Below are 55,586 nucleotides of genomic sequence, written 5' to 3'. Positions count from 1 at the left end.
ATCTGTGTGATCACGCTCGGCGTGCTGACGATCGCCTCCGAGTACGGCACGGGCATGATCCGTACGACCCTGACCGCCTGCCCGAGCCGGGCCCGGGTGCTGGCGGCGAAGGCGATCGTCTTCTTCCTGCTCGTGTTCACGGTCACCACGGTGGCCGCGGCGCTGGTGGGGGCGGGCCAGGTCGCCCTGGTGGACCAGGCGGACGCGCCGACGGCGGCCGAGTGGCTGCGGGCGACGGTCGGCGCGGGCGCCTACCTGGCCATGCTGGGACTGCTGTCGCTGGCGCTCGGCACGCTGATCCGGCACTCGGCCGGCGCGATCACGGTGATGATCGGTCTGCTGCTGCTGCCGCTGGTGGCGGCGCTGTTCATGTTCTCCGAGGCGCTGAAGTCCGTGCAGGAGTGGCTCCTCACGTACGCGATCCCCTCGCAGATGATCTCGCTGTACGCGGCGCAGCCGCCGTTCGGCGAAGACGGCCCGGCGGGCTGGGAGCCCCTGCTGATCATGACCGGTGTCACGGGGATCGTGCTCGCCGGCGCGTTCGCCCTGCTGAACAACCGGGACGTGTAACCGCCCGGGCTCCGCGGCCGGGCCGGGCCTCCGGGCTCGGCCGGGCCGCTCCGGGCTCAGTACTTCGGCGCGTTACGGGACCGCTGCACCCTGCTGGTGCGGCGGCCCTTCGCGTTCCAGCAGGCCTTGTGCCAGTGGCGGCGGTCGTCCACTCCCCCGTACTCCGGCCAGGCGACCACGTGCGGGGCGCCGCCCGGGATCTCCTGGTCGCAACCGGGGCAGCGGTAGCGCTTGCCGGGCGCGCTCGCCCCGGCGACGAGGCGGACGTACCACTCCTCGCCCTGCCAGGTCTCGCTGCGCTGCACGCCGCCGTACCGGTCGCCGTTGTCGCCCTGCTGCTGCTCGGGCTTCTCGCCGCCTCGGGAGCGGTTGTGGCGCGGGGACACGGGCACACCTCACGGGGTCTGGGAACACGGACCGTTCCGTCAAGCCTACGGGCCGCCACTCGGTGCCCCGGGCCCCGACCAGGAGGGCTTAGCCGAAAATCGCAAGAACTTCATGAACGGCCGTTGCCTTTGGCACGTGTCAGACGTTGTTGCCAGTGCGAGGGGAGATACGCGTCGGCCGCAAGGAGGCAGAAGGCGATGCGCGTGGGAATGTTCGTTCTGGCCGCCCAGTTCCCGGGGCAGGGACAGGGTGAGGCCCTGCACCGGGCGGTGCGGACCGCAGAGGTCGCCGAGGAGGCCGGCCTCGACTCGGTCTGGCTGGCCGAGCACCACTTCGTGCCGTACGGGGTCTGCCCCTCGGCCGTGACACTGGCCGCGCTGCTCCTCGGGCGGACGCGGCGGCTGCGGGTGGGCACGGCGGTGAGTGTGCTGCCGACCGTCCACCCGGTCGCCCTGGGCGAGCAGGCGGCGCTGCTGCATCTGACCTCGGGCGGCAGATTCACCCTGGGGGTCGGCCGGGGCGGGCCCTGGGTCGACCTGGAGGTGTTCGGCACCGGCCTCGGCGCGTACGAGAAGGGCTTCCCCGAATCGCTCGACCTGCTGCTGCGCTGGCTCACCGAGCCGCGCGTCGGAGCCGAGGGAGAACGATTCGCCTTCCGCGAGGTGCCGGTGGTGCCCCGCCCCGACGAGCTGATCGGCGGGACGGCCGCCCCCGAGGTCGTGGTCGCCTGCACCTCGCCGAAGAGCGTACGGCTCGCCGCGGAACGCGGGCTGCCGATGCTGCTCGGGATGCACTGCGGCGACGAGGACAAGGCCGAGATGGTGGCGGCCTGGGCGCGGTGCGCGCGGGAGGCCGGACGGGACCCGGACGAGATCGCGCGGATCGGGGCCGACCACGTCTCGGCGGGCGTGGCCCAGCTCGCGGACCGGGGCACGGACGCGGCGGAGGCACTGGTGAAGGCGATGCCGGGCTGGCTGAAGCAGGGGCTCGACGCGCATGTCACGGTCGACGGACGACACCGGGCGATGCGGGACCCCGTGGCGTACGCGGAGCTGCTGTGCGGGCTCCACCCGGTGGGCACGCCCCGGCGCGCGGCGGACCGGCTCGCGGCGACCGCGGAGCGCACGGGCATCACCCGTTTCGCCCTGCTGGCCGAGGGCACGGGCGACCTCGCGGCGACCGAGGAGAACGTGCGGCGGCTGGGCGCGGAGGTCCTGCCGCTGCTCGTCTGACCGTACGGACCGGGTGGGCACGCCCGTACGGACGGGGGGTGGGACCGTGCTGCCGCTCCGGCATCTCCGCGCGGCGATGCGCGTCGACACGCATCGATCGCGTCTCCCGCGATGCGGAGGAGCGGCAGCACCATGTCTCAGCAGTCGCGCAGTTCCGGCGACTGGTTCAGCAGCTGCCCCCGTACGGACGTGAAGCGGGCGAGCCGCTCGTCCACCGACGGGTCCAGCGGGAACACCGCCAGCCGGTGGCAGTTCTGGAAGGCGAGACGCACCCCGAAGTGCCGCTGCAGCGCACCACGAATGGCGTCGCTCGCGAGCGCGCGCAGCAGCTGACCACGTGCCTGCTCATTCGGCGGCGGCGTCTGGTTGTCGGCGAACTCTCCGCCGTCGACCTTCAGCTGGGCCACCAGAGAACTGATCATCTCCCATGCGTAGGGCAGGGAGGTCCGGACGCAGTCGACGAAGTCGGCTTCGTCGACCTCGCCTCGCTCGGCCTGTTCCAACAGTGCCGGTGAGACGTCGAGCGACATGGGTTCTCCTCTCGCGACCCCGCGGACGGGGTCTTGCGGGCAGGGGCGAAGGCCGGGCCGCCCGCCACGCAGCGTGCACGGACGACGACCTCCAGCTTCCACGGTAAGCGCGCAGTCCTGACCGCACCAGGAGATTGGGAACACAACCGGCTGATAACCGACGGGTGTTCGGCTCAGGATCATGCCCCGGGGGTCTCGGGCCGCTGACCGAATCGCGCGGAAGAGGGCCCGTCTTGTAGCGTTGTCGACCATGCGTCTCGTCATTGCCCGTTGCTCCGTGGACTACGCGGGCCGGCTCACGGCCCACCTGCCCTCCGCGCCCCGTCTGATCCTCATCAAGGCAGACGGCAGCGTCTCCATCCACGCGGACGACCGGGCGTACAAACCGCTCAACTGGATGTCCCCGCCGTGCACGCTGAAGGAAGGCCCCGACGGTGCCGAGGGTGAGGCCGGCGTCTGGACCGTGATCAACAAAGCGGGCGAGAAACTGATCATCACGATGGAGGAGATCCTCCACGACTCCTCGCACGAACTGGGTGTGGACCCGGGTCTCATCAAGGACGGCGTCGAGGCGCACCTCCAGGAGCTCCTCGCCGACCGCATCGAGACCCTCGGCGAGGGCTACACCCTGATCCGCCGCGAGTACCCGACGGCGATCGGCCCGGTGGACATCCTGTGCCGGGACTCGGACGGCGCGACGGTCGCGGTCGAGATCAAGCGGCGCGGCGAGATCGACGGCGTCGAGCAGCTGACCCGCTATCTGGAGCTGCTCAACCGCGATCCGCACCTCGCTCCGGTGAGGGGCGTCTTCGCGGCCCAGGAGATCAAGCCGCAGGCGCGGGTCCTCGCGACGGACCGCGGGATCGGCTGTGTGGTCCTGGACTACAACGCCCTGCGCGGCATCGAGGACGACAAGCTGCGGCTGTTCTAGCCCTCCGGGGCGTGGCAGGCACAGCGGTACGGGGACGGCCCCGGGTGCGGTGATCGCACCCGGGGCCGTCCCCGTTCTCCGTTCCGGAGCGCACGTGCTCCGGAGCGTTCGTGCTCCGGAGCGTTCGTGCTCCGGAGCGTTCGTCAGGCGGGCGACTCCGAGCCGGTGGACTCGCCGGGGGTCGGTACGCCGCCGAGCGTCGAGGAGGCGGTGTTGCTGGGGCTGTTCTCCTCCGTCGTCGGCGCGGTGGTCGGCGGGTCCGTGGTCGGCTGCGGCGGGGTCGTCGTCACCGGCGGAGGGGTCGTCGTCGTCGGCGGCTTGCTCGTCGAGGTCGGCGGCTTCGGACCCGTCGTCGTCGGGCGCGGCGGCCTGGTCGTCGGGTTCGTCGGCGGGGCCGTCGTCGTCGGCGCCGTCGTGGGCGCCGACGAGCTGCCCGAGGACGAGGGGCTGCCGGAGGGGCCCGTCGAGCCCGGAGTGCCCGACCCCGAGGAACCGGAGGGAGAGGCGCTCCCGGAGGCCGAGGGGTCCGGGGAGCCGGAGCGGGTGGCCGCGCCGGTCTCGCCCGGCTTCCCCGGCTCGCCCTCGTCCGGCTGCTCCTCGTCGAAGCCGTCGCCGGTGGAGTCCTCCGTCGCCGTGCTGTCGGAGGTGACGCTGTTGGTGGCCGGGTCCTCGCCGTTGCCGGAGGTGGCGCCGAGGGTCACGACGGTGCCGAGGACGGCGACGAGCAGCGCGCCCGCGCCGACCGCGGCGAGGTTGCGGCGCGCGCCGCCGAGGATGCCGGCCGCGAGGCCGGTACGGCCGCCGCCCTTGGCGGTGTCGGGGCGGGGGACGAGGGTCGGCCCCTCGTCGGCGAAGCCGGGGAACGCGGGCTTGGCGGCGCCCCGCCCCGGACCGCCCGGCAGAGCCGGCTTGACGGCTCCGCCCGGCAACACGGCGGTGGCGGGCTCGGGCGCCTGCCTTGCCGGGCGGGAGGCGGCCGGGCCGCGCAGGGCGGGGGTGCCGCGCGGCGGGGAGACGGGTTCCTCGGCGCGGGCCGGAGTGACGTGCTCTCCGGCGAGGTCGGCGACGAGGGCGAGCGCCCGGCGGCCGGCGACGGTGCCGCGCTTGTCGGCGAGCACCCCGCGCATGCCGATGGAGGCCTCCAGCTCGGCGCGGGCCCGCTCCAGGTTTCCGGCGCAGAGGGCGAGCACGCCGAGCTCGTGGTGGAAGTAGGCCTCCTCGGCGACCTCACCGGTGAGCCGGGCGGCCTCCTGCCCGGCGCGCAGGGCGCGCTCCCAGGCGCCCCAGTGCAGTCCGGCGGCGAAGGCGGGGGCGGCGGCGCGGGCGAGGGCCACGGCGGTGGCGCGGTGTTCGCCGTCCTCGGCACCGGCGCCGGCGACGAGGACGGCGAGGGAGGCGAGGAGGGCGTCGGACTCGGCGGCGGCCCGCTCGGGGGTGACGGAGGGGTGGGCGGTCCACCAGGCGTAGTGCTGGGCGACCGTGTGGGCGCGGTCGGCGCCCTCGGTGGCGTACCCCTGGGCGAGGAGCTGGGTGAGGACGCCGGCGGCGAGCCGGTAGCGGGGTCCGGCCGGGGAGAGCAGGCCACAGGCCATGAGTTCGCCCAGGGCGGCGTCGGCGTGGGTGTCGCCGACCAGGGCCGGCAGATGGGCCTGGTGCGGGACCTCGCCGCCGAGGGCGACGGCGAAGCGCAGGGCGGTCTGCGCGGAGCGGCTGAGCCGGGAGGCGAGGAGGGCGGCCGGGGCGGCGCCCTCGCCGAGGCTGGGCAGGGGTATCTCGCGCAGTTCGACGTCGGGGTCGTCGACCCCGTCGAAGGCGGCAGCGGCGGCGGCCGCCGCCGCGTCGGGATCGGTCGGCCCGAAGGCCTCCTCGAGGGCTCCGAAGGCGTCGAACTCGGCGGGGGTGACACGCAGCCTGTCGCGCTGGCGGAGCAGCGCCCCGGCCTGGACGAAGCGGAGCGGCAGGCCCTCGGACTCGAACCAGAGGTCGCCGGCCCAGTTGGCCTCGTCGTCGGTGAGGGTGCGGCCGACGGCGCTCTCCAGGAGCTTGAGGGCGGCACCGCGGCCGAGGCCGGCGAGGTGGAGGTCCTCGACGTGGGCGTCGGCCGACGGGGCGGGGGTGTCGGGTCCCGCGGCGAGGAGGAAGGCGCACTCGGGGGCGGCGGCGAGGAGCTCGTCGAGGGCGGCGCCGCCGAACTCCAGGTCGTCGACGACCACGACGGCGCCGATCTCGCGGAGCCGGTCGAGGAGCACGGCACGGCCGGGCCGGTGGTTCGGGGCGTACCGGACGGCGACGAAGAGCTCGTGGAGGAGTTCGGGGGCGGTGCGGTGGTGGCCGGAGAGCCGGACGACCCCGTCGGGGGCGAGTCCGGCGCAGTCGGCGGCGACGGCGTCGAGGAGGGCGGTGCGGCCGGAGCCCGCGGGGCCGGTCAGCCGGGCGGAGCGGCCGCGGCCGAGGATGCCGACGAGGCGCTCGCGCTCCTCCTGGCGTTCGAGGAGGGGCAGTGCGGGCGCGGCCGGCCCCGGCGGGACGGGCGGCGCGGCGGCGCGGACGGCCTCGGCGCGCTCCTCGGCGGTACGGGGGCGGGGGGCCGCGGGTTCCTGTCCGGGCGGGCAGGGTTCGATCTCGCTGCCGTCGACGGGGTTGACGGTGACGAGCAGGTCGCCGGAGACGAGCCGGACGACGCGGGCACGCGCGGGTGCGGGCGCGGCCGTGCCGCGTCCCTGGCGGGCGTCGTCGCTCTCGCCGTCGTGTCCGTACTCCTCCGGCCCCCGGTTGATCGGGTCCATGGTCCAAGCCCCCAAGAAGCGGTGTCCGGTGCCCGCCGGGTGGGTCCGTCAATGTGCAGGCGACCGAACCCTAGACCGTGGTCAGGCGGTCGGGAACAGCTGGGGTGCCCCGGAGACCAAGACGTCACGGTCTTGTGAGGATTGAGTGTGACGCCTGGTTCACACAGCGGCTTCACACGCCCGTCGGCCCCGGCGGCCGCACCGGGTCGTCCACCCCCGCCGTCGTACCGCCGTCGTCCACTCCGGCCGTCGTACCGCCGTCGCCCGCTCCCGGCCGTCGTACCGCCGTCGCCCGCTCCCGGCCGTCGCACCGTCGGCGCCCGCTCCCGGCCGTCGCACCCCGGTGTCACACCCGGGGCAGGGACTCCAGGGCGAGGCCGCCCTCGATGGCGAGGATGCGGTGCAGCCGGGTGGCGACGAGCAGCCGCTGCATCTGGGGCGGCACCCCGCGCAGGACGAGGCGCCGGCCGCAGCGGCCGGCCCGCCGGTGGGCGCCCATGATGACGCCGAGCCCGGTCGCGTCCCAGGAGTCGAGGCCGGTCAGGTCGAGCACCAGGTCGCCGACTCCGTCGTCGACGGCCGAGTGCAGGACCGTACGGGCGTCCGCCGCGGACCGGACGTCGAGGCGGCCCCCGACGACCAGCTCGACATGGTCGCCCCTGATGTGCATATGCGCTCCCCGAGAGTGCTCCGTCTTCGCAACAACTGACTGCCGCACCGGCAGAAGCGTTGCGCCTTGTCAGCGAACCGGTACCGAAATTCACCCCACGGGGTGATGCGGGGTGGCGGGTACGGCTCAGTACTTGTAGAAGCCCTGCCCGCTCTTGCGCCCGATGTCACCCGCGTCCACCATCCGGCGCATCAGCTCCGGCGGTGCGAACTTCTCGTCCTGGGACTCGGTGTAGATGTTGTTGGCCGCGTTCACCAGGATGTCGATGCCGGTGAGGTCGGCGGTGGCGAGCGGGCCCATGGCGTGGCCGAAGCCGAGCTTGCAGGCGATGTCGATGTCCTCGGCGGTGGCGACGCCCGACTCCTGGAGCTTGGCGGCCTCGACGACGAGGGCGGCGATGAGCCGGGTGGTGACGAAGCCGGCCACGTCGCGGTTGACGACGATGCAGGTCTTGCCGACGGACTCGGCGAACTCCCGGGTGGCGGCGAGGGTCTCGTCGCTGGTCTTGTAGCCGCGGACGAGCTCGCAGAGCTGCATCATCGGGACCGGCGAGAAGAAGTGGGCGCCGACGACGGCCTCGGGACGCCCGGTCACCGCGGCGATCTTGGTGATCGGGATCGCGGAGGTGTTGGAGGCGAGGACGGCACCGTCCTTCACGACCTTGTCGAGCGAGCGGAAGATCTCGTGCTTGACGTCGAGGTTCTCGAAGACGGCCTCGACGACGATGTCCGCGTCGGCGACGGCTTCGAGCTCGGTTGTGGCGGTGATCCGGCCGAGCGCGGCCTCCGCGGCGGCGGCGTCCAGCTTGCCCTTGGCGACGAACCGGTCGTACGACGCCTTGATGCCGTCGGTGCCGCGCGTGAGGGCGGCGTCGGTGACGTCACGCAGTACGACGTCCCAGCCCGCCTGTGCCGAGACCTGTGCGATGCCGGACCCCATGAGTCCGGCTCCGATGACGGCGAGCTTCCTGGCCACGATGTTCCACCCCTTAACGCCTGTTCACTTCTGGCTCTCCGGCGGAGATTAGCGGTCGGGAGGCGCCATGTGACCGCGAAGTAATGCGCGTCACGCCCTCTTTGACGGACGTCACACTCACAGCACCCCTCAGCGCCCGGTTCGGGCGCCCCCACGGTCGCCACATACCCATGGGGGGTATATGGTCGAGCGCACCTTGTCCGGCTGCCGCCGCCCGAGAGGAGCTGCCGTCATGCGCCCGTACGCCCGGAGGACCGTCCCCGCCCCCCTGCTCCTGCTGACCGGCATGATCAGCCTCCAGTTCGGCTCCGCCTTCGCGAAGCGGCTCTTCGAAGAGACCGGCCCGGCCGGCGCCACCCTGTTACGGCTGCTCGTCGCCGCCGCCCTGCTCTGTCTGTTCACCCGGCCCGCACCCCGGCTCCTGCGCACCCACGGAAGACTGCTGCTCCCCTACGGGGCCGTCTTCGCCGTGATGCAGTTCTCCTTCTACGAGGCCACCTCACGGCTCCCCCTCGGCGTCGTGGTGACGCTGGAGTTCAGCGGACCGCTGCTGCTCGCCGCCCTCACCTCGCGGCGCGCGCTCGACCGGCTCCTGGTGGCGCTCGCGGGCCTCGGTCTGCTCGTCCTCGGCGGCACCAAGGGCATGGACGACCCGGTCGGGCTCGCCGCGAGCCTGCTCACGGGGGCCGCGCTCACCGGCTACATCCTGCTCGGGTCCCGGGTCGGCCGGGCCCTCCCCGGCGGCTCGGGCCTCGCCCTCGGGCTCACGGTGGCCGCCGTCCTCGCCCTGCCCACCGCCCCGGCCCTCGGCCTTCCCTCCCCCGGGGTCCTGCTGCGGCCGGCGGTGCTCGGGGCCGCGCTCGCCGTGGCCGTCCTCACCACCGTGGTCCCGTTCTCGCTGGAGTTCGCCGCGCTGCGCCGGATGCCCCCGCGGGTCTTCGCCGTCCTGTCGACGGTGGAGCCCGTCATCGCCTCCCTGGTCGGTCTCGCCCTGCTCGGCGAACACCTGTCGTGGCTCCAGTGGGCCGCCGTCCTCTGCGTCGTGGTCGCGGCCGTCGGCACGGGCCGGGCCCCGGACACACCACCGGACCCGCCCCCCGCACCGTCCGATCGATCCCCGTCACGGAAGAACGGAGTGCACACATGACCGGCATCACGAGCACCACGAGCACCATCAGCCCCCGGGGCCATCAGGTCCCGGCCCGGGTCGCACCCCTCCTGGAGACCGTCTCCACCACGTCCCGCTCGGCGGTCCTCGTCGCCGGCGGCTACTTCGACACGACCGCCGGCATCGGCGCCTTCTCGCTCAACTCCTTCGCCCTCGCCCAGGAGACCGGCGCGGCCGCGCGCCGGCTGCACCGCGGCAACAAGGTGCTCTACGACGTCATCGTCAACGACCTCGGGATGTCCTGTTCCACCGACGTCTGCACGCTCCCGGCCGCCGGCCCCGCGGAGACCGACCTCTCCCCGCTCACCGCCTCGGCCGCCGGGGCGGGGATCTCCTTCACCGTCACCCGTGAGCGGAACCTGCGCAATCGCGCCGCCCGTTCGATGAAGCGATGGCTGCGCGATCCCGCGGCCCGGCCGCTGTTCACCCGCGCCGGGGACGAGATCCTCTTCCGCTCCCGCCAGTACGAGAAAGTGCTCGCCGGAGTCGTCACGGACGACCGGGTCGTACCCCGCTGCCCACTGATCGTCGCCGAGTACTTCGCCCGCTACTTCGCCCGGCTGCGGGCCTTCCCCGACTGCGGCCCCCGCCATGTCGTCGACATCAACTCGCTCGCGGACCGGGACAAGGTGACCAAGGGCGCCGAGATCTACCTCCGCACCCTGGGCACCCCCGAGGAGGAGATCGTGCTGGTCTTCGCCGACGCGGCCTGCGCCGATCCGCTGGCCCTGACCTACACGGCGTACGACTTCTGACCACGCGTCCGACCCGAGCACCGTCCCAGCGGAAGAGGGAGAGCACCGGCATGTCCACGATCTATCTCGACCACCAGGCGACCACCCCGGCGGACCCGGCGGTCGTCGAGGCGATGCACTTCGCCGCCACCCACTGCTACGCCAACCCGTCCAGCCCGCACGCCGCCGGCATCCGCGCCTTCCGCGAGGTCGAGCGGGCCCGCGGGGCGGTGGCCCGGTTCATCGGGGCGGGGCGCAGCGAGATCTGCTTCACCTCCGGTGCGACGGAGGGCAACAACCTCGCGATCAAGGGGGTCGTCGGCCCGGCCGCCCGCACCGGCGGGCCCCGGCACGTGGTGACGACGGCGGTGGAGCACAAGTCCGTGCTCGACACCTGCCGTTCGCTGCGGCAGGCGGGGCACGAGGTGACGGTCCTGCCGGTCGACGGCACGGGCCGGGTCGACCCGGCCCGGGTGGCGGCGGCGCTGCGGCCGGAGACCGCGCTGGTCTCGGTGATGCTCGCGAACAACGAGATCGCCACGATCCAGCCGGTCGCCGAGATCGGCGCGCTGACCCGGGCGGCGGGCGTCCCGCTGCACTGCGACGCGACCCAGGGCGTGGGTTCGCTGCCGGTGGACGTCGGGGCGCTCGGTGTCGATCTGCTGACCTTCTCCGGGCACAAGATCTACGGCCCCAAGGGCGTCGGCGTCCTCTATGTCGCCAACCGGCACTCGGACCGGGCGCCGCTGGTGCCGCTGCTGCACGGCGGCGGCCAGGAGCGCGGGCTGCGCGCGGGCACCCTCAACACCGCCGCGGTCATCGGCCTCGGCGCGGCCGTCGGGATCCTCGCGGCCCGCCGGGAGGAGGAGGCGGTACGGCTCGCGGGCCTGCGGGCCCTGTTCCTGTCCGGGCTCGCGGAGCTCGTCCCGTACGAGCTCAACAGCGGTACGGGGCCGGGCTTCCTGCCGCACGCCGTCAATCTGTCCTTCCCGGACGTGGACGCGCAGCAGCTGCTCCTGGAGGTCGCCGATCTGGCGGTGTCGACGGGCTCGGCCTGCAACAGCTCGGCGCAGGAGCCCTCCCACGTCCTGCGGGCGATCGGGCTGCCGCCGGAGCGGATCCGGGGCAGCGTCCGGATCTCGTTCGGCCGCTTCACGACGGAGGAGGACGCGGTCCGCGCCGCCCACGTGCTGGCCGCGGTGGCGACCCGCCGGCCCTCCCGGACCGCGTGACCGGGCCTTCCCTTACAGGGCGGCTCAGCCCTCCCGGACCGCGTGACCGGGCCTTCCCCTACGGGGCGGCTCAGCCCTCCCGGACCGCGTAGCCCAGGACCCTCTCGCTGAGCAGCTCCTCGATCTCGTCGAGGAGCACGAGGGCTTCGCGGGAGACGGTGGTCGCCCTGCCCCCGGTGGTCATCTCACGGGTGATGTAGCCGACGACGGTGCTCTCGATCCAGGCGAGCTGCCCGCCGACGAGCAGCGGCAGCGGGTCGTCGTCGGGCGCGCCCGTCTCCTCGCGGAGGGTGGCGACGACGGCGTCGTGGACCTGCTGCTGGACGTGGAAGAGCCGGGCCTTGAGCGTGGGGGCGTGCTCGATGACGTTCATGAAGGCGTCGAAGCCGTCCATGAGTCCGTACGCGGGTGAGACCGCCCCGATGTCCTGGCGGAGTTCGCGCAGGACGGCGCGGGCGGCGGACTCCCCCCGGTCGCGGCCGCGGATCATCCGGGCGAGGCGCTGGGTGACGCCGTCCATCCGGTCGAGGAAGAGGTCCTCCTTGGCCGGGAAGTAGTTGTAGACCGTGTTGACGGAGACGTCCGCCGCCTCGGCGACGTCCGCGACGGTCACGGGGACGAAGCCGCGCTCCAGGAAGAGTCCGGTCGCGATGTCGGAGATCCGCTGCTTCGTCTCACGCTTCTTGCGTTCCCTGAGTCCCTCGGCCATGCCCGCCATCCTAGACTCCCTGAAATTTCGGTGCCGCTTAATTTTTGGTGACATTGCAAAATTTCAGTGACTCTGTTTTTGTAGTCGCCATGCCCATCATCAGCACGGCCGGGCTCGCCCGGACCTTCTCGACCAGGAGCGGCCCCGTGGAGGCCGTCCGCGGGATCGACCTCACCGTCCGGCCCGGCGAGATCCTCGGACTCCTCGGCCCCAACGGCGCCGGGAAGACCACCACCCTCCGGATGCTCACCACCCTCCTCCCACCCACCTCCGGCGCCGCCACCGTCGCCGGCCACGACCTCGTACGGGACCCCGCCGCCGTCCGCCGCCGCATCGGATACGTCGCCCAGTCCGGCGGCCTCGACCCCCAGGAGACCGTCCGCTCCGAGCTCGTCCTCCAGGGCCGGCTCTACGGCATGAACCGGGCCCGCGCGACGGCCCGCGCCGAGGAACTCGCGGCCGACCTCGGGCTCACCGAGCTCCTCGACCGCCCGACCCCCGCGCTCTCCGGCGGCCAGCGCCGCCGGCTCGACCTCGCGATGGGCCTCACCCACCGGCCGGAGATCCTCTTCCTCGACGAACCGACGACAGGCCTCGACCCCGGCAGCCGCGCCGACCTGTGGGCCCTGGTGCGGCGGCTCCGCGACGAGCACGGCACCACCGTCGTCCTCACCACCCACTACCTGGACGAGGCCGACGCCCTCGCCGACCGCCTGGTGATCGTCGACAAGGGCACGGTCGTCGCCGAGGACACCCCCGCCGCCCTCAAGGCCGCCCACGGCGCGGCCACCCTGCAGGACGCCTTCCTCGCCGTCACCGGGCGCGGCCCGGCGCCCGTCGACACCGCCCCCGTAGCCGTCTAGGCCCCTGGCCACCCAGTCCCCGAGGACATCCGATGCTTCTCCACGACACGGCGCTGCTCTTCGGGCGCTACGCCCGACAGACCCTGCGCTCCCCGTTCCAGATCTTCTTCGGCGCCCTGATGCCGCTGCTCTACCTGTTCTTCTTCGGACCGCTGCTCACCGGGCTCCCCCTGGGCCGCGAGGGCGACTCCTGGCAGATCCTGGTCCCCGGACTGCTGCTCCAACTCGGCCTCTTCGGAGCCTCGTTCGCCGGCTTCTCGATCATCATGGAGAAGAACTGGGGAGTGTTCGACCGGATGCGCGTCACCCCGGTCAGCAGGCTCGCCCTGCTGCTCGGCCGGGTCCTGCGGGACACCGCGCTCTTCGTCTTCCAGGCGGTGCTGCTCGTCCTGGTGGCCCTGCCGATGGGTCTCAGGGCGCCGCTCGCCGGCATCCTCATCGGCTTCGGCTTCGTGGCGCTGCTGTCGGTGACGCTGGCCTCGCTCTCGTACGCCCTGGCCCTCAGGCTGCGCACCCCGCAGGAGTTCGGGCCCGCGATCAACACCCTCGCGATGCCGGCGATGCTGCTGTCGGGCCTGATGCTGCCGATGGCCCTCGCCCCCGGCTGGCTCGACGCGCTCTCGCACCTGATGCCGTTCCGGTACCTGGTGGACGCGGTCCGGGAGGCGTACATCGGCCACTACACGACCCCGACCCTGCTGTACGGGGTGCTCGTCGCCCTCGGGGCCGCCGCGCTCGCCGTGACGGTGGGCACACGGACGTTCCGGAAGGCCGGTGCCTAACTAGGCTGGGCCCCATGGTCAATCTGACACGCATCTACACCCGCACCGGCGACCAGGGCACCACGGCGCTCGGCGACATGAGCCGGACCGCCAAGACGGATCTGCGGATCTCGGCCTACGCGGACGCCAACGAGGCCAACGCCGTCATCGGTACGGCCGTCGCCCTCGGGCAGCTCGACGAGGAGCTCGTGAAGGTCCTCGTCCGGGTCCAGAACGACCTCTTCGACGTGGGCGCGGACCTGTGCACACCGGTGGTGGAGGACCCGAAGTACCCGCCGCTGCGGGTCGAGCAGAGCTACGTCGACAAGCTGGAGGCGGACTGCGACCGCTTCCTGGAGGAGCTGGAGAAGCTGCGCTCCTTCATCCTGCCGGGCGGCACGCCCGGCGCGGCACTGCTGCACCAGGCGTGCACGGTGGTCCGGCGGGCGGAGCGCTCCACCTGGGCGGCCCTGGAGGTGCACGGCGAGACCATGAACCCGCTGACCGCCACGTACCTCAACCGGCTGTCAGACCTGCTCTTCATCCTTGCCCGCTCGGCGAACAAGGAGGTCGGGGACGTGCTCTGGGTCCCGGGCGGGGACCGCTGAGTCCTTCTCGGGGGCCCTCTCCGGGGCCCTCTCCGGGGCCCTCTCCGAGGCGTTCACCGAGGCGTTCACCGGGGCCTTCTTCGGCCAGATCGCGTAGCTGAGCGCGATCAGGCCGTGGATGCCCGCCGCCCGCCAGGCGACGAAGATCCAGCCGTACAGCCCCTCGGTGTTCCCGTCGCCGCCCACGTACCGGGCCGCCAGGAGCAGCAGGCCCGAGGCGACGGCCGCGGCGACCACCGTGCCGAGCCAGAGCGCGCCCTCGTGGCGGGCACGGGCCATGCCGTACTTCGGCGGCTTCGGCGGCGGCGGGGCCCCGCCGAAGCGGTGGGCGGCGTGTCCGTCGAGCCACTTCACGGTGCGGTGGCCGTGGCCGACGGTGTAACCGATGTAGAGGGCGGCCAGGCCGTGCTTCCAGCTGGGGTCCGCGCCGTTCTTGAGGTCGATCGCGGTGACGATCAGGAGCAGCACCTCCAGGAGCGGCTCGCACAGGAGCAGCGCCATACCCGCCCGGGGTATCTTCAGGAGGTAGCGGGTGGCGAGGCCGGCGGCCAGCAGGACCCAGAAGCCGACCTCGCAGACGACGATCAGCGTGACGATCACGGCGGTTCCCCTTTCGGTTCCCCCTCAGCGTCCCGTGGGATCCGGCCGCATACGTCGTCGCCGGTGACGACGTACGCCTACATCCTTCGACGGAGGGACGGATCGGCCCGGACGAGGAGGTCGGGGCGGGTACGGGCGTGTTGGATGAGTCCGTGACGTTCCCCCGCCCTCACCGCCACGACCTGTTGATCGCCGTCGCGGGATTCGCCTGCGGGCTGCTCCTGTGGTCCTACGGGCTGTACACGACCGGCGACCGCGTCCTCGACCAGAGAGGGGCGGCGCTGATCCCGCTCGCGGTGATGGCCTCGGCGGAGGCGGTGCGCCGGACGCTGCCGCAGACCGCGCTGGCCGTCGGCACGCTCGCGATCGTCGCGGACCAGTTCACCAACGGGAACCTGGTCACGGTCCTGATGTTCACGGACATCGTCTACGCCGCCGTCGTGTACGGCCCGCCCGCCTCCGCCCGCCGCATCCCGTACTCCACCGGGCTGATCACGGTCGCGGTGACGATCGGCTTCCTCGTCTGGTGGCAGAACGCCCTCGCCCTGCTCGTCGGGGTGATCACGGCCATGATCTCCTTCATGCCCGCGGTGACCGGCTCCATCGTGCGCAACCACCGGGAGGCGGCCGAGGCCGCCCGGCTGCGGGCCGAACAGACGGCGCTGCTCGCCGAGATGGACCGGGCGCAGGCCGTGGTGGCCGAGCGGGCCAGGATGGCCCGCGAGCTGCACGACATGGTGGCGAACCACCTCTCGGCGATCGCGATCCACTCCACGGCGGCGCTCTCGCTCGACGAACCGGCCACCACCCGGCGGGCGCTGACCGTGATCCGGGAGAACAGCGTGGCGGGCCTCTCGGAGATGCGGCGGCTCATCGGACTCCTCCGGGACAGCAGCGGGGACGCGGAGCCCGCCGCCGCGCCCACGCTCGCCGGTCTGGACGCCCTGGTCGACCAGGCACGGGTGAACGCGGTCCCGAGCGGGCTCGCCCTCGTCCTCGACGACACCCGGGAGTCCATGGCGGGTCTTCCGGCGCCGGTGGAGCTGGCCGCGTACCGGATCGTGCAGGAGTCCCTGACGAACGCGCTCAAGCACGCGGCGCCCGGCGAGGTCAGGGTGGTGCTCGGCCGGGAACCACGAGCCCTTACGGTCGAGGTGACGAGTCCGTACGGGGAGCGCCCCGGCCCGACCGCCCCCGGCTCGGGGGCCGGTCTGGTGGGCATGCGGGAGCGGGTGGCCCTGCTCGACGGAAGGTTCGACGCGGGTCCGGTGACGGACGGCGGGGGACGCAGGCAGTGGCGGGTCAGGGCGGAGCTGCCCATGGACGCGAGTGACGAGGAGCGGGCATGACAGTGCGGGTGGTGGTCGCCGAGGACCAGTCCGCGGTACGGGCGGGGCTGGTGCTCATCCTGGGCAGCGCGCCGGACATCGAGGTCGTCGGGGAGGCGGCGGACGGTGAGCGGGCGGTGGAGCTGGCGCGCGAACTGCGCCCGGACCTGGTCCTGATGGATGTGCAGATGCCCCGGATGGACGGGGTGACGGCGACCGGGATCGTCGTGTCGGAGGGCCTGGCCGATGTGCTGGTCCTGACGACCTTCGATCTCGACACGTATGTCTTCGGGGCGCTGCGGGCCGGGGCGTCGGGCTTTCTGCTGAAGAACGCGGACGCGCGGGAGCTGATCGAGGCGGTACGGACGGTGGCACGGGGCGAGGGGCTGATCGCGCCCGCGGTGACCCGGCGGCTGATCGCGGAGTTCGCGGCGACGGGGCGGCCGGTGCGGCCGGCGGCTGGGACCGATCCCTCGGTCCTCGACGTACTGACGCCCCGGGAGCGGCAGGTGCTCCAGACGCTCGGCCAGGGCCTGTCGAACGCGGAGATCGCGGTGCGGCTGGACATGGCGGAGGCGACGGTGAAGACCCATGTCAGCAAGGTCCTGGGCAAGCTGGAGTTGCGGAGCAGGGTTCAAGCGGCCGTCTTAGCACAGGAGTTGGGGGTCTAGGAGGACATCGGCGACGTTGGTCTGGACCTCTTGACGATTGGTCCAGACCTTCCTACGCTCGCGGGGCGCGCGCATCTTCACGGACCACCCCCACCCATGTCCGTCCGCAACTTGAGGAGCACCGTTGAGCACTCAAGCACCGACGCGCAGAACAGGGTTCAGACACCGGGCCGCTGCCGGTCTGACCGCCCTGATCCTGCCCCTGGCCGCCATGGTCGGCCTCGCCACCCCCGCCGAAGCGGCCACCTCGGCCACGGCCACGTACACCAAGACCCAGGACTGGGGCACCGGATTCGGTGCCAACTGGACCGTCAAGAACACCGGTACCACCACGATCAGCTCCTGGACCGTCGAGTGGGACTACCCCACCGGTACCTCCGTCACCTCCGCCTGGGACGCCACCGTCACCAGCTCCGGCACCCACTGGACCGCCAAGAACGTCGGCTGGAACGGAACCCTCGCCCCCGGCGCCTCCGTCTCCTTCGGCTACAACGGCGCCGGCGCCGGCGCACCCACCGGCTGCAAGATCAACGGCGCCGCCTGTGACGGCACCACCCAGCCCGGCGACAACCCCCCGTCGGCCCCCGGCACCCCCGTCGCCTCCAACATCACCGACACCTCGGTGAAGCTCACCTGGACGGCGGCCACCGACGACAAGGGCGTCAAGAACTACGACGTCCTGCGCGACGGCACCAAGATCGCCACGGTCACCGGCCTCACCCACACCGACCAGGGCCTGGCCGCCGGCACCGACTACAGCTACACGGTCGTCGCCCGCGACACCATCGACCAGACCGGCCCCGCCGCCGGCCCGGTCCCCGTCCGCACCACCGGTGGCGACGGCGGCCAGCCGCTCCCCAACGCGGTGAAGATGGGCTACTTCACCAACTGGGGCGTCTACGGGCGCAACTACCACGTGAAGAACATCGTGACCTCGGGCTCCGCGTCCAAGATCACCCACATCAACTACGCGTTCGGCAACGTCCAGGGCGGCAAGTGCACCATCGGTGACTCCTACGCCGACTACGACAAGGCCTACACCGCCGACCAGTCCGTCGACGGCGTCGCCGACACCTGGGACCAGCCGCTGCGCGGCAACTTCAACCAGCTGCGCAAGCTGAAGAAGGCCTACCCGAACATCAAGATCCTGTGGTCCTTCGGCGGCTGGACCTGGTCCGGCGGCTTCGGCCAGGCCGTGCAGAACCCGACCGCCTTCGCGCAGTCCTGCTACGACCTCATCGAGGACCCGCGCTGGGCCGACGTCTTCGACGGCATCGACCTGGACTGGGAGTACCCCAACGCCTGCGGTCTCTCCTGTGACACCAGCGGCCCCGCCGCCTTCAAGAACATGATGCAGGCCATGCGCGCCAAGTTCGGCGCCAACTACCTGGTCACCGCGGCCGTCACGGCCGACGGCTCCGCCGGCGGCAAGATCGACGCCACCGACTACGCGGGCGCCGCGCAGTACATGAACTGGTTCAACGTCATGACGTACGACTTCTTCGGCGCCTGGGCGGCGCAGGGCCCGACGGCCCCGCACTCCCCGCTCACCTCCTACGCCGGCATCCCGCAGGCGGGCTTCAACTCCGCCGACGCGATCGCCAAGTTCAAGGCGCAGGGCGTCCCGGCCAAGAAGCTGCTGCTCGGCATCGGCTTCTACGGGCGCGGCTGGACCGGCGTCACCCAGGCCACCCCCGGCGGCACGGCGACCGGCCCCGCGCCGGGCACCTACGAGCAGGGCATCGAGGACTACAAGGTCCTCAAGACCTCCTGCCCGACCACCGGCACCATCGCGGGCACGGCCTACGCCAAGTGCGGCAGCAACTGGTGGAGCTACGACACCCCGTCCACGGTCACGTCCAAGATGGGCTGGGCGAAGAACCAGGGCCTCGGCGGCGCGTTCTTCTGGGAGTTCAGCGGTGACACCGGCAACGGCGAGCTCGTCGGCGCCATCAACACCGGTCTGAACTAGCCCTACGACGAAGCGGGGGACGGCGCAGCACGCCGTCCCCCGCTTTCTCACGTCTCAGGTCCCATCAAGCGACATTCACCCTCCCCCGGACTCCGTCCGGGGGGACCCCCACTCAACGGGCAGGGAATCTAAGCGACATTCACCCGTTGCCCCGGAGGCGCCGCCTCCAGCCAGGCCATGAAGCCGGTCCGGGCGTCCTCGCTCATCGCGAGCTCCAGACGGACGCCCTCGTACATACAGGGCTGGATCACCGCGTCCGAGAGCAGCGCGAGCTCCTCCTCGCCCTCCGGCGTCCGGCGCTCCAGAGCCACGATGGACGAGCGCTCCAGCACACGGCGCGGGCGGGGCGCGTACGAGAAGACACGGAACCAGGCGATCTCGTCACCGCTGTAGCGGGCGACGCCGTACACCCAGCCCTTGCCGCTCGGATCCGGATCGTCGGGGACGTTCCAGTGCAGCGAACAGTCGAAGGTGCCGCCGGCACGCTGGATCAGCCTGCGGCGCAGTCCGAAGACGAAGAGCCCGATCACCACCAGTGCGACGACCAGGCCGCACACGAGCAGAGCGAGGAACATCTTCACCGACCTCCTCGCTGCGTCCCGTAGCCGACACCGCCGGCAGAACCGAATACAACCTGCATCTGCATCGCCTCAGCCGCGGCACGGTCCGGAAAATTCCAGACCGTGCCGCGGCTGAGGGCACTACTCCGCGCGGACCGTCAGCGGACGGACACCGCGCGCAGTCGGACATCGGCGCGCCGCTCGGCGGCGGCGTCGGAATCCGACTTCGCGCGCTCCAGCGCGCGCTCGGCGCGCTGGGCGTCGATCTCGTCCGCCAACTCGCAGATCTCCGCGAGCAGAGACAGCTTGTCGTCGGCGAAAGAGATGAATCCACCGTGGACGGCGGCGACAACAGTCCCGCCCTCACTCGTACGGATGGTCACCGGGCCCGACTCCAGCACACCGAGAAGCGGCTGGTGGCCGGGCATGACGCCGATGTCGCCGGAGGTGGTACGCGCGATGACCAGGGTGGCCTCGCCGGACCAGACACTCCGGTCCGCGGCGACCAGCTCGACGTGCAGCTCAGCAGCCAAGGGTGGCTCCTCGGGTCACCACCCGGCGGTCGTGCCGGGTGTTGGGGTCAATTCTAATGGGCGTGGTGAGGGGGGCGGGACGGATCCCGCCCCCCTCGGCGAGCACGGGGCTCAGGAGACGCCGAGCTCCTTGGCGTTGGCCTTGAGGTCCTCAATGCCACCGCACATGAAGAACGCCTGCTCGGGGAAGTGGTCGTACTCACCGTCGCAGATCGCGTTGAACGCGGCGATCGACTCGTCGAGCGGAACGTCCGAACCGTCCACACCGGTGAACTGCTTCGCCGCGTGGGTGTTCTGGGACAGGAATCGCTCGACACGGCGGGCGCGGTGGACAACGAGCTTGTCCTCCTCGCTCAGCTCGTCGATACCGAGAATCGCGATGATGTCCTGGAGGTCCTTGTACTTCTGCAGGATTCCCTTGACGCGCGTGGCGGCGTCGTAGTGGTCCTGCGCGATGTAGCGCGGGTCCAGGATCCGGGACGTGGAGTCCAGCGGGTCCACGGCCGGGTAGATGCCCTTCTCGGAGATCGGACGGGAGAGAACCGTCGTCGCGTCGAGGTGGGCGAAGGTGGTGGCCGGAGCCGGGTCGGTCAGGTCGTCCGCGGGGACGTAGATCGCCTGCATCGAGGTGATCGAGTGACCACGGGTCGAGGTGATGCGCTCCTGGAGGAGACCCATCTCGTCGGCCAGGTTCGGCTGGTAACCCACCGCGGAGGGCATACGGCCGAGCAGGGTCGACACCTCGGAACCGGCCTGGGTGAAGCGGAAGATGTTGTCGATGAAGAACAGCACGTCCTGCTTCTGCACATCGCGGAAGTACTCCGCCATGGTCAGACCGGCGAGGGCCACACGGAGACGGGTGCCCGGGGGCTCGTCCATCTGGCCGAAGACCAGCGCGGTCTTGTCCAGAACGCCGGCCTCCTCCATCTCCACCATGAGGTCGTTGCCCTCACGGGTACGCTCACCGACGCCCGCGAAGACCGACACACCGTCGTGCAGCTTGGCCACACGGACGATCATTTCCTGGATCAGAACGGTCTTGCCGACACCGGCACCACCGAACAGACCGATCTTTCCACCCTTGACGTACGGGGTGAGAAGGTCGACGACCTTCAGGCCGGTCTCGAACATCTCGGTCTTGGACTCGAGCTGGTCGAAGGCCGGGGCCTTGCGGTGGATCGTCCAGCGCGGCGCGTCGGCCACGGTGGACTCGTCGTCGTTCAGCACCTGACCGAGCGTGTTGAACACACGGCCCTTGGTGACGTCGCCGACCGGGACGGTGATGCCCGTACCCGTGTCGGTCACCGGGGCCTGGCGGACCAGACCGTCGGTGGGCTGCATGGAGATGGCGCGGACGACGCCGTCACCGAGGTGCTGGGCGACCTCGAGGGTCAGCGTCTTGGTCGCGCCCTCCTCGGTCGGGTCCATGACCTCGACGTGCAGGGCGTTGTAGATCGCCGGCATCGCGTCGACGGGGAACTCCACGTCGACGACCGGGCCGATGACCCGGGCGACGCGGCCCGTGGCGGCGGCCGTCTCAACAGTGGTCGTCATTACTTGTCACTCCCCGCGGTCGCGTCGGCCAGGGCTGCGGTGCCACCGACGATCTCGCTGATTTCCTGGGTGATTTCGGCCTGGCGGGCCGCGTTGGCAAGTCGGGAGAGGTTGTTGATCAAGTCTCCCGCGTTGTCGGTCGCCGACTTCATCGCGCGTCGCGTGGCGGCGTGCTTGGAAGCAGCCGACTGGAGCAGCGCGTTGTAGATCCGGCTCTCGACGTACCGAGGCAGCAGGGCGTCGAGGACGTCCTCCGCCGACGGCTCGAAGTCGTACAGCGGACGAAGCGTGTCCGAGTCGCCCGCCTCCTTCGCCACCTCGTCGAGGCTGAGGGGCAGCAGCCGGGCCTCGACCGCCGTCTGCGTCATCATCGAGACGAACTCGGTGTAGACGATGTGGAGCTCGTCCACACCACCCTCCGCCGTGTCCTGCTCGATCGCCTCGATCAGCGGAGCCGCGATCGTCTTGGCGTCGCCGTACGACGGCTGGTCCGTGAACCCGGTCCACGTACCGGCCAGCTTCCGCTCGCGGAAGTTGTAGTGCGCGATGCCACGACGGCCGACGACGTAGACGGCGACCTCACGGCCTTCGCCTTCCAGCTTGGCCGTCAGCTTCTCCGCCGCCTTGATGGCGTTGGAGTTGAAGGCGCCGGCCAGACCGCGGTCGCTCGAAAGAAGCAGAACCGCGGCACGGATCGGGTTCTCCGCCTCGGTGGTCAGCGGGTGCTTGTCGTTCGCACCCGTGGCCACCGCCGTGACCGCACGCGTCAGCTCGGTCGCGTACGGCGTGGACGCCTGTACCTTGCGCTGCGCCTTGACGACACGCGAGGCGGCGATCATCTCCATCGCCTTGGTGATCTTCTTCGTCGCGGTGACGGATTTGATGCGACGCTTGTAGACCCGGAGCTGCGCTCCCATGAGTCAGGTCCCTTCCGTCGTCACTTCGAGACGTTGACGGCGGCAGGAGCGTCCTCGCCCAGCAGCTTGCCGTCAGAGGTCTCGAACTGCTTCTTGAACTCCGCGATGGCGTCGCCCACGGCCTGCAGGGTGTCGTCCGACATCTTGCCGCCCTCACGAATGGAGGTCATGAGGCCCGAGTGGTTCTGGCGCAGGTACGCCAGGAGCTCGGCCTCGAAGCGACGGATGTCGGCGACCGGAACGTCGTCCATCTTGCCGGTGGTGCCGGCCCAGACGGAGACGACCTGGTTCTCGGTGGGCATCGGCTGGTACTGAGCCTGCTTGAGCAGCTCGACCATCCGCTGTCCACGCTCCAGCTGCGCCTTGGAGGCGGCGTCCAGGTCCGAACCGAAGGCGGCGAACGCCTCGAGCTCACGGAACTGGGCCAGGTCCACACGGAGGCGGCCGGAGATCTGCTTCATCGCCTTGTGCTGGGCGGAGCCACCGACACGGGAGACCGAGATACCGACGTTCAGGGCCGGACGCTGGCCGGCGTTGAACAGGTCGGACTCCAGGAAGCACTGGCCGTCGGTGATGGAGATGACGTTGGTCGGGATGAACGCCGACACGTCGTTCGCCTTGGTCTCGACGATCGGCAGACCCGTCATCGAACCGGCACCGAGCTCGTCCGAGAGCTTCGCGCAGCGCTCGAGCAGACGCGAGTGCAGGTAGAAGACGTCACCCGGGTAGGCCTCACGGCCCGGCGGGCGGCGCAGCAGCAGGGACACGGCGCGGTAGGCGTCGGCCTGCTTCGACAGGTCGTCGAAGACGATCAGGACGTGCTTGCCCTGGTACATCCAGTGCTGACCGATGGCGGAGCCGGTGTACGGCGCCAGGTACTTGAAGCCGGCCGGGTCGGACGCCGGGGCGGCGACGATCGTCGTGTACTCGAGCGCACCGGCCTCTTCCAGGGCGCCGCGAACGGACGCGATGGTCGAGCCCTTCTGGCCGACGGCGACGTAGATGCAGCGAACCTGCTTGTTCACGTCGCCCGAGCGCCAGTTGTCGCGCTGGTTGATGATCGTGTCGACGCACAGCGCGGTCTTACCGGTCTGACGGTCGCCGATGATCAGCTGACGCTGGCCGCGGCCGACCGGCGTCATGGCGTCGACGGCCTTGTAGCCGGTCTCCATCGGCTCGTGCACCGACTTACGGGCCATAACGCCCGGGGCCTGCAGCTCGAGGGCGCGGCGGCCCTCGGTCGCGATCTCGCCGAGACCGTCGATCGGGTTGCCGAGCGGGTCGACGACGCGACCCAGGTAACCCTCACCGACACCGACGGAGAGGACCTCGCCGGTGCGCTGCACCGACTGACCCTCCTCGATGCCGCTGAACTCGCCGAGGACGATCGCACCGATCTCGCGCTCTTCGAGGTTCAGCGCGAGACCGAGGGTCCCGTCCTCGAACTTCAGCAGCTCGTTCGCCATGGCCGAGGGAAGACCCTCGACCTTCGCGATACCGTCACCGGCCAGGCTGACCGTGCCGACCTCCTCGCGCGAGGCCGCGTCCGGCTGGTACGACTGGACGAAGTTCTCCAGTGCGTCCCGGATCTCCTCCGGCCGGATCGTGAGCTCCGCCATCTGGGTTCCCTGCTCTCCTTGTTGGGCCCGAAGTTTCTTAAGGGGTCTGGGGGCCGACCCCCAGGAATCTTCTGCAATCTCTGCACGGCCCAACCGGGCCGCTGGTGATGCTGTGATGCTGTGTTGCTGTGTGACTGCGTCAGCCGGCCAGTCGGCGGGTCGCCTCTTCGAGGCGCTCCGCGATGGAACCGTTGATGACCTCGTCGCCGACCTGCACGGTGATCCCGCCGAGGACCGCGGGGTCCACGTCCAGGTTCAGGTGCATGTCGCGGCCGTACAGCTTGGCCAGGACGGATCCGAGGCGCTGCTTCTGCTGGTCCGACAGCGGCACCGCCGAGGTGACGACGGCGACCATCCGGTCCCGGCGCGCCGCGGCGAGCTTGGAGAGGGACTCGAGTCCCGCTTCCAGGCTACGTCCCCGGGGCTGGGTCACCAGACGGACGACCAGACGCTCGGTGGTGGTGTGGGCCTTGCCACCGAGCAGGCTGCGGAGCAGCTCGCTCTGGGCGGTGGCCGTGGCGGCCTTGTCCGTCAGCGCCGAGCGGAGCTCGGGGCTGGAGGACACGATCCGGCCGAACCGGAACAGCTCGTCCTCGACGCCGTCGAGCGCGCCCGCCTTCTGCGCCGCGGTGAGGTCGGCGATGTTCGCCAGCTCCTCGGCCGCGTCGACCAGGTCACGCGAGCGCGACCAGCGGGAACGCACCATGCCCGAGACCAGGTCGGCGGTCTCGCCGCCCACCTGACCGCTCAGGAGTCGCTGCGCGAGCTCGGCCTTGGCCTCGCCCGACTGCGCGGGGTCGGTCAGGACCCGGCGCAGCGACACCTCGCGGTGGAGCAGCGCGGTGACCGCGGCCAGCTCGTCCGCGAGCTTCGTCGCGTCGACCGAGGTGTTGTCGGTCAGCGCGTCGAGGGACTCGCGTGCGGAGGCCAGTGCCTCGCGGCTCGCTCCGTTCATCGGACGGCCTCGGCCTTCTCCTCGAGCTCGTCGAGGAAGCGGTCGATCGTCCGGCTCTGGCGGGCGGTGTCCTCGAGGGACTCGCCGACCAGCTTGCCGGCCAGGTCGGTGGCGAGCTTGCCCACGTCCTGACGCAGCGAGGCGGACGCGGACTTGCGGTCGGCCGCGATCTGCGTGTGGCCGGCCGCGATGATCTCCTCGCGCTGGCGCTGGCCTTCCGCCTTCATCTCCTGGATGATCGCGGTGCCCTGCTCCGTCGCCTCCTGGCGAAGACGCGCGGCCTCGTGGCGGGCCTCGGCAAGCTGGGCCTTGTACTGCTCCAGCACACTCTGAGCCTCGATCTGGGCCGACTCGGCCTTCTCGATGCCACCCTCGATGGCCTCGCGACGCTGCTCCAGAACCTTGTTGATGTTCGGGAGGAGCTTCTTGGCGAGGAAGCCGAAGACGATGACGAAGGCGATCAGGCCGATGACGAGCTCGTCGAGATGCGGGATGAGCGGAGGCTGCTCCTCCGCCGCTGCCGCAAGAAGCAGAGCGTTCACATCAGTGCCTTCCGTAAAAGTTGGGCTGTCGGTCCGGCTTACTTGTAGACGAAGCCCATGACGATGCCGATGAGGGCAAGCGCCTCACAGAACGCGAAACCCATGATCTGGTTGGTGCGGATCAGGCCGGCAGCCTCGGGCTGGCGGGCGAGGGCCTGGGTGCCGTTACCGAAGATGATGCCGACGCCGACGCCGGGGCCGATGGCCGCGAGGCCGTAGCCGATCGAGGCGACGTTTCCGTTGACGGCGGCGAGAGTCTCGAGAGCGGACATGCCGGTTCTTCCTTCTCTTTCAAGGACCCGGTGGGGGTTGGCCACCGGACGACTGTTGGTAAGGGGGTGGTGCTGCCGGTCAGGGCTCAGTGGTGCTCGGAGAGCGCGCCCTGGACGTAGCTGCAGGCCAGGAGTACGAAGACGTACGCCTGGACGGCCTGGATGAAGAGCTCGAAGGCGGTCATCACGAGGACCATCACGAACGAGGCGCCGGCGTAGACGAAGCCGAGCCCGTTCATGAGGTACCAGGTGGCGAGCGAGAACATCACGATGAGCAGGTGACCGGCGAACATGTTCGCGAACAGTCGGACCGCGTGCGTGAAGGGCCGGATCAGCAGGTTCGAGAAGAACTCGAGCACGACGACCAGCGGCAGGATCGGGCCGAGCGACTTGTCGTAGCCGACGATGTTCTTCCAGCCGCCGACGAAGCCGTGCTTCTTGAAGGTCAGCGACACCCAGAGCACGTACACGATCAGCGCGAGACCGGCCGGGAAGGCGATCAGCGAGGTGACCGGGAACTGGGCCAGCGGGATGATCGACCAGAGGTTCAGCATCCACACGAAGAAGAACAGCGACACCATCAGCGGGACGTACTTCTCGCCGTCCTTCTTGCCGATGATCTCGTAGACGATGCCGCGCCGGACGAAGTCGTAACCGGCCTCACCGACCATCTGCATCTTGCCGGGGATCAGCTTGGGCTTGTTGAAGGCGGCCCAGAAGAACCCGACGACCACGAGCGAGCCCAGGATGGCGAGCAGCATCGGCTTGGTGAAGTCGAAGCCACCCACGGAGAAGATGGGCTCGTACATGAACGTGTGCAGGCCCGGCGCCGGGAAGCCACATCCGGTGAAGATGTGGCAATCCGGGTCGAAGGCAAGCGTCTGGTCAGCACTCACCGCGGGCTCCTTCAGCGTGGCGCATAGGTACGGCAACCTCGTTGTGTCGGCGCGGCACGCAGCCGCGGGTCGGCACTGGACTGGTCTTACGGATAAGGGGGCGGCGGTTCGGCATCGAGCCTCGCGCTGGGACAGGCGTCTCGGATGCCCGCGCCCGCAGTGCCGCAGTTGGCACCGGACGATAGCAGGAAGCCGAACGCGGCTTTATCCCGGCCCTACCCTTCACGACTTCGACCCCGTCTTTTCGGGGTCGACGTACATGATCTTGGCCTTCATGTAGGCCCGGGCCTGCGCGGCGACCCACACCACGGTCGTCGCGAGCAGCGTGAAGGCGAAGGCCTTGAAGTCGAACAGCGTCGTGTCCTTGAACAAGGCCAGGAAGATGAAGAGCAGCAGCAGTTGGGCCACGTAGAGCATGAGCCCCATGGCCTGGAACAGCTGCGGCAGCGACCGCGCCGTCCGCTGGAGCACCACCAGCCCGACACCCATGAAGAGGATCACGACCAGAGTGCCGGCGACGGCGCCGAGCGCCCCCTTGCCACCGGCGACCACGCCACTGATGACCGTGGCGAGTGCGCCGACGGCAGCGGTGGGGACGGCGGTGTGCAGCAGGGTGCGTACGTCGTTGGACGGCATGGCGGTGTCTCCGCTTGATGGAGGGGGCGATGGTGTCGTCATGGACGAGCGTAAGCCCGGTCCGAGGTGGGTCTCGGGGCCAACAGACCGTCGCACTACGGTCTTTCGGCACTGTCGCCGGGTCTCGTGAACGGTATCACAAACTATTTGAATAGGTCTTTACCCATAAGGTGTGCCAACTGTCACACCTGAGAGCTACACCGCGCGTGTGTGCGCGACAGGGTGGCGCCGCGTGTGCTAATGACCGCGAATGCGGCTTTCGTCAACTTGGCGTTCCGGCCTTCCGCCGGTCGGTGAAGCGCGCGCGGTTGCCGATGGCGGTGGCGCCGTTGATGCCCGCGGGCACCGGAATCCGCTCTTCCTCGACCGTGACCGGCTCCAGGACGGCCTCCACGACGGGAACCCTCTTGCGCCGGCGATAGCGAGGCGGTACGACCGACTCGGCCCAGCGGGGGGCACGCGGCGCGAAGCGCGGCAGCAGGAGCAGCACGAGGCCGATCGCGCTCAGCGCGACGACGCAGAGGACGATCCACATCGAGGCCGAGTGGACCGAGTACGCCAGCGTCCCGAAGGCGATCAGCGCCGACCAGAAGTACATGATCAGGACCGCGCGGCTGTGCGAGTGCCCGATCTCCAGGAGCCGGTGGTGCAGGTGCCCGCGGTCGGCCGCGAACGGCGACTGGCCCTTCCACGTACGGCGCACGATCGCGAGGACCAGGTCCGCCATCGGGATCGCGATGATCGACAGCGGCAGCATCAGCGGGATGAAGACCGGCAGCGCGGCGTGCGTGGCCTGACGGGTCGAACCCTCGAAGATCTTCAGCGCGTCGGGGTCGACCTGACCGGTGATCGAGATGGCCGAGGCCGCCAGGATCAGACCGATCAGCATCGAGCCCGAGTCGCCCATGAAGATCCGCGCCGGATGCATGTTGTGCGGCAGGAAGCCCAGGCACATGCCCATGAGGATCACGGTGAAGAGCGTCGCGGGGGCGGCGGCCTCGATCGTGTAGCCGTACCAGAGCCGGTACGCGTACAGGAAGAAGGCCGCGGCGGCGATGCAGACCATGCCGGCGGCGAGACCGTCGAGACCGTCGACGAAGTTGACCGCGTTGATGGTGAGGACGACGAGGGCGACGGTCAGGAGCGTGCCCTGCCACGGGGTCAGGGAGACGACACCCACACCCGGGATCGGCAGCCACAGGATCGTCAGACCCTGCGCCACCATGACGCCCGCCGAGATCATCTGCGCGCCCAGCTTGATCAGGGCGTCCAGTTCGAACTTGTCGTCCAGGACACCGATCAGCCAGATCAGGGCGGCACCGGACAGCAGCGCGCGCGGCTCGTTGGAGAGCTCGAAGACGCTGTTCAGGTTCTGCAGGTGGTCGGCGACGAGCAGACCCGCGCACAGCCCGAAGAACATGGCGATGCCACCGAGCCGCGGAGTCGGTTCTCGGTGTACGTCTCGGGCACGGATCTCCGGCATCGCCCCGGTCGCGATGGCGAACTTCCGCACCGGACCGGTGAGCAGATAGGTCACCGCGGCCGTGACACAGAGCGTCAGCAGGTAATCACGCACGGGCTGCCCCACAGGAATCGCTGGCCATCTCAGCCCCACACCCTAGCCGTGCCGTCCATGTGCTTGGAGACACCAGGACCGCCCGAACGGTTGCACAGCGACTTCCGGTGACTTTTCCTCAGCGTCCATACGGGGGAAAACGCCCGGTCAGCGCCCGTACCTCCGCCCGTACGCGGGCCGTCTCCCCGGCGTCGTCACGCAGCGCGGATGTGAACAACGCCGCGATCCTGGCCATCTCCGGAGCGCCCATCCCCTGCGTGGTCACGGCGGCCGTGCCCAGCCGGATGCCGCGCCCCTCCCCGTACGGCAGGGCACAGGTGTCGAGGACCATGCCGGCGGCGGCCAGCCGGGCGCGGGCGGTGCGGCCGTCGATACCGAGGGGCGCGGGGTCGGCGGTGATGAGGTGGGTGTCGGTACCGCCGGTGGTCAGCGCGAAGCCCTCGGCGGCGAGCGCGGCCGCGAGCACCCGCGCGTGCTCGACCACCTGATGGGCGTACGCGGTGAACGCCGGGGTGGACGCCTCGCCGAAGGCCACCGCCTTCGCCGCGATCGTGTGCATCTGGGCGCCGCCCTGCGTGAACGGGAACACCGCCCGGTCGATCCGCCCCGCGAGTTCCTCGCCGCAGAGGATCATTCCGCCGCGGGGACCGCGCAGCACCTTGTGGGTGGTCGCGCAGACCACGTCGGCGTACGGGACGGGGCTCGGCGCCGCTCCCCCGGCGACCAGGCCGATGGGATGGGCCGCGTCGGCGATGAGATAGGCGCCGACCTCGTCGGCGACCTCGCGGAAGATCGCGTAGTCGAGATGGCGGGGGTAGGAGATCGAGCCGCACACGATCGCCTTGGGGCGGTGGTGACGGGCGAGCGCGGCGACCTGCTCGTAGTCGACGAGCCCGGTCTCGGCGTCGACTCCGTAGGGCACGAACTCGAACCAGCGCCCGGAGAAATTGGCGGGCGAACCGTGGGTGAGGTGCCCACCGTGGTCGAGGCCCATGGCGAGGACCGTGTCACCGGGCCTGAGAAGGGCCGCGTACGCCGCCAGGACGGCCGAGGAGCCCGAGTGTGCCTGCACGTTCGCATGGTCGGCCCCGAAGAGCGCGGTGGCCCGTTCCACGGCGATCCGCTCGGCGGCGTCCACGTACTCGCAGCCGCCGTGGTGACGGGCGCCGGGATAGCCCTCGGCGTACTTGTTGGCGAGCGGGGAGCCGAGCGCGGCGAGGACGGCGGGCGAGGTGAAGTTCTCGGCGGCGATCAACTGCAGACTGTCGGCCTGCCGCCGTACCTCGCCGAGCAGCACGTCGGCGATCTCCGGGTCCTGCCGGCGCAGGACGTCGAGAGCCTCATCGGGGGGAGCGGTGACCGACATGTCACCAATGTAGGCACGCACTCCCCCACGCGCCCGGCGAGAACCGGCAGCGTCAGTCGCGCGCCCGCACGCCCGTCAGCGCCGTCACCACGGGGTCCAGCGCCTGGTTGATCTCGTCGCCGATCGAGCGGAAGAACGTGATGGGGGCGCCGTACGGGTCGTTGACCTCGTCCGCGTCCACCGACGGGGCCAGGAGCCACCCGCGTAGAGCCGCCGCGGCGCGGACCAGGGCGCGGGCGCGCTCCACCATGCCCTCGTCGTGGGCGTCCGGGAGCGTGGCCGGGTCGATCGCGCGGACCAGGCGGGTGAACTCCTTCAGCGTGAAGGTGCGCAGACCCGCCGAGTGGCCCATCGAGATGACCTGGGCGCGGTGGTCGCGGGTCGCGGTCAGGACCAGGTCCGCGCGGATGACGTGCTCGTCGAGGAGCTCGCGCCCCACGAAGCCGCTGTAGTCCGCGCCGAAGTCGGCGAGGACCAGTTCCGCGTTGGCCTCCATCGGGGCGCCCTCGTGGCCCCAGGTGCCCGCGCTCTCCACGATCAGGCCGCCGCCGAGAGGGTCGCCGAGGCGGTCGCTCAGGGCATGGCGGGTCAGCCGCTCGGTGATCGGCGAGCGGCAGACGTTGCCGGTGCTGACGTGGAGGATGCGGAAGGTGTTGCCGTCGTTGAACCCCGCTATGCCACGCCCCTCAGGGGCGGTCAATTCGCCACCTCGAGGTCGGGTACGACCTTCCGGAGCTCCTCCGGCGAGAGCGCGCCCTCGCGCAGCAGCACCGGGACCTTGCCCGTGACGTCGACGATGGACGAGGGGACGATGCCGGGCGTCGGTCCGCCGTCGAGGTAGACGGAGACGGAGTCGCCGAGCATCTGCTGGGCGGCGTCGCAGTCCTCCGGCGACGGGTGGCCCGTGAGGTTCGCCGAGGAGACGGCCATCGGGCCGACCTCGGTGAGCAGCTCGATGGCGACCGGGTGCAGCGGCATACGGATGGCGACGGTGCCCCGGGTGTCACCCAGGTCCCACTGGAGGGAGGGCTGGTGCCTGGCGACGAGCGTGAGGGCGCCGGGCCAGAAGGCGTCGACGAGCTCCCAGGCCTGCTCGGAGAAGTCCGTGACCAGGCCGTGGAGGGTGTTCGGGGAGCCGATGAGCACGGGCGTGGGCATGTTGCGGCCCCGGCCCTTGGCGGCGAGCAGGTCCGCCACGGCCTCGCTGCTGAAGGCGTCCGCCCCGATCCCGTACACGGTGTCGGTGGGCAGCACGACCAGCTCGCCCCGGCGGACGGCGGACGCGGCCTCGCGCAGACCGGTCACACGGTCGGTCGCCTCGTTGCAGTCGTATCGCCGTGCCATCAGTTCCCGGCCTCCTCGTAAGCGTGGTTCGTCATGGCAGTCGTGCCGGTCATGGCATGGCCTTGCGGGCGGTCGCGAAGCGCGGCCGGTTGTTCAGGTCCGGGTGGTCGGCGGCGTCGGCCCAGCCGGCCTCTTCGTTGAAGATCCACGGCACCTGCCCGCCCTGGGTGTCCGCGTGCTCGATGACGACGAGGCCGCCGGGGCGCAGCAGCCGGTGGGCGGTGCGCTCGATGCCGCGGATGGTGTCGAGACCGTCCTCGCCGGAGAAGAGGGCCATCTGGGGGTCGTGGTCGCGGGCCTCGGGTGCCACGTACTCCCACTCGGTGAGCGGGATGTACGGCGGATTGGAGATGACCAGGTCGACCTGGCCGTCCAGCTCGGGGAGCGCGCTCAGCGCGTCGCCCTGGTGGACGGTGACGCGGGAGCCCTCGGCGTTCTTGCGGGTCCACACGAGGGCGTCGTCGGAGAGCTCCACGCCGTGCACGCGCGAGCGCGGGACCTCCTGGGCCATGGCGAGGGCGATGGCCCCGGAGCCGGTGCACAGGTCGACGATGAGGGGCTCGACGACGTCCATGGCGCGCACGGCGTCTATGGCCCAGCCGACGACCGACTCGGTCTCCGGCCGGGGCACGAAGACCCCGGGTCCGACCTGCAGCTCCAGGTAGCGGAAGAACGCCCGCCCGGTGATGTGCTGGAGCGGTTCGCGGGCCTCGCGGCGGGCGACCGTCTCCCAGTAGCGGGCGTCGAAGTCCGCGTCCTGGACGTTGTGCAGCTCCCCCCGCTTGACGCCGTGCACGAACGCGGCGAGCTCCTCGGCGTCGAAACGCGGTGAGGGAACGCCGGCGTCGGCCAGCCGCTGGGTGGCCTGGGCCACCTCGGCAAGCAGCAGGTTCACGCTGGTCCTCCGTGGTGCGGGGTGGGGCGGGGGGAACTTACGCCATCGGGCTCGCTTACGCCGCGGCGAGCTTGGCGGCCGAGTCGGCGTCGACGCACGCCTGGATCATCGGGTCCAGTTCGCCGTCGAGCACCTGGTCCAAGTTGTACGCCTTGAAGCCGACCCGGTGGTCCGAGATCCGGTTCTCCGGGAAGTTGTACGTACGGATCTTCTCGGACCGGTCGACGGTGCGGACCTGGCTGCGACGGGCGTCGGCGGCCTTGGACTCGGCCTCCTCCTGCGCGGCGGCGAGAAGCCTGGACCGCAGGATACGCATGGCCTGCTCCTTGTTCTGGAGCTGGCTCTTCTCGTTCTGGCAGGAGGCGACGATGCCGGTCGGCAGGTGGGTGATGCGGACGGCGGAGTCGGTGGTGTTGACCGACTGGCCGCCGGGGCCGGACGAGCGGTAGACGTCGATGCGCAGGTCGTTGGCGTGGACCTCGACCTCGACCTCCTCGGCCTCGGGCGTGACGAGCACGCCGGCGGCGGAGGTGTGGATGCGGCCGGCGGACTCGGTCGCGGGCACGCGCTGCACGCGGTGCACCCCGCCCTCGTACTTGAGGCGCGCCCAGACGCCCTGGCCGGGCTCGGTGGCGCCGTTGCCGCCCTTGGTCTTCACGGCGACCTGGACGTCCTTGTAGCCGCCCAGCTCGGACTCGGTGGCGTCGATGATCTCGGTCTTCCAGCCGACGCGCTCGGCGTACCTCAGGTACATGCGGAGCAGGTCGCCGGCGAAGAGCGCGGACTCGTCGCCGCCCGCGCCCGCCTTGATCTCCAGGATGACGTCCTTGTCGTCGCTCGGGTCGCGCGGGACGAGGAGCAGTCGGAGCCTCTCGGTGAGCGCCTCCCGGTCCTTCTCCAGCTGCTTGACCTCGGCGGCGAAGTCGGGATCGTCGTGTGCCAGCTCGCGGGCGGTCTCGATGTCGTCACCGGTCTGCTTCCAGGACCGGTAGGCGGCGACGATCGGGGTCAGCTCGGCGTAGCGCTTGTTCAGCTTGCGCGCGTTCGCCTGGTCGGCGTGGACCGAAGGGTCTGCGAGCTTCGTCTCGAGGCCGGCATGCTCGCCGACCAGTTCCTCGACCGCCTCGAACATCGGGGGCTCCTGGGGTTTTCGTCAGTTGCTACGGGGACGGCAAAGCGCCGGTCCCGGCCACCCGCGCGGGGCGACCGTGGACCGGCGCAGGGGCTCGCTACTTGGAGCCGGCGGCCTTGCCGAAGCGGGCCTCGAAGCGGGCGACGCGGCCGCCGGTGTCGAGGATCTTCTGCTTGCCCGTGTAGAACGGGTGGCACTCGGAGCAGACCTCGGCACGGATGGTGCCGTCGGTCAGGGTGCTCCGGGTGGTGAACGACGCACCGCAGGTGCAGCTGACCTGGGTCTCGACGTACTCGGGGTGAATCTCGCGCTTCAAGGTGTCTCCTAGTTTCGGGAGGGCTCCGGGTCGCTTCCGCGGGTTGCGGCGAGCGTGAACCGGGGCCGACGTACCAGTCTGCCAGGACCGGCCGTATCTCCCAAAACCGGGGTGGGGCCGGAACTATTCCTGAGCTGCGTCGGACGGCGCTCCCGCGCTACCTCACGACGCCGTCGGCCTTGCCGGTGGCCGCGTCCTCCGTGGCCGACGCGGGGATCGGCAGGTCCTTCTTCAGGGCCGTCCAGACCTGCTTCGCCTGGGCTTCCAGCGGTACGACGCGGTTGGGGTCCCGGGGGTCGTACTCGACGGGCATGGTGACCATGTGGACGTTCTGGGCGCCGATGCCGGAGAGGCCCTTGGCGAAGCCCATCAGCTCCTCGACCGAGTCGAGTTCGGAGTCGGGGGTGATGGCCTTGGTGGCGGCGTCGGCGAGGTCGAGGAGCTTCTTCGGACTGGTGAAGACGCCGACGTCCTTGACCTGGTCGATGAAGGCCTTCATGAAGGCCTGCTGGAGCTGGATGCGGCCGAGGTCGCTGCCGTCGCCGACGCTCTTCCGGGTGCGGACCAGGCCGAGGGACTGCTCGCCGTCGAGGGTGTGGGTGCCCGGTTCGAGGTCGAGGTGGCTCTTGCTGTCCTTGATGGCCGCGGTGGTGGTGATCTCCACGCCGCCGAGTTCGTCGATGAGCTTCTTGAAGCCCGTGAAGTCGACCTCGATGTAGTGGTCCATACGGATGCCGGACATCGACTCGACGGTCTTGACGGCGCAGGCGGGTCCGCCGACCTCGTACGCGGTGTTGAACATGGCCCGCTGCTCGCCGGGGACGGCGGCGCCCTTCCCGTCGGTGCAGGAGGGCCGGTCGACGAGGGTGTCGCGGGGGACGGAGACGACGCTCGCCTTCTTGTGGCCCTCGTAGACGTGGACGACCATCGCGGTGTCGGAGCGGGCGCCGCCCTCGTCCTTGCCGTAGGCGCCGTTGTCGCCGGAGCGCGAGTCGGAGCCGAGGACGAGGATGTCCATGGAGCCGTTGTCGACGTCGTCGGGGCGGTCGGTGCCCAGCTGGGCGTTGATGTCGACGCTGTCGAGGTTGCCGTCGAGCTTGAAGTAGACGTATCCGAGTCCGGCGCCGCCGAGCACGAGGACGGCAAGGGCCCCCGAGACCAGGACGGCCGTCTTTCGGCTGCGTTTGGCGGTCGGCTTGCGGCGGCGGCCGTTTCCGGCGCCGCCTATTCGGCCGCTCTTGTTCTGCTCGGTCATCCTCATCCCTCGGGCCCTCGGTTCACCATGTGTGACGGCGAAGCACCCGAAAGGGTTGCATACGGGCCTGTGAGGTTTCGGTGAGCTTCCGTGCGAACAGCACTGCGCCCACCGTGCGGGGCACGGTGGGCGCAGTGGTTTACGCAGGTCACGACGGGGTTACGAGACCGGGCTCGCGTCCCTGTCGTACGACTGGCGCATGACGCAGGTCACACGTCAGTCGTCGTTCTTGCCGCCAGGAGTCGTCTTCTGGATCTGGAGCAGGAACTCGCCGTTCGACTTCGTCTGCTTCATCTTGTCGAGAAGCAGCTCGATCGCCTGCTGCTGGTCGAGCGCGTGCAGCACACGGCGCAGCTTCCAGGTGACGGCGAGCTCGTCGGCGCCGAGCAGGATCTCTTCCTTGCGCGTACCCGAGGCGTCGACGTCGACGGCCGGGAAGATGCGCTTGTCGGCGAGCTTCCGGTCGAGCTTGAGCTCCATGTTGCCGGTGCCCTTGAACTCCTCGAAGATCACCTCGTCCATGCGCGAACCGGTGTCCACCAGGGCGGTGGCGAGGATGGTCAGCGAGCCGCCGTCCTCGATGTTCCGGGCCGCGCCGAAGAAGCGCTTCGGCGGGTACAGGGCGGTCGAGTCGACACCACCGGACAGGATGCGGCCGGAGGCCGGCGCCGCGAGGTTGTACGCGCGGCCCAGGCGGGTGATCGAGTCGAGCAGGACGACCACGTCGTGACCCAGCTCCACGAGACGCTTGGCGCGCTCGATGGCCAGCTCGGCGACGGTGGTGTGGTCCTCGGCCGGACGGTCGAAGGTCGAGGAGATGACCTCGCCCTTGACCGACCGCTGCATGTCGGTGACCTCTTCCGGACGCTCGTCGACCAGGACGACCATCAGGTGGCACTCGGGGTTGTTGGTGGTGATCGCGTTGGCGATCGCCTGCATGATCATGGTCTTGCCGGTCTTCGGCGGGGCCACGATCAGACCGCGCTGGCCCTTGCCGATCGGCGACACGAGGTCGATGATCCGCGTGGTCAGCACGCCCGGGTCGGTCTCCAGACGGAGCCGGTCCTGCGGGTAGAGCGGGGTCAGCTTGTTGAACTCGGGGCGGCCGCGGCCGGAGTCGGCGGCCATGCCGTTCGCGGAGTCCAGGCGGACCAGCGCGTTGAACTTCTCGCGGCGCTCGCCCTCCTTCGGCTGACGCACGGCGCCGGTGACGTGGTCACCCTTGCGCAGACCGTTCTTGCGGACCTGGGCGAGGGAGACGTACACGTCGTTCGGACCGGGCAGGTAGCCCGAGGTCCGGATGAACGCGTAGTTGTCGAGGATGTCGAGGATGCCCGCGACGGGGATCAGGACGTCGTCGTCGGCGACCTGCGGCTCGCCGGCCTGGAAGTCGTCACGCCCACGACGCCCACGACGGTCGCGGTAGCGGCCGCGACGCCCGCGGCGACCGCCGGCCTCGTCGTCGTAGTCGTCCTGCGGGCCGGCCTGCTGGCCGCCCTGCTGACCCTGGCTCTGGACCTGCTGGCCCTGACCCTGGCCCTGGCCGCCCTGGCGCTGGCGCTGGCCGCCCTGGCCACCGCCCTGCTGCTCGTCGCCCTTGCCACGGTCGCGCTGACGGTCACGGCGGTCACGGCGCTCGCCGCGCTCCCCGCGCTCGCCCCGCTCCCCGCGGTCACGACGGCCGCGGCCCTCGGCGCCGTCGACGGCGGCCTCGGCCTTGGCGTCGGTGCCCGCGTCGGCCTTGGCCTCGGTACGGGCCTCGGTCTTGACTACCTGCGCGGCCTCGGCCTTGGCCTCGCCCTCCGGCGACCCGGCGGGGGCGGTGGCACGGCGGCGACGACGCTCACCGGCCGGCTGGTCTTCGCTGGCAGGCTGACCGGGAATGTCGATCTGCTGCTGGGCGACGGCCTTCTCGGCCTTCTCGGCCTTGGGCTCGGCGGCCTCGACGGCGGTCTCGCCCGTACGGGCCTTGGCGGTGGCGCGGCGCTTCGGCTTGGTCTCGGCGGCGTCGGCGGCCTTGGCGGGGGCGGCGGAACCGCCACCGGCCTGCGCCTCCTTGATGACCTCGATCAGCTGGCTCTTGCGCATCCGCGCGGTGCCCCTGATGCCGAGGCCGGACGCGACCTGCTGCAGCTCGGCCAGGACCATGCCCTCGAGGCCGGTGCCGGAGCGGCGGCGCCGTGCGGTGCCGCCGGTGGCAGCACCTGCGGCGGGCGCGGCGGCGTCGACACTGCTGTCGGCAGTCACGCCCATCAGATCGGTGGTGTCGCTCACGAAGGGTCCTTCCCTGGAGCGGACGTCGGCCATCTGGCTCGGCGACCGGTTGTGCTGTCCGGCAGCGGTCCCGTGTTGGGTGGACCGTGTCCGGGGCGGTGGTCCCGCCGGGTACGGCGGAGAGAGAACGTGCTGGGTCCGGCCCGAGCGCCCCCTGCTCGGTCCTCGCTGCGGAAGAGCGAGGGGTGTCGTGCCGGTTCCGGAGCGTGCTCGAAACTGCTCAGGCAGGCTGCTCAGGCAGTTGGGGAGGCTCCCGGAAGAATCGGTGGTCCCTGATGGGGACACTCAGCACCGCGCCACAAAGGCGCCGGGTGCTGACTTGAGGTTAACACTACCGGCTCCGACAAACATTCCCCCTCTCCCTCACCGGCAATCTCCCGCCCCCGACGCTGCCCGGCGTCAGGGGCGCCGCGCGCCTAGGGCGCCAGCGGAAGGACACACGCCCCGGACGCGTCGAGGTCGAGCCGGTTCGCGGCCCATCCCTCGCCCGCGAGGCGGGCGACCTTGTCGGCCGTCCCGTGTTCGGCCAGCGCGAGCACCGTGGGGCCCGCGCCGGAGATGACCGCGGGGACACCGTCCGCCCGCAGCCGGTTCACCAGGGCGATGCTCTCCGGCATCGCGGGAGCCCGGTACTCCTGGTGCAGCCGGTCCTCGGTGGCCGCGAGCAGCAGCTCGGGGCGGCGGGTCAGGGCCTCGACGAGGAGCGCCGCGCGCCCGGCGTTGGCCGCGGCGTCCACGTGCGGGACGGTGCGCGGCAGAAGTCCGCGGGCGGTCTCGGTCAGCACCGGCTTACCGGGGACGAAAACCACCGGAACGATGGAATCCGAGGGATCCATCCTGATCGCCCGCGCGGCACCGGACTCGGTCCAGGCGAGCGTGAATCCGCCGAGCAGACAGGCGGCGACGTTGTCGGGGTGACCCTCGATCTCGGTGGCCAGTTCGAGGAGCGCGGCCTCGTCGAGCCTGGCGTCCCCGCCTATGGTCACGGCGCGGGCGGCGACGATGCCGGCGCAGATGGCGGCGGAGGAGGAGCCGAGGCCGCGGCCGTGCGGGATGCGGTTGGCGCAGACGACCTCGAGGCCGCGCGGCTGTCCGCCGAGCAGGTCGAAGGCCGTGCGCAGGGAGCGTACGAGCAGGTGGCTCTCGTCGCGCGGGAGTGTCCCGGCGCCCTCACCGGCGATGTCGACGTGCAGCCCGGAGTCGGCGACTCGGACGACGACGTCGTCGTAGAGACCCAGCGACAGGCCGAAGGCGTCGAAGCCCGGACCGAGATTGGCGCTGGTGGCGGGGACGCGCACCCGTACGGCGGCGGCGCGGAACGCTGGACCGGCCATCGCTCGATGACTCTCCTTGATTGCGACAACGGGTTGTTCTGGAACAGCGGGTATTTCTGGAACAGCGGGTGTCAAGAGAAGTACGGGAAACCCGGGGGCCGTTTCGGCCACGGAGGCGACAACGGCAACAACACCGCGCATATGCGTCGGGGCGGGTTCGGTACAGCCTATCGAAGGAAGGTTCTGCCGCGACATAGGGCGCACAGGAGGCGCACGATGCGTGTCGCAGGCCAACCTGTGCGCCTATGTACGTTCCTGATCGGGTTTCGATCAAGGCCGTCCCCGCGCAGGGAAAGGTGCCTTCCCCTGCGCGGGGGTGGAGATCAGGCCAGTCCGAGGCGCTCGGCGGCGGCGGCCGCGTCGACCGGGACGGTGACCGGCTGCGGCGCGCCGGCGACGGCCCAGTCGGGGTCCTTGAGCCCGTTGCCGGTGACCGTGCAGACGATCCGCTGGCCGGGGTCGACCTTGCCCTGCTCGGCGGCCTTCAGCAGACCGGCGACCGACGCGGCCGACGCGGGCTCGACGAAGACACCCTCCTGTGCGGCCAACAGGCGGTAGGCGCGCAGGATCTCACGGTCCGTCACCTCGTCGATGAAGCCGCCCGACTCGTCGCGCGCGGCGATCGCGTAGTCCCACGAGGCCGGGTTGCCGATCCGGATCGCGGTGGCGATCGTCGACGGGTCCTTGACGATCTCGCCGCGCACCAGCGGGGCGGAACCGGAGGCCTGGAAGCCCCACATGCGCGGGGTGCGCGTCGCCAGCCCGTCGGCGGCGTACTCGCGGTACCCCTTCCAGTACGCCGTGATGTTGCCGGCGTTGCCGACCGGGAGGACGTGGATGTCGGGCGCGTCGCCCAGCATGTCCACGATCTCGAAGGCGGCGGTCTTCTGGCCCTCGATACGGACCGGGTTGACCGAATTGACCAGCGCCACCGGGTAGTTCTCGGAGAGGCTGCGGGCCAGGGTCAGGCAGTCGTCGAAGTTGCCGTCGACCTGCAGGATCTTCGCGCCGTGCACGAGGGCCTGGCCCATCTTGCCGAGCGCGATCTTGCCCTGCGGCACGAGGACGGCCGACACCATGCCGGCGCGTACCGCGTAGGCCGCGGCAGAGGCGGAGGTGTTGCCGGTGGAGGCGCAGATGACGGCCTGCGCCCCCTCCTCCTTGGCCTTGGAGATGGCCATGGTCATGCCCCGGTCCTTGAAGGAGCCGGTGGGGTTGGCGCCCTCGACCTTGAGGTGCACCTCGCAGCCCGTGCGCTCGGAGAGGACCTGAGCGGGAACGAGCGGCGTGCCGCCCTCACGGAGCGTGACGACCGGCGTCGTTTCCGTGACCGGAAGGCGGTCCCGGTACTCCTCGATGATGCCGCGCCACTGGTGGGTGCCCTTGTGGGTCATGGGTCCTTACTCCCCTTCAACACGCATGATGCTGGCGACACCGCGCACGGTGTCGAGCTTGCGCAGCGCCTCGACGGTCCCCGAAAGGGCGGCGTCGGGCGCGCGGTGGGTGACGACGACGAGGGAGGCCTCGCCGTCCTTGCCCTGCTGGCGCACCGTATCGATGGATACGCCGTGCTCGGCGAAGACCGTCGCTACCTGGGCGAGGACGCCCGGCTTGTCGGCCACGTCGAGGCTGATGTGGTACCGCGTCACGACCTCGCCCATGGAGCTCACGGGCAGCTGGGTGTACGCGGACTCGCCGGGGCCGTTGGCCTCGTTGAGCTTGTTGCGGCACACGGCGACGAGGTCGCCGAGGACGGCCGAAGCGGTCGGAGCGCCGCCGGCGCCGGGGCCGTAGAACATGAGCCGGCCGGCCGCGTCCGCCTCGACGAAGACCGCGTTGTACGCCTCGCGGACGGAGGCGAGCGGGTGGCTCAGCGGGATCATCGCGGGGTGCACGCGCGCGGTGACCGAGCCGCCGTCGGCGGCCCGCTCGCAGATGGCGAGCAGCTTGATGGTGCAGCCCATCTGCTTGGCGGAGGCGAAGTCGGCGGCGGTGACCTCGGTCATGCCCTCGCGGTAGACGTCGTCGAGGCGCACGCGCGTGTGGAAGGCGATCCCGGCGAGGATGGCGGCCTTGGCGGCGGCGTCGAAGCCCTCGACGTCGGCGGTCGGGTCGGCCTCGGCGTACCCGAGGGCGGTGGCCTCGTCGAGTGCCTCGCTGTATCCGGCCCCGGACGTGTCCATCTTGTCGAGGATGAAGTTGGTCGTGCCGTTGACGATGCCCATGACGCGGTTGATCTTGTCGCCGGCGAGGGACTCGCGCAGCGGCCGGACCAGCGGGATGGCGCCGGCGACGGCGGCCTCGTAGTAGAGGTCCTGGCCGTGCTTCTCGGCGGCGGCGTAGAGGCTCGCGCCGTCCTGGGCGAGCAGCGCCTTGTTCGCCGAGACGACGGAGGCGCCGTGCTCGAAGGCGGTGGTGATGAGGGTGCGGGCCGGCTCGACCCCGCCGATGACCTCGACGATGACGTCGATGTCCCCCCGTTTGACCAGGGCGGTGGCGTCCGTGGTGATCAGCTCCGCGGGGATGCCCTCGCGGACCTTGTCCGGGCGGCGGACCGCCACGCCGGCGAGCTCGACCGGGGCGCCGATGCGCGCGGCGAGGTCGTCGGCGTGCGTCGTCATGATGCGCGCCACCTCTGAGCCGACCACTCCACAGCCCAGCAGCGCCACCTTCAGCGGACGCGTACGCATCATCCGACCTCTTTCTCGTACTACTTCGTATCTCTACGGTTTCGTATCTCTACGCGGAACCAGTCTCACTCACCGGACGAGGGATTCAGCCCCTCGTCCGGATCCTGAGACATCGATTTCATCACTCGACTATTTCATCATCCGACGTCGAGACGCAGGAGATCTTCCTCCGTCTCGCGCCGGACGATCACCCGTGCCTCGCCGTCACGAACGGCGACGACGGGCGGCCGGAGCGCGTGGTTGTAGTTGCTGGCCATGGAGCGGCAGTACGCGCCGGTGGCCGGCACGGCGACGAGGTCGCCGGGCGCCAGGTCCGAGGGCAGGAACGCGTCCCGTACGACGATGTCGCCGCTCTCGCAGTGCTTGCCGACGACCCGCGAGAGCATCGGCGCGGCATCGCTGGTCCGCGAGACCAGGTTGACGCTGTACTCGGCGTCGTACAGCGCGGTACGGATGTTGTCCGACATGCCGCCGTCGACACTCACGTACGTCCGCAGCCCTTCGAGCGGCTTGATCGTGCCGACCCGGTAGAGCGTGAAGGCCGTCGGGCCGACGATGGCGCGGCCCGGCTCGACGGAGATGCGCGGGGTGGCGAGCCCCGCGGCCTCGCACTCCCGCGTCACGATCTCGCCCAGCGCCTTGGCGATCTCGTGCGGCTCGCGCGGGTCGTCGTCGGAGGTGTACGCGATGCCGAGCCCGCCGCCGAGGTCGATCTCCGGCAGCTCGACACCGTGCTCGTCACGCACCTCGGCGAGCAGCTGGACGACCCGCCGCGCGGACACCTCGAAGCCGGCCATGTCGAAGATCTGCGAGCCGATGTGCGAGTGGATGCCGATGAGCTCGAGACCGTCGAGCTTCAGCGCGCGCCGGACGGCCTCGGCGGCCTGGCCCCCGGCGAGCGCGATGCCGAACTTCTGGTCCTCGTGCGCGGTGGCGATGAACTCGTGCGTGTGGGCCTCGACGCCGACGGTCACCCGGATCTGCACCCGCTGGCGCCTGCCGAGGGACTGCGCGATGTGCGCGACGCGCGCGATCTCCTGGAAGGAGTCGAGAACGATGCGTCCGACACCGGCCTCGACGGCCGTACGGATCTCGTCCTCGCTCTTGTTGTTGCCGTGGAATGCGATGCGCTCGGCGGGCATCCCGGCGGAGAGCGCGGTGGTGAGCTCACCACCGGAGCACACGTCGAGGTTCAGTCCCTCTTCCTTGAGCCACCGCACGACGGCCCGGGAGAGGAACGCCTTGCCGGCGTAGAAGACGTCGGCGTCCGCGCCGAAGGCCTCCGCCCAGGCGCGGCAGCGGGCGCGGAAGTCGGTCTCGTCGAGGAAGTAGGCGGGGGTCCCGAACTCCTCGGCGAGCTCGGTCACGCTCAGGCCGCCGACGGTGACGACACCGCGCTCGTCCCTCTCGACGGTCCGGGACCACACCTTGGGGTCGAGGACGTTGAGGTCGGCGGGCGGCGCCGAGTAGTGGCCCTCGGGGAGGACGTCGGCGTGACGGGGGCCTGCGGGATGGGCGGAACGGCTCATGTCTGCGTCTGCTCTTTCAGATCCGGTCGGGTGCGCTGATGCCGAGCACGGAGAGGCCACCGGCGAGCACCGTCCCGGCGGCTTCGGCGAGCGCCAGCCGGGAACGATGGGCGGCCGAGGGTTTCTCGTCGCCGAGCGGCAGAACCGTGTGCTGGAAGGCGAGCAGCGCGTCGGCGGCGGCTTCCAGGTGCCGGGCGACCCGGTCGGGGGCGCGGTGGCGGGCGGCGGCGAGGAGGACGACGGGATGGTCGCCGAGGACGCCGAGAAGTTCGGTCACGCAGGGGGCGGGCACGCCGGACTCGTCCTGGTGCCGATCCTGACCCTCGTACTCGTACTCGTACTCGTACGGGGGGAGGATGCCGAGCTGTCGGCCGTTGACGAGGAGTCTCCGCACCCGGGAGTGCGCGTACCGCACGCGGAAGAGGGAGTTGCGCTCGTGCTGCACGAGCAGCGGCGGCCCGTCGAGGGGCCGGTCCTGGGGAGCGGGCCGGAGCAGGGCCCAGCGAGCGGCGTCGACACCGAGGGCGCCCACGTCGTACGCCCCGCCCCGCACGTGCATCCGCTCGGCACCGCCGAACCCGGCGTCGGCGCCCTGCAGGCGGAGAAGACGCACCACGGTCTCGGTGACGACCGAGGCGCGCGACTCTGTCAGGTCGGACGGATCGGCGAAGCGAACGCTGGTCCCGGCGAGCGCGGCACCGCTTCCGTACGCGGCTCCGGCCTCGCGGATCGCCCGCACGAGCTCGGCGCCGGCATCACGGCGGAGGCTGAAGTTCAGGAACCCGGGCCCGGTGATCTCGACCCCCCGGAGCCCGGGGGCGTCACGGAGCCGCTCCTTGAGAATCCCGGCCACATCGAGAGCGGTACGCCCGGCGGGCCGGGCGAGGGTGAGGGCGATATTGCTGGCGTACTCACCACGACCACCCGGACGGGCCCGCTCAACGGTCACCCGCGGGGGCACGTCGACCCGCAGCGCACCGTCGTCGACCGCACGGCGCACGGCGTGCAGCACGGTGAGGGAGAGGTCCGCGGGGGTCACGGGACAAGCCTAGGGGAGGAGGGGGGGCGGAACGCGAACCGGTTTCGCCATACGGGCACCGCAACGACATCACCACACGCACACGACACGAACACCGACGAGGAGGAGCGGGTTCACTGCGGGCCGGGGGGTGGACGGGAGCCGAGGTCGTCGACGCTTCCCGGGCTCAACGGGGACCAGGCCTCGACGCGGACCAGGCTCGACGCGGACCAGTCCGACCACGGACCGGCCTCCATGGGGACCGGCCCCACCGCGGACCGGCTCAACACGGCCCGGGCCACATGCCCGCAAAGCTCAATGCTTCCGCTCAAGACTTCCCGCGCCCCATGCGGACAGGGATCCATGCGGACCGGGATCCATGCTTCCGGGGGGGGGCTCAATGCTGACCGGTCGGGCTCCCGGTCGAACTCCCTGTGGGGCGGCCGGTCGGGCTCCCGGCGCGTCGGGTCGGCTGCCGGCCGTCGACTGCGGCCGGCTCCTCTCCCCCGTCGGCCCCGGCCGCCTCCGGCCGCTCGCGCCGCTCGCGGTGCATCAGCTGACGTACGACACGCACGAGCTCGGAGGGCTCGAAGGGTTTGGCGAGGAAGGCGTCGACACCGGACGCGGCTCCCCCGGCGACCTCGCGCTCACCGCAGGCGCTGATGATCGCGACCGGCAGATGACTGGTCCTCGGATCGGCCCGCAGTCTCTCGGCCGTCTTGATCCCGTCCAAGCGGGGCATGACGACGTCCAGGGTGACGACATCAGGACGAACCCGATGTACGACATCCAGACACTCGGCACCATCGGCCGCGGTCACGACCTCGAACCCCTCGAGTTCGAGATTGACCCTGATCAACTGCCGGATCACCTTGTTGTCGTCGACAACGAGCACCCGACCGGACACGCCTGACACACGAACGAGAGTAGGCGGCCCCGAACGGCTGCGTCCGGGTTTTACCCACTTCTGACCCGTGCGGGGGAGCCAGCCCCTGGTGACACCCCGGAAATACCTGTTCACAGCCACTCCCGAGGAGCTGGTAGGGTTCTACCCGTCGCCGCCGAACGCGGCGGACGCCCCCGTAGCTCAGGGGATAGAGCAACGGCCTCCGGAGCCGTGTGCGCAGGTTCGAATCCTGCCGGGGGCACTTCGCAAGAAGTGCCACACAGACCCCGTGATCAGCGGAAACGCTGAACGCGGGGTCTTGTTGTATCTGCGGGCGTGTGCGGTGCTGAGTCGCCGTATGTGTCGGAGGGGCGGCGCAGGTCAGTTCGGGAACGGCGTAGGGCGCCGGACAGGTGCAGGGGCCTTGAGGGCCGCGGTGGATCACCCTCTGATTTCTCGTGACAGGGCGTTGTTCTCGTCGTTCAGTTCAAGCTCGTACGGAAACCCGAAGGAGCCGAGAAGCCGTCCCAAGTCGTCTACGCGGGTGGGGTCCACAACGCCGTTGAGCAGGACGTCCGGGCCATCGGCCGGATCGATCTCCACCTGGCACCAGCTGGTCTCCAAACGCCACACACGTTGTTGCCCAGCTCGCTCCACTGCCGATCGAGCGTCAGACCTTCATCGGAAACGTCCACGCCCGGAGTATGCAGCAGCGGCCCAACCATGCTCACTCGTACTCCCTGAGGAGATCCTCCATGCGTCGATTCGCCACCTCCTGGCGGCCGTCGAGGCGCTTCACATATCGGCCCAAGAGCGCCTCCACGTCTCCCGCGTTCAGCCATTTCCAAAAAGCCGCGTGCTCTGCCAGGCCGAACCGTCCGAAGTGCATGCCAGCGAACAGGCTGGCCAGCCGCCGGGATCGGCTCGTCGACAGCCGCCGTCGTAGGTACCGCGTGGGGGAGGTACCGCGCAAAGACCGCTTGCGCTCGCCCACCCGCGGCCTGTCATCATCCGGTGGATGACCGCTGGTCACAGCGGCGCTCAAGGGGATCGGCTGTGGTCGTGGGTATCGCGCTGTTCGTATGGGGGCTGGCAGGCGTGGCGTGGGGGCGATGTTCCTCTTCAACGTGCGGGGCGCGGTGGACAAGGCCGTCGCTCGGCGCAACGCCGTCAGGGCTGTGACCGCGGCACGGACGCTGAACATGGGACTTGCCGAGCCGTCGCGACTCGGCGCCTGGTTCTTTCGGCTCACGGGCGGCATCGTGTTCCTCTGCTCGCCCTTGCTTGCCCTCGCCGGCCTCGTCATCGCCACACTTAACTGACAGCTTCATCTGCCGGCGCGACAAGTGACCCTCGTCCGATACAGCGGCTTTGCGACTTTGTACCGCGGCCACCGCAATCGACCCCGTCCGATAGCACCCTCCGAGGCCTCGGAGCGGCCGGTCTGGCCGCCGATGGGCCGATCCCGCCAGAGGTACGGATCAGAAGGTGGCCGTGCCACTTCCGTGGCAGGAGGGCGGGGATTGACGGGGATTCCCGAGCAACAGGGGTGCATGCCCCTGGTCTTGCCCACGTGGAGTGCTTGCAGGCCCACGCCCATGGTCACCCTCCCGCTCTGTAAAGCGGTGGCTTCCTGGCAACCAGTGGCAGCCGCCAGCCGGTGCCATCCGCGTGTGCGGAAGTCTGAGATTGAAGTCTCCAGCATGCGCGGCCAGCGGATTGAGAGCCGGATCCGGTCCCACCGGGTCCGGCTCTTTGTCGTTGGCTATCGCTGGTTGTGTGTGAGTGGCGCGTGGGTCACTCTGATTTGGGTTGGCCAGTGGCCGCCGTTTCGGCGCAGGTCAGGTGGTCCTTGGTGTTTCGCGTGACGCTGATGTCGTCGAGCGGTTCCGCGCCGGTGGGGTAGCCGCGGAACGAGAACCGCCACAGGTCGTCGCCCGGCCCCAGCGTCTCGCCATCGTCGGGAAACATGTCGATGACCGTCGTCGCGAGCATTCCATGCGTCGGCCCGTCGACGCCGACCGCCGTCAGGACATAGGTCTCCCCGGACCTGTTGGCGCCGCCCACAGTCAACTTGTCCGCACGCCATGTGCCGTTGCGCATGGTCGCCTCGCGCGCAAAGACGATGCGGTTGCCTCCCGACCTGTCCGGGAACTCGATCGCGATCCAGAGGTGATGGCCGGCCTCCAGGGCCCCTGTGCCCTGCAGCGTCGGCAGGCAGCGGGGGATCACCACAGACTGGTTGCGGCGGAGCGAGGTGATGCGGATGTCGTCCTCGTGGAATTGATCGACGTAGAAGCCGACTCCGGCAGGAAGGGCCAGCATCGCCATGAGTACGGCGATCGTCCCGGTGCGCGTTCGGTCACGCCACCGCCGCGACGCCGAGGAAGCCAGGCTCCGCCAGGCCTGTCGCTGGAGCCTCCAGAAGCCGGGCGGTCTTGGCGAAGGGGAGACGGCGTCGATGGGGCGTGGTGGGCCGTGCCGGTCGGGACGTCGCGCGCGTTGTGGCCCGCGTCGGTCCGTCGGTGAGGGGGCTTCGGGGCTTCATCCGGTGCCCCCACGCCCGGACTACAAGGAGGCCTCCTGGTCCTGGCGGGGTGCTCCGTACCGACATGCGCGGGGACTCGGCCGGTGATGCAATGGATCCACTGAGAGAGCCACGACATCAGGGGTTGCGCCGTGAACGACGAAACCGAAGAGCTGGGACCGATCGACTATCTGATCGTGGAGTTCCCCGGCAACCGAATGACCGGTGAGGGCCTGCCCCTCCTGGTCGATCTCGTGGACCGTGGCCTCATTCGCATCCTCGACCTGACCTTCGTCAGGAAGGACGAGGACGGCTCCGTGAGCGGCCTCGAGATCGCCGACCTCACCGGTGACGGCGAGCTCGACCTGGCCGTGTTCGAGGGTGCCTCGTCCGGACTCCTCGGTCAGGACGACCTCGATGAGGCCGCCGGCGCCCTGCAGCCGGGCAGCTCCGCCGGGATCCTCGTCTACGAGAACCGTTGGGCCGCGCCCTTCGCCGCGGCCCTGAACCGCGGCGGCGCCCAGGTGGTCGCCTCCGGGCGGATCCCCGTACCCGCCATCCTGGCCGCGCTCGACAGCGCGGACGGCGCTTCCTGAGCATCGGCCGACGCCAGTCGAGGAACAGAAGGGAACCCTCCATGCCAGGTCTCCTCCGCGGGGTCGCGCGTACGGCCGTCGTCGCCGGAACCGCCACCGCCGTGTCCAATCGGGTGAGCCGCCGCCAGCAGGGGCGATGGGCGGCGCAGCAGGAGCCGCAGTACGCGGCTCCGCCACCGCCGCCACCCGCCCCCGCCGCCCCTCCGGCGGGCTCCGACATGTCCAGCAAGATCGATCAGCTCAAGCAGCTCGGCGAGCTCAAGGATCAGGGCGTCCTCACCGAGAGCGAGTTCGAGGAACAGAAGCGCAGGATCCTTGAGGGCTGATCGATCCTGATTCTCCGCGGCCGGTCCCTCGGGGCTGTTTCAGAGGTCCTTGCCGAATCCGTCGACCCCTTTCTCGGGGCGGCGGGTTCGGCTTTTCCGGCGGCTTCCCCCTCCCCCGTCCTGGGGTGGACCACCGTGCCTGTTCGATTGCGAGGACCTCGGGTTTCGGGGTTGAAGTTGCCGTTGCGGCAGCTTCTACCTTCGTGACCAGGGCCGGAGCGACCGGCCCGGCGACACATACGTGCGGGAGTGGCGATGGACTGGCCGATCGCGGAGGTGGCACGGATGTCGGGCGTGACCGCCCGGACTCTGCGCCACTACGACGAGACAGGCCTGCTGCCGCCAGCCCGGGTCGGCACCAACGGTCACCGCTACTACGGGGAACGCCAGCTCCTGCGGCTGCAGCAAATCCTCGTACTGCGCGCACTGGGTGTCGGGCTGCCGGAAATCGGCCGGATCCTGTCCGAGCAGGTCGACGAGGTGGACGCCCTGCGGGGCCACCACCGGCGCCTCCTTGCGGAGCGGGACCGGATCGACGTTCTGGCCGCCACCGTCTCCGGCACGATCGCGGAACTGGAGCAGTCCAGGAAGGACGACCGTCTCATGACCATCAACCGCCCGGAGAACCTCTTCGAGGGCGTGACGCCCTCCCACTACGAGGACAACATGCGCGACTTCCCTGAACTCGCCCAAGAGGTCGGACGACGCGCCGCCACGATGAGCCGGGCCGACGCCGACGCCGCGCACCGTGAGCGCACGGCGCAGATGATCCGGCTGGCCGAACTCATGGCCGCAGGCCACCCGGTCGACGCCGACCCGGTCCAGGCCGAGATCGACACCCAGTACCGGTCGCTGACCGAACTGCGAGCCGTCTCCGCCGAGGACTACCGGGCCATCGGACGCTCCATCGTCGACAACGAGACGTGGCACGCCGCATACGAGGCCATCGCCCCCGGGCTCGCCGTGTACCAGCGCGACGCCATGGTGGCCTACGCCACCACCCGGCTGAGCTGAGACGCAACGCGGCCGCCATCGAGGGAAGACCATGATGGCGGCCGCGTAGCGTCACGCCGGCCAACGATGTTCGATCCCGAGGACCGGCTGCCGCGTGTTACGCCGTGCGCTTGCGTGGCGGTGTCTTCTTCGCCGTCGTCGTCTTCCTCGTCGTCGCCGTCTTCTTCGTCGTCGACTTCGCCGTGCTCTTCGCCGTGGTCTTCTTCGCCGCCGCCTTCTTCGTCCCGCCGCCGGCGGTCGACGTCGACTTGCGCGCCGGAGCCGCCTTCTTCCTCGCGGGTGCGCGGGACGTGGACTTCTTGCCCCCCGTCTCCTTCGGCGTCCCCCGCGGCTTGAGCTCGGTCACCACCGCGTCCTCGCCCCGGGCCTCCCTGGCCGCGCGGACGCTGTTCTCCAGCGCCGCCATCAGGTCGATGACCTGGCCACCGCCGGGTTCCTCCCCGGGGGCCGGGGCCGCGACGCCCTCGCCGCCCTCCGCCTTCGCCGCGATCATCTCCTCGACCGCCGTGCGGTAGTCGTCGTGCAGTGTGCTGATGTCGACCTCGCCGAGCGTGGCCATCAGGGCGTCCGCCAGGTCGAGTTCGGCGTCCCGCACGCTCACCGGGTTCTCCGGGGCCACGCCCTCGGGGGCGCGGATCTCGTCCGGCCAGAGCAGGCCGTGCATCGCGATCACGTCGTCCACCACCCGGAGCATGCCGAGCCGTTCCCGTCCCCGGAGGGCGTACTTGGCCACGGCCACCTTCTCGCTGCGCTTGAGCGCCTCGCGGAGCAGGGTGTACGGCTTCGCCGCGGGTACGCCGTTCGCCGAGAGGTAGTACGCCGCGTCCATCTGGAGCGGGTCGATCTCGCCGGCCGGTACGAAGGCGACGATCTCGATCGTCTTCGCCGTCGGGAGCGGCAGCGCGGCCAGGTCCTCCTCGGTGATCGGGATCATGGACCCGTCGGCGTCCTCGTACGCCTTGCCGATCTCCGCCTGGGGGACCTCCTCGCCGTCCAGCTCGCACACCTTCTTGTAGCGGACCCGTCCGCCGTCCTCGGTGTGGATCTGGCGGAAGGAGACGGACCTGCTCTCCGTGGCGTTCACCAGCTTGATCGGGATGCTGACCAGGCCGAAGGATATGGCGCCGTTCCAAATGGATCGCACGTTCTTTCCCTCCGGGTCGGATCAGGACGAATCGTCGTCAATCGTGGGATTCTCATCGTATGACGCCTCTTACAGAGGTGGCGGGGCGGCGCCTCACCCTCAGCAACCTGGACAAGGTCCTCCACCCGGTCACCGGCACCACCAAGGGCGAGCTGCTCCACTACTACGCGACCGTCGGGCCCGCGATCCTGCCGCATCTGCGCGACCGCCCGGTGTCCTTCCTGCGCTACCCGGACGGTCCCGACGGGCAGCTCTTCTTCACCAAGAATCCGCCGCCCGGCACACCCTCCTGGGTGAGGACCACCCCTGTACCCCGCTCGGAGGACCCCCGGGCCCGGCAGGTCGTGATCGAGGACCTGCCCTCGCTCATGTGGGCCGCGAACCTCGTCGTCGAGTTCCACACGCCCCAGTGGCGGGCCTCCTCCCCCGCCGTCGCCGACCGGCTCGTGTTCGACCTCGACCCCGGGTCTCCGGCGACGGTCGTCGAGTGCTGCCGGGTCGCCCTGTACCTGCGCGAGCGGCTCGCGGCGGACGGGCTCACCGCCTTCGCCAAGACCTCCGGCTCCAAGGGGCTGCACCTGCTCGTCCCGGTGACCCCGGCCCCCTCGGCCCACGTCTCCGCGTACGCCCGCCGCCTCGCCGTCGAGGCGGAGGCCGCGCTGCCGAGGCTGGTCGTGCACCGGATGGCCAAGGCCCTGCGGCCCGGGAAGGTCTTCGTCGACCACAGCCAGAACGCCGCCGCCAAGACGACCGCCACCCCCTACACCCTGCGGGCCCGGGCCCTCCCCACGGTCTCCGCGCCCGTCACCTGGGAGGAGGTGGAGGAGTCCGCGCTCCCCGACGCGGACCCCGAGGCCCTGGTTCTCCTCATGGACGACATCGCGCCACGTCTGGAGCGGTACGGGGAGCTCCTGGCCCCTCTTCTCACTCCCGAGCTCGCGGGAGACGTGCCGTGAGAGGGCGTGAGGGTGGGGAGAGGAGCGGGGCCGGTGGGGGTTCCGCTGCGGGAGAGGGCGGGGGTACGGGAGTGGGCGCGCGTGACGGTGGGGCCGTCGTCGTTCCGCCCCTCGACGTCATGCGGCCCCGGTCCGCCGACGAGATCCCCGTACAGCGAGACCCTCCCCGTGAACTCCAGTACTCCCTCAAGCTGGACGGGTTCCGCGCGCTCGCCTTCGTCCTCGACGACGGGAAGGTCGTCCTCCAGTCGCGTTCGCGCCGGGACCTCGCTCCCGAGTTCCCCGGGATCGCCGCGCACCTGCGGGACCAGCTGCCGGTCGGGATCGTCCTCGACGGTGAGCTGTGCGCGTACCGGGAGGGGCGGCTGAGCTTCACCGACCTGCTGCGCTCGCCCGCCGACCGGGCCCGTGCCGGCGTGCCCGTCTCGTACATCGCCTTCGACCTCCTCGCCGTCCCCGGGCGCGACGTACGGGGTCTGCCGCTCCGCGACCGGTGGGAGCTGCTCGGCGCCGCCCTGCGAGAGGCCGAGCCGCCGCTCCAGCGCGTGCTCGCCACGCTCGACGAGGAGACCGCGCGCGGTTGGTTCCGGGACCTGCGGGACGCGGGGGTCGAGGGGATCGTCGCGAAGACGCTGAGCTCGACCTATCGGGCGGGCTCCACCTGGGCCTGGCGCAAGATCCGGCACATGGACACCAGCGACGGCCTGCTGCTCGGTGTCCTCGGGCCGCCCGACCGGCCTCGCGCCCTGGTCGTACGACTCCCCGACGGCCGTACGGTGACCACCTCGCCCCGGCTCACCCCGGCGCAGTCGCGCGAGGTCGGCGCGCTGGTAAGCGACCGCGCGGGGCCGCTCGCCCAGGACCCCGAGCACGGTCCCGTGCGGTGGGTGGACCCGCCGCTCCCCGTCGAACTGCGGCAGATCGCGGGGCGGCAGCGGCAGGAGAACGCGACGTTCGTCCGCGTCCGGTCGGAGGGCTGAGGCGCGCCCGGTCGGAGGGCGGGCCGGCCGAGGCACGACACAGCACAGCAAGCCGAGGCGTAGCGAGGCGACGGCACGGCACGGCCCGGCCCGCCCGGCCCGGCACGGCCCGGCCCGGCCCGGCACAAGGTCCCATCGATCCCCGATACCGCCCGTCTACGGCGCAAACCGTCCCGGATATCGTTCCGGCCACTCCGTAGCCACTCCTTCGGCGAGGAACGGCACGTCCACCGGCTCAGGCCCCGCGTCCGCGCCTCGGCGGGCGGCGTCTTCGAAGCCGAGCGTCGCGTCGCGTCGCCGCCCGCTCACCGCCGGTTCCTCATCGGGGTGGGCGGTTCGGGCGTCGGGGCGTACTCCGGGCTTCGCCCGTCGCATCGATGGCCGCCCCTCGCCATGAGTCCCCGGCTCTTCACCTTGAGTCCCCCGGTCGCCGGCTCCGGGCCGCCCGGCGACGGCGGGGGCGACGTGGGCGCCTGGAGCGCCCGCCGGTCCCGGGCTCCCGGCCGCTCCGCGTGGCTTCACCTGCGCGTCGCCGTCCGAGCGGGGCCGTGGTCGCTTCCCGCGCCTCGTCGGGACGGGCTGTTCGGACCTGTGTCCCGTCGGCGTCACCGGCCCGCCGGCCGGTCGGGTGGTCCCGGGTCACGCCGACGGTTTCCGGGAGCCGGACGCCTCCTCCGCCCCCGCCTTCCCCGCCCGGCGGGAGCGGCGGCCCGGCCGTCCGGCGGACGGCCGGGACAACCGCGCCCTCCAGTCGGCCTCTCCCGGGGCCGCCGCCGCCCTCCCCCGGCGCCCCCCGCGCCGCGCACTGAGCGCAACTGACCTGCTCCGCACCGTACATGGCGCAAAGAGGCCGCAACTCGGGGTCCTGGCAGGTCGGGTGTCGTCGGTAAGGGCTTGCCGCCGTTCCCGTGGTGCACACTTGCTGACTGTTACAGCGCTCACGGGGAAGGCGGCCTGGCCAATGCTGACGGGGATCGAGGAGGTCGACTGGGCCTCGTTGGGGCACGCGTACGGCCCCGCGGACGACGTGCCGGAGCTGCTCCGCGGACTCGCCTCCGCCGATCCCGCGGAGCGCGAGACCGCCCTCGACGGCATGTACGGGGCCGTGCACCACCAGGGGGACGTCTACGACTCCACCCTCGCCTGCATCCCCTTCCTCCTCGAACTCGTCGCCGACCCCGGCGTCCAGGACCGCGGCTGCATCGTCGAGCTGCTCACCAGCATCGGCGGGATCGAGCTCGACGACGACGAGGAACTGGACGAACTCGACCCGGACGACGAGGAGTTCATCCCCGCCGCCAACTACGCGATGGCCGCGGCCGCCATCGCCGCGGGCGCGGACGTCTTCCTCGGGCTCGTCTCCGACCCGGACCCCGAGGTCCGGCTCGCCGCGCCGTGCGCGCTCGCCTCGCTGCACCCCGAGCCCGCGCTGGTGCTGACGCTGTTGCGGGAGCGGCTCACCGTCGAGCGGGACACCGAGGTGCGGCTCGCCCTGGTCGCCGCCGTCGGGCGGATCGCCCTGCGGCACGCGTCGCTGCGCACCGAGACCGTCGACTGGCTCGGCTGGCTCGCCCGCGCCGCCCAGGACCCGGGGCTCCGTCTGGCGGCTCTCGCGCAGCGGGCGCGCTGTGCGCCCGCCGACATCCCGGACGACGTCGTGCCGTGGGTGACGGGGCTCCTGGAGGAGATCCGGACCTCGGCACAGGGGCCGGTCGTGCCCGGCTCCGAGCGGGCCGCCACGCCGACCCTCATCGGGCAGGTCCGCGAGCTCCTGGAGGAACACGCCGCCGGGCGTCCCGCCCCCTGGACGGAGGAACTGCTCCGGACGCTGCACGCGGCGCTCGACGACCGGGTCGACGACCGCATCGCGCTGATCCTCGCGCAGCTGCGCAGCCCCGACTGGGGGCAGCGTTCGGACGCGATCTGGCTGTGCGGCGGGTTGATACGGATCTGGCGAGGGCGGTACGAGGAGGTCGTCCGGCTCGTCGGCGCGCAGCTCCAGGATCCCGAACCGCGGCTCCGGGAGGCCGCCACCTCGTTCCTGGAGCGGCTCTTCGAGCTGGGCGCGCCCGCCGCCGACGCGCTCGTGACCCGCCTCACCACCGGCCCGGTCGTGGGTCCGGGGCAGGGCGGCGGTCAGGGCGGCCTCGTCGGGCGGTCCGGGCGGGACGGGGCGCTCCTCGCGCTGGCCCGCGCCGGCGACACCCGCGCGGTTCCGCTGCTCGCCCGCGCCCTGGAGGAGCGCGAGGTGCGGCGCGAGCTGCTGTACGCCATGGACGGCCTGGGGCCCTCCGCCGCGATGCTCGCCCCGCTGCTGCGGCGCCGGCTCGCCGAGGTCGAGCTCGACGAGCGGCTCTACGACCGGGCGGCGCCGCTGCTGTACGCGCTGGCGGCGGTGCGGGGCAACCAGGCCGTGCCGGAGGTCCTGCGGGTCCTGCGCGGGGCGCCGTCGAACCGGCGCGACTGGGTGCGGGAGGCCGCCCTGCGGACCCTGGCGGCCTTCGGTCCCGCCGCCCACGGGGCCGTACCGGAGATGCGAAGACTCCTGGCCGCCGAGTCGGCCGCGGTCGCCACGGCGGCGGCGCGTGCCCTGTGGGCGGCCGAGGGCGACCTGGGCGAGGTGCTGCCCGCCCTGGAGCGGTGGCTGCGGCCGGGCGCCTCCGCCGCGGACTGGTGTGCGGCCGCCCAGGCCCTCGGCGAGATCGGCCCGGCCGCGGCCGTGACGGCTTCCGCCCTCCGGCCGGGTCTGGCCTCTCGGGACCTGTGGGTGCGGGTCCGCAGCGCGGCGGCCCTGTGGCGGGTGTCCGGGGACGCGGCGACGGCTCTGCCGGTGTTGCTGGCGGCCTGGGAGGAGAACCGGCACGCGCGCGTGGACGTCGCCGAGTGTCTGGCGGAGATGGGTCCGGCGGCCTCGGAGGCGCAGCTGGTGATCCTCACCGAGCTGACCCGCCGGCGTCGCCACAACGCCCGGGAGGGCGCTTCGGGCAGCCATGACATCCACCTCGACGAGAAGCTTCTGACCTTGTGCCGGGCGGCTCTGGCGAGGATGGAGCGGGGCGCGTTCTAGGCGGTCGGCCGCGGAGCCGTAGGCGCGGAGCCGTAGGCGCGGAGCCGTAGGCGCGGAGCCGTAGGCGCGGAGCCGTAGGCGCGGAGCCGTAGGCGCGGAGCCGTAGGCGCGGAGCCGTAGGCGCGGAGCCGTAGGCGCGGAGCCGTAGGG

Annotated in this window: 54 protein-coding genes and 1 tRNA gene (1 of these 55 cut by a window edge); 20 read left to right on the top strand and 35 right to left on the bottom strand. The window is 71.0% G+C overall.

What is annotated here, in order from left to right; genetic code table 11:
• Nucleotides 1-570, top strand: the 3' portion of a protein-coding gene (locus ACH4MY_RS13660; protein WP_398001991.1) for an ABC transporter permease. Its footprint begins 267 nt before the window's first position; the window shows 570 of its 837 coding nt (coding positions 268-837); its start codon lies beyond the left edge, outside the window; its stop codon occupies nt 568-570.
• Nucleotides 571-626: 56 nt separating this feature from the next.
• Here ACH4MY_RS13660 and ACH4MY_RS13655 read toward each other — a convergent pair whose 3' ends face one another.
• Nucleotides 627-956 carry an ATP/GTP-binding protein gene (locus ACH4MY_RS13655; RefSeq protein ID WP_398001989.1) on the bottom strand — a complete coding sequence of 110 codons (330 nt, stop codon included), beginning with the start codon at nt 954-956 and terminating at the stop codon, nt 627-629.
• A 198-nt stretch (nt 957-1,154) separates the two neighbouring features.
• On the opposite strand from ACH4MY_RS13655, the gene ACH4MY_RS13650 reads away from it, so the two are divergent.
• Nucleotides 1,155-2,189, top strand: a complete 1,035-nt coding sequence (locus ACH4MY_RS13650; RefSeq protein WP_398001986.1) for an LLM class flavin-dependent oxidoreductase — start codon at nt 1,155-1,157, stop codon at nt 2,187-2,189.
• Nucleotides 2,190-2,326: 137 nt separating this feature from the next.
• On the opposite strand, the gene ACH4MY_RS13645 is transcribed toward ACH4MY_RS13650, so the two are convergent.
• On the bottom strand, nt 2,327-2,719 hold the full coding sequence (locus ACH4MY_RS13645) for an SCO5389 family protein (protein WP_329621150.1): 393 nt from the start codon (nt 2,717-2,719) through the stop codon (nt 2,327-2,329).
• 250 nt (nt 2,720-2,969) lie between these two features.
• Here ACH4MY_RS13645 and nucS point away from each other — a divergent pair, with 250 nt between their 5' ends.
• Nucleotides 2,970-3,650 (top strand): endonuclease NucS, encoded by a 681-nt coding sequence (gene nucS / locus ACH4MY_RS13640; RefSeq protein ID WP_398001983.1) that lies wholly within the window; start codon nt 2,970-2,972, stop codon nt 3,648-3,650.
• Between the two features lie 143 nt (nt 3,651-3,793).
• On the opposite strand, the gene ACH4MY_RS13635 is transcribed toward nucS, so the two are convergent.
• The 3 genes from ACH4MY_RS13635 to ACH4MY_RS13625 form a co-directional block, all read right to left on the bottom strand.
• The gene (locus ACH4MY_RS13635; RefSeq protein WP_398001981.1) at nt 3,794-6,436 is read right to left on the bottom strand and encodes an ATP-binding protein; all 2,643 of its coding nucleotides are present in this window, start codon (nt 6,434-6,436) and stop codon (nt 3,794-3,796) included.
• Between the two features lie 346 nt (nt 6,437-6,782).
• The gene (locus ACH4MY_RS13630; protein WP_030210572.1) at nt 6,783-7,106 is read right to left on the bottom strand and encodes an STAS domain-containing protein; all 324 of its coding nucleotides are present in this window, start codon (nt 7,104-7,106) and stop codon (nt 6,783-6,785) included.
• Nucleotides 7,107-7,232: 126 nt separating this feature from the next.
• Nucleotides 7,233-8,081, bottom strand: coding sequence for a 3-hydroxyacyl-CoA dehydrogenase family protein (locus ACH4MY_RS13625; protein WP_398001978.1), 849 nt, complete (start codon nt 8,079-8,081; stop codon nt 7,233-7,235).
• 232 nt (nt 8,082-8,313) lie between these two features.
• Between ACH4MY_RS13625 and ACH4MY_RS13620 the strand changes: the two genes are divergently transcribed.
• The 3 genes from ACH4MY_RS13620 to ACH4MY_RS13610 are packed head-to-tail and all read left to right on the top strand — an operon-like array spanning nt 8,314 to nt 11,215.
• Nucleotides 8,314-9,228, top strand: a complete 915-nt coding sequence (locus ACH4MY_RS13620; protein WP_398001976.1) for an EamA family transporter — start codon at nt 8,314-8,316, stop codon at nt 9,226-9,228.
• The gene (locus tag ACH4MY_RS13615) at nt 9,225-10,004 is read left to right on the top strand and encodes a hypothetical protein (RefSeq protein WP_398001974.1); all 780 of its coding nucleotides are present in this window, start codon (nt 9,225-9,227) and stop codon (nt 10,002-10,004) included. Before ACH4MY_RS13620 ends, ACH4MY_RS13615 begins: the two co-directional genes overlap by 4 nt.
• 50 nt (nt 10,005-10,054) lie before the next feature.
• Nucleotides 10,055-11,215 carry a cysteine desulfurase family protein gene (locus tag ACH4MY_RS13610; RefSeq protein ID WP_398001971.1) on the top strand — a complete coding sequence of 387 codons (1,161 nt, stop codon included), beginning with the start codon at nt 10,055-10,057 and terminating at the stop codon, nt 11,213-11,215.
• A gap of 70 nt (nt 11,216-11,285) precedes the next feature.
• On the opposite strand, the gene ACH4MY_RS13605 is transcribed toward ACH4MY_RS13610, so the two are convergent.
• Entirely contained in the window at nt 11,286-11,924 is a 639-nt protein-coding gene (locus ACH4MY_RS13605; RefSeq protein WP_398001968.1) for a TetR/AcrR family transcriptional regulator, read from the bottom strand.
• 89 nt (nt 11,925-12,013) lie between these two features.
• Between ACH4MY_RS13605 and ACH4MY_RS13600 the strand changes: the two genes are divergently transcribed.
• Genes ACH4MY_RS13600 through ACH4MY_RS13590 form a run of 3 tightly spaced genes read left to right on the top strand, consistent with a single transcriptional unit; the run spans nt 12,014 to nt 14,156 of the window.
• Nucleotides 12,014-12,787, top strand: coding sequence for an ABC transporter ATP-binding protein (locus ACH4MY_RS13600; RefSeq protein ID WP_398001965.1), 774 nt, complete (start codon nt 12,014-12,016; stop codon nt 12,785-12,787).
• A 32-nt stretch (nt 12,788-12,819) separates the two neighbouring features.
• Complete coding sequence (locus ACH4MY_RS13595; RefSeq protein ID WP_398001963.1) at nt 12,820-13,569, top strand: ABC transporter permease; 750 nt, start codon at nt 12,820-12,822, stop codon at nt 13,567-13,569.
• 14 nt (nt 13,570-13,583) lie between these two features.
• Entirely contained in the window at nt 13,584-14,156 is a 573-nt protein-coding gene (locus tag ACH4MY_RS13590; protein ID WP_398001960.1) for a cob(I)yrinic acid a,c-diamide adenosyltransferase, read from the top strand.
• Here the strand turns inward: ACH4MY_RS13590 and ACH4MY_RS13585 are convergent.
• Nucleotides 14,076-14,756, bottom strand: coding sequence for a hypothetical protein (locus ACH4MY_RS13585; RefSeq protein WP_398001957.1), 681 nt, complete (start codon nt 14,754-14,756; stop codon nt 14,076-14,078). The genes ACH4MY_RS13590 and ACH4MY_RS13585 overlap by 81 nt on opposite strands.
• Before the next feature lie 152 nt (nt 14,757-14,908).
• On the opposite strand from ACH4MY_RS13585, the gene ACH4MY_RS13580 reads away from it, so the two are divergent.
• The 3 genes from ACH4MY_RS13580 (at nt 14,909) to ACH4MY_RS13570 (ending at nt 18,727) form a co-directional block, all read left to right on the top strand.
• The gene (locus ACH4MY_RS13580) at nt 14,909-16,105 is read left to right on the top strand and encodes a sensor histidine kinase (RefSeq protein WP_398001954.1); all 1,197 of its coding nucleotides are present in this window, start codon (nt 14,909-14,911) and stop codon (nt 16,103-16,105) included.
• Nucleotides 16,102-16,755 carry a response regulator gene (locus tag ACH4MY_RS13575; protein ID WP_398001952.1) on the top strand — a complete coding sequence of 218 codons (654 nt, stop codon included), beginning with the start codon at nt 16,102-16,104 and terminating at the stop codon, nt 16,753-16,755. Before ACH4MY_RS13580 ends, ACH4MY_RS13575 begins: the two co-directional genes overlap by 4 nt.
• Before the next feature lie 124 nt (nt 16,756-16,879).
• Nucleotides 16,880-18,727 (top strand): glycosyl hydrolase family 18 protein, encoded by a 1,848-nt coding sequence (locus ACH4MY_RS13570; protein WP_398001949.1) that lies wholly within the window; start codon nt 16,880-16,882, stop codon nt 18,725-18,727.
• A gap of 128 nt (nt 18,728-18,855) precedes the next feature.
• Here the strand turns inward: ACH4MY_RS13570 and ACH4MY_RS13565 are convergent, their stop codons facing one another.
• The 25 genes from ACH4MY_RS13565 to ACH4MY_RS13445 form a co-directional block, all read right to left on the bottom strand.
• Nucleotides 18,856-19,302: a DUF2550 domain-containing protein gene (locus ACH4MY_RS13565; protein WP_398001946.1), complete on the bottom strand. Its 447-nt coding sequence runs from the start codon at nt 19,300-19,302 to the stop codon at nt 18,856-18,858.
• A 143-nt stretch (nt 19,303-19,445) separates the two neighbouring features.
• Nucleotides 19,446-19,820 (bottom strand): F0F1 ATP synthase subunit epsilon, encoded by a 375-nt coding sequence (locus ACH4MY_RS13560; protein ID WP_033206798.1) that lies wholly within the window; start codon nt 19,818-19,820, stop codon nt 19,446-19,448.
• A gap of 111 nt (nt 19,821-19,931) precedes the next feature.
• Nucleotides 19,932-21,374 carry a F0F1 ATP synthase subunit beta gene (gene atpD / locus ACH4MY_RS13555; RefSeq protein ID WP_398001942.1) on the bottom strand — a complete coding sequence of 481 codons (1,443 nt, stop codon included), beginning with the start codon at nt 21,372-21,374 and terminating at the stop codon, nt 19,932-19,934.
• Nucleotides 21,374-22,291 (bottom strand): F0F1 ATP synthase subunit gamma, encoded by a 918-nt coding sequence (locus ACH4MY_RS13550; RefSeq protein ID WP_398001939.1) that lies wholly within the window; start codon nt 22,289-22,291, stop codon nt 21,374-21,376. The genes atpD and ACH4MY_RS13550 overlap by 1 nt, the downstream gene beginning before the upstream one ends.
• A gap of 20 nt (nt 22,292-22,311) precedes the next feature.
• Complete coding sequence (gene atpA / locus ACH4MY_RS13545; RefSeq protein WP_030321094.1) at nt 22,312-23,910, bottom strand: F0F1 ATP synthase subunit alpha; 1,599 nt, start codon at nt 23,908-23,910, stop codon at nt 22,312-22,314.
• 139 nt (nt 23,911-24,049) lie between these two features.
• On the bottom strand, nt 24,050-24,865 hold the full coding sequence (locus ACH4MY_RS13540) for a F0F1 ATP synthase subunit delta (protein WP_398001936.1): 816 nt from the start codon (nt 24,863-24,865) through the stop codon (nt 24,050-24,052).
• Complete coding sequence (locus tag ACH4MY_RS13535) at nt 24,862-25,407, bottom strand: F0F1 ATP synthase subunit B (protein ID WP_398001934.1); 546 nt, start codon at nt 25,405-25,407, stop codon at nt 24,862-24,864. Before ACH4MY_RS13535 ends, ACH4MY_RS13540 begins: the two co-directional genes overlap by 4 nt.
• Nucleotides 25,408-25,445: 38 nt before the next feature.
• Complete coding sequence (atpE, locus tag ACH4MY_RS13530) at nt 25,446-25,679, bottom strand: ATP synthase F0 subunit C (RefSeq protein ID WP_010474382.1); 234 nt, start codon at nt 25,677-25,679, stop codon at nt 25,446-25,448.
• An 86-nt stretch (nt 25,680-25,765) separates the two neighbouring features.
• Nucleotides 25,766-26,575, bottom strand: coding sequence for a F0F1 ATP synthase subunit A (atpB, locus tag ACH4MY_RS13525; protein ID WP_189834237.1), 810 nt, complete (start codon nt 26,573-26,575; stop codon nt 25,766-25,768).
• 222 nt (nt 26,576-26,797) lie between these two features.
• Nucleotides 26,798-27,211, bottom strand: a complete 414-nt coding sequence (locus tag ACH4MY_RS13520) for a hypothetical protein (protein ID WP_398001931.1) — start codon at nt 27,209-27,211, stop codon at nt 26,798-26,800.
• A gap of 262 nt (nt 27,212-27,473) precedes the next feature.
• Entirely contained in the window at nt 27,474-28,787 is a 1,314-nt protein-coding gene (locus ACH4MY_RS13515; RefSeq protein WP_398001928.1) for an MraY family glycosyltransferase, read from the bottom strand.
• A gap of 118 nt (nt 28,788-28,905) precedes the next feature.
• Nucleotides 28,906-30,153 carry a serine hydroxymethyltransferase gene (gene glyA / locus ACH4MY_RS13510; protein WP_398001926.1) on the bottom strand — a complete coding sequence of 416 codons (1,248 nt, stop codon included), beginning with the start codon at nt 30,151-30,153 and terminating at the stop codon, nt 28,906-28,908.
• A gap of 52 nt (nt 30,154-30,205) precedes the next feature.
• Nucleotides 30,206-30,853 carry a protein-tyrosine-phosphatase gene (locus ACH4MY_RS13505; RefSeq protein ID WP_398001923.1) on the bottom strand — a complete coding sequence of 216 codons (648 nt, stop codon included), beginning with the start codon at nt 30,851-30,853 and terminating at the stop codon, nt 30,206-30,208.
• On the bottom strand, nt 30,850-31,497 hold the full coding sequence (locus tag ACH4MY_RS13500; protein ID WP_189834241.1) for an L-threonylcarbamoyladenylate synthase: 648 nt from the start codon (nt 31,495-31,497) through the stop codon (nt 30,850-30,852). Before ACH4MY_RS13500 ends, ACH4MY_RS13505 begins: the two co-directional genes overlap by 4 nt.
• 49 nt (nt 31,498-31,546) lie before the next feature.
• Nucleotides 31,547-32,392 (bottom strand): peptide chain release factor N(5)-glutamine methyltransferase, encoded by an 846-nt coding sequence (prmC, locus tag ACH4MY_RS13495; RefSeq protein ID WP_398001921.1) that lies wholly within the window; start codon nt 32,390-32,392, stop codon nt 31,547-31,549.
• Nucleotides 32,393-32,447: 55 nt separating this feature from the next.
• On the bottom strand, nt 32,448-33,524 hold the full coding sequence (prfA, locus tag ACH4MY_RS13490; protein ID WP_398001918.1) for a peptide chain release factor 1: 1,077 nt from the start codon (nt 33,522-33,524) through the stop codon (nt 32,448-32,450).
• A 97-nt stretch (nt 33,525-33,621) separates the two neighbouring features.
• The gene (rpmE, locus tag ACH4MY_RS13485) at nt 33,622-33,840 is read right to left on the bottom strand and encodes a 50S ribosomal protein L31 (protein WP_351895602.1); all 219 of its coding nucleotides are present in this window, start codon (nt 33,838-33,840) and stop codon (nt 33,622-33,624) included.
• Nucleotides 33,841-33,997: 157 nt separating this feature from the next.
• Entirely contained in the window at nt 33,998-35,095 is a 1,098-nt protein-coding gene (locus tag ACH4MY_RS13480; RefSeq protein WP_398001915.1) for an LCP family protein, read from the bottom strand.
• Nucleotides 35,096-35,311: 216 nt separating this feature from the next.
• Nucleotides 35,312-37,369 (bottom strand): transcription termination factor Rho, encoded by a 2,058-nt coding sequence (rho, locus tag ACH4MY_RS13475; RefSeq protein ID WP_398001912.1) that lies wholly within the window; start codon nt 37,367-37,369, stop codon nt 35,312-35,314.
• A gap of 416 nt (nt 37,370-37,785) precedes the next feature.
• Complete coding sequence (gene thrB / locus ACH4MY_RS13470) at nt 37,786-38,703, bottom strand: homoserine kinase (protein ID WP_398001909.1); 918 nt, start codon at nt 38,701-38,703, stop codon at nt 37,786-37,788.
• A 323-nt stretch (nt 38,704-39,026) separates the two neighbouring features.
• Nucleotides 39,027-40,097, bottom strand: coding sequence for a threonine synthase (thrC, locus tag ACH4MY_RS13465; protein WP_398001906.1), 1,071 nt, complete (start codon nt 40,095-40,097; stop codon nt 39,027-39,029).
• Nucleotides 40,098-40,103: 6 nt separating this feature from the next.
• Nucleotides 40,104-41,396, bottom strand: coding sequence for a homoserine dehydrogenase (locus tag ACH4MY_RS13460; RefSeq protein WP_398001903.1), 1,293 nt, complete (start codon nt 41,394-41,396; stop codon nt 40,104-40,106).
• 134 nt (nt 41,397-41,530) lie between these two features.
• Nucleotides 41,531-42,922 carry a diaminopimelate decarboxylase gene (lysA, locus tag ACH4MY_RS13455; RefSeq protein WP_398001900.1) on the bottom strand — a complete coding sequence of 464 codons (1,392 nt, stop codon included), beginning with the start codon at nt 42,920-42,922 and terminating at the stop codon, nt 41,531-41,533.
• A gap of 16 nt (nt 42,923-42,938) precedes the next feature.
• Nucleotides 42,939-43,961, bottom strand: coding sequence for an ArgS-related anticodon-binding protein NrtL (gene nrtL, locus ACH4MY_RS13450; RefSeq protein WP_398001897.1), 1,023 nt, complete (start codon nt 43,959-43,961; stop codon nt 42,939-42,941).
• 376 nt (nt 43,962-44,337) lie between these two features.
• Nucleotides 44,338-44,811, bottom strand: a complete 474-nt coding sequence (locus tag ACH4MY_RS13445) for a response regulator (protein WP_398002702.1) — start codon at nt 44,809-44,811, stop codon at nt 44,338-44,340.
• 205 nt (nt 44,812-45,016) lie between these two features.
• On the opposite strand from ACH4MY_RS13445, the gene ACH4MY_RS13440 reads away from it, so the two are divergent.
• Nucleotides 45,017-45,088 (top strand) — tRNA-Arg (locus ACH4MY_RS13440).
• 179 nt (nt 45,089-45,267) lie between these two features.
• Here ACH4MY_RS13440 and ACH4MY_RS13435 read toward each other — a convergent pair.
• The gene (locus tag ACH4MY_RS13435) at nt 45,268-45,450 is read right to left on the bottom strand and encodes a hypothetical protein (RefSeq protein WP_398001894.1); all 183 of its coding nucleotides are present in this window, start codon (nt 45,448-45,450) and stop codon (nt 45,268-45,270) included.
• Between the two features lie 488 nt (nt 45,451-45,938).
• Between ACH4MY_RS13435 and ACH4MY_RS13430 the strand changes: the two genes are divergently transcribed.
• Entirely contained in the window at nt 45,939-46,148 is a 210-nt protein-coding gene (locus ACH4MY_RS13430; protein ID WP_398001891.1) for a hypothetical protein, read from the top strand.
• 475 nt (nt 46,149-46,623) lie between these two features.
• On the opposite strand, the gene ACH4MY_RS13425 is transcribed toward ACH4MY_RS13430, so the two are convergent.
• Entirely contained in the window at nt 46,624-47,157 is a 534-nt protein-coding gene (locus ACH4MY_RS13425; protein WP_398001889.1) for a hypothetical protein, read from the bottom strand.
• Between the two features lie 348 nt (nt 47,158-47,505).
• Here ACH4MY_RS13425 and ACH4MY_RS13420 point away from each other — a divergent pair, with 348 nt between their 5' ends.
• The 3 genes from ACH4MY_RS13420 (at nt 47,506) to ACH4MY_RS13410 (ending at nt 49,289) form a co-directional block, all read left to right on the top strand.
• Nucleotides 47,506-47,949, top strand: a complete 444-nt coding sequence (locus tag ACH4MY_RS13420; protein ID WP_398001887.1) for a DUF6325 family protein — start codon at nt 47,506-47,508, stop codon at nt 47,947-47,949.
• 41 nt (nt 47,950-47,990) lie between these two features.
• Complete coding sequence (locus ACH4MY_RS13415; RefSeq protein ID WP_398001884.1) at nt 47,991-48,275, top strand: SHOCT domain-containing protein; 285 nt, start codon at nt 47,991-47,993, stop codon at nt 48,273-48,275.
• A gap of 255 nt (nt 48,276-48,530) precedes the next feature.
• Nucleotides 48,531-49,289 carry a MerR family transcriptional regulator gene (locus ACH4MY_RS13410; RefSeq protein WP_398001883.1) on the top strand — a complete coding sequence of 253 codons (759 nt, stop codon included), beginning with the start codon at nt 48,531-48,533 and terminating at the stop codon, nt 49,287-49,289.
• 97 nt (nt 49,290-49,386) lie between these two features.
• Here ACH4MY_RS13410 and ACH4MY_RS13405 read toward each other — a convergent pair whose 3' ends face one another.
• Nucleotides 49,387-50,433 (bottom strand): Ku protein, encoded by a 1,047-nt coding sequence (locus ACH4MY_RS13405; protein WP_398001880.1) that lies wholly within the window; start codon nt 50,431-50,433, stop codon nt 49,387-49,389.
• Nucleotides 50,434-50,492: 59 nt separating this feature from the next.
• Between ACH4MY_RS13405 and ligD the strand changes: the two genes are divergently transcribed.
• The 3 genes from ligD (at nt 50,493) to ACH4MY_RS13390 (ending at nt 55,436) form a co-directional block, all read left to right on the top strand.
• Nucleotides 50,493-51,389, top strand: coding sequence for a non-homologous end-joining DNA ligase (gene ligD, locus ACH4MY_RS13400; protein WP_398001877.1), 897 nt, complete (start codon nt 50,493-50,495; stop codon nt 51,387-51,389).
• A gap of 71 nt (nt 51,390-51,460) precedes the next feature.
• Nucleotides 51,461-52,369 carry a DNA ligase gene (locus ACH4MY_RS13395; RefSeq protein ID WP_398001874.1) on the top strand — a complete coding sequence of 303 codons (909 nt, stop codon included), beginning with the start codon at nt 51,461-51,463 and terminating at the stop codon, nt 52,367-52,369.
• Between the two features lie 961 nt (nt 52,370-53,330).
• Complete coding sequence (locus tag ACH4MY_RS13390; RefSeq protein WP_398001871.1) at nt 53,331-55,436, top strand: PBS lyase; 2,106 nt, start codon at nt 53,331-53,333, stop codon at nt 55,434-55,436.
• The last annotated feature ends 150 nt before the right edge of the window (nt 55,437-55,586 follow it).

Source organism: Streptomyces sp. NPDC017246 (genome assembly GCF_044331325.1).
In the GTDB taxonomy this organism is placed as follows: domain Bacteria; phylum Actinomycetota; class Actinomycetes; order Streptomycetales; family Streptomycetaceae; genus Streptomyces.
This window is presented reverse-complemented; position numbering and strand designations above follow the sequence as displayed.

What these genes read in the sequence shown, in the direction of transcription:
- ACH4MY_RS13650 (WP_398001986.1), top strand. Translation starts at nt 1,155, where the DNA reads ATGCGCGTGGGAATGTTCGTTCTGGCCGCCCAGTTCCCGGGGCAGGGA.
- ACH4MY_RS13645 (WP_329621150.1), bottom strand. Translation starts at nt 2,719, where the DNA reads ATGTCGCTCGACGTCTCACCGGCACTGTTGGAACAGGCCGAGCGAGGC.
- nucS (WP_398001983.1), top strand. Translation starts at nt 2,970, where the DNA reads ATGCGTCTCGTCATTGCCCGTTGCTCCGTGGACTACGCGGGCCGGCTC.
- ACH4MY_RS13635 (WP_398001981.1), bottom strand. Translation starts at nt 6,436, where the DNA reads ATGGACCCGATCAACCGGGGGCCGGAGGAGTACGGACACGACGGCGAG.
- ACH4MY_RS13630 (WP_030210572.1), bottom strand. Translation starts at nt 7,106, where the DNA reads ATGCACATCAGGGGCGACCATGTCGAGCTGGTCGTCGGGGGCCGCCTC.
- ACH4MY_RS13620 (WP_398001976.1), top strand. Translation starts at nt 8,314, where the DNA reads ATGCGCCCGTACGCCCGGAGGACCGTCCCCGCCCCCCTGCTCCTGCTG.
- ACH4MY_RS13615 (WP_398001974.1), top strand. Translation starts at nt 9,225, where the DNA reads ATGACCGGCATCACGAGCACCACGAGCACCATCAGCCCCCGGGGCCAT.
- ACH4MY_RS13610 (WP_398001971.1), top strand. Translation starts at nt 10,055, where the DNA reads ATGTCCACGATCTATCTCGACCACCAGGCGACCACCCCGGCGGACCCG.
- ACH4MY_RS13605 (WP_398001968.1), bottom strand. Translation starts at nt 11,924, where the DNA reads ATGGCCGAGGGACTCAGGGAACGCAAGAAGCGTGAGACGAAGCAGCGG.
- ACH4MY_RS13600 (WP_398001965.1), top strand. Translation starts at nt 12,014, where the DNA reads ATGCCCATCATCAGCACGGCCGGGCTCGCCCGGACCTTCTCGACCAGG.
- ACH4MY_RS13595 (WP_398001963.1), top strand. Translation starts at nt 12,820, where the DNA reads ATGCTTCTCCACGACACGGCGCTGCTCTTCGGGCGCTACGCCCGACAG.
- ACH4MY_RS13590 (WP_398001960.1), top strand. Translation starts at nt 13,584, where the DNA reads ATGGTCAATCTGACACGCATCTACACCCGCACCGGCGACCAGGGCACC.
- ACH4MY_RS13575 (WP_398001952.1), top strand. Translation starts at nt 16,102, where the DNA reads ATGACAGTGCGGGTGGTGGTCGCCGAGGACCAGTCCGCGGTACGGGCG.
- ACH4MY_RS13565 (WP_398001946.1), bottom strand. Translation starts at nt 19,302, where the DNA reads ATGTTCCTCGCTCTGCTCGTGTGCGGCCTGGTCGTCGCACTGGTGGTG.
- atpD (WP_398001942.1), bottom strand. Translation starts at nt 21,374, where the DNA reads ATGACGACCACTGTTGAGACGGCCGCCGCCACGGGCCGCGTCGCCCGG.
- ACH4MY_RS13550 (WP_398001939.1), bottom strand. Translation starts at nt 22,291, where the DNA reads ATGGGAGCGCAGCTCCGGGTCTACAAGCGTCGCATCAAATCCGTCACC.
- atpA (WP_030321094.1), bottom strand. Translation starts at nt 23,910, where the DNA reads ATGGCGGAGCTCACGATCCGGCCGGAGGAGATCCGGGACGCACTGGAG.
- ACH4MY_RS13540 (WP_398001936.1), bottom strand. Translation starts at nt 24,865, where the DNA reads ATGAACGGAGCGAGCCGCGAGGCACTGGCCTCCGCACGCGAGTCCCTC.
- atpE (WP_010474382.1), bottom strand. Translation starts at nt 25,679, where the DNA reads ATGTCCGCTCTCGAGACTCTCGCCGCCGTCAACGGAAACGTCGCCTCG.
- ACH4MY_RS13520 (WP_398001931.1), bottom strand. Translation starts at nt 27,211, where the DNA reads ATGCCGTCCAACGACGTACGCACCCTGCTGCACACCGCCGTCCCCACC.
- glyA (WP_398001926.1), bottom strand. Translation starts at nt 30,153, where the DNA reads ATGTCGGTCACCGCTCCCCCCGATGAGGCTCTCGACGTCCTGCGCCGG.
- ACH4MY_RS13500 (WP_189834241.1), bottom strand. Translation starts at nt 31,497, where the DNA reads ATGGCACGGCGATACGACTGCAACGAGGCGACCGACCGTGTGACCGGT.
- prfA (WP_398001918.1), bottom strand. Translation starts at nt 33,524, where the DNA reads ATGTTCGAGGCGGTCGAGGAACTGGTCGGCGAGCATGCCGGCCTCGAG.
- ACH4MY_RS13480 (WP_398001915.1), bottom strand. Translation starts at nt 35,095, where the DNA reads ATGACCGAGCAGAACAAGAGCGGCCGAATAGGCGGCGCCGGAAACGGC.
- thrB (WP_398001909.1), bottom strand. Translation starts at nt 38,703, where the DNA reads ATGGCCGGTCCAGCGTTCCGCGCCGCCGCCGTACGGGTGCGCGTCCCC.
- thrC (WP_398001906.1), bottom strand. Translation starts at nt 40,097, where the DNA reads ATGACCCACAAGGGCACCCACCAGTGGCGCGGCATCATCGAGGAGTAC.
- ACH4MY_RS13460 (WP_398001903.1), bottom strand. Translation starts at nt 41,396, where the DNA reads ATGATGCGTACGCGTCCGCTGAAGGTGGCGCTGCTGGGCTGTGGAGTG.
- lysA (WP_398001900.1), bottom strand. Translation starts at nt 42,922, where the DNA reads ATGAGCCGTTCCGCCCATCCCGCAGGCCCCCGTCACGCCGACGTCCTC.
- ACH4MY_RS13430 (WP_398001891.1), top strand. Translation starts at nt 45,939, where the DNA reads ATGTTCCTCTTCAACGTGCGGGGCGCGGTGGACAAGGCCGTCGCTCGG.
- ACH4MY_RS13425 (WP_398001889.1), bottom strand. Translation starts at nt 47,157, where the DNA reads ATGGCGATGCTGGCCCTTCCTGCCGGAGTCGGCTTCTACGTCGATCAA.
- ACH4MY_RS13415 (WP_398001884.1), top strand. Translation starts at nt 47,991, where the DNA reads ATGCCAGGTCTCCTCCGCGGGGTCGCGCGTACGGCCGTCGTCGCCGGA.
- ACH4MY_RS13410 (WP_398001883.1), top strand. Translation starts at nt 48,531, where the DNA reads ATGGACTGGCCGATCGCGGAGGTGGCACGGATGTCGGGCGTGACCGCC.
- ligD (WP_398001877.1), top strand. Translation starts at nt 50,493, where the DNA reads ATGACGCCTCTTACAGAGGTGGCGGGGCGGCGCCTCACCCTCAGCAAC.
- ACH4MY_RS13390 (WP_398001871.1), top strand. Translation starts at nt 53,331, where the DNA reads ATGCTGACGGGGATCGAGGAGGTCGACTGGGCCTCGTTGGGGCACGCG.